Below are 55,487 nucleotides of genomic sequence, written 5' to 3'. Positions count from 1 at the left end.
CGCGACGACGTCGATGAACAGGTCGGGGTCCTTGGCGTCGACCTCGATGTCGAAGACGTCGATGCCGGCGAACTTCTTGAAGAGGACCGCCTTGCCCTCCATCACCGGCTTGGAGGCCAGGGGGCCGATGTCGCCGAGGCCCAGGACGGCGGTGCCGTTCGAGATCACGGCCACCAGGTTGCCGCGCGCGGTGTAGTCGCGGGCCAGGTCGGGGTTCTCGGCGATGGCCAGGCAGGGCGCGGCGACGCCGGGCGAATAGGCGAGGGCCAGGTCGCGCTGGGTGGCCATCCGCTTGGTGGCCTCGATCGCCAGTTTCCCGGGCCGCGGAAGACGGTGATAGTCCAGGGCGGCTTTGCGGAAATCCTCGTCCATCGATCGTTCCTCTAGGCGGCCTGCGCGGCGCGGGTCAGCACTTCGTCTTCGCTGCGAAGTATCAGGCCTTGCTAGCGGGGTTGGCGCGGCAATTCCAACCCTTCGCCTCGGAATATGTGATTTTTCTTGGTACCGGTACCAATGAGGCGTGGCGCAAAGGATCAATTCCAGCTCTCACAAGTAATAAATCTATTATATAATGCCTTCGCTTCGGGCGCCCTTCGCCGCCTTACCCGGCGCTTCTCCTTCCCGCGCGACCTTACGGGGCAAGGTGCTGGACAGGGCGCCCGGAGCACCTGAGCATCGGCTCGACACGACGATCAGAGGGCGGAGCATGAGCGGACTGACGACACACATCCTCGACCAGGCGGCCGGAAAGCCGGCGGCGGACGTCGCGGTGCGCGTGTCGCGGCGCGAGGGGGCGGAGCTCTCGCTGGTGGCGGAATTCCGCACGGACGCTGACGGTCGTGCGCGGCTTGTCGCCGGCGAGGACCTGAAGGTCGGCGGCTACCGCCTGGAATTCGCGATCGGCGAGCACTTCAAGGCGTCCGGACTGCCGGTGACCGACCCGCCCTTCCTGGACGTGGTGGTCATCGACTTCGCCGTCTCGAACCTCGAACAGCACTGGCATGTGCCGCTGCTGGTCTCGCCGTACGGCTATTCGACGTATCGAGGCAGCTGATGGGCGAGACGATCAGGTTCCTGCTGGACGGCGAGGTCCATGAGGTTCGCGGGGCCAACCCGACGACGACCCTGCTGGAGCACCTGCGCGGTCCGATGCGCCGCCCCGGGACCAAGGAAGGCTGCGCCGAGGGCGACTGCGGCTCGTGCACCGTATTGGTCGGCGAGGCGGATGGCGCCAATGGGCAGGGGGCAATCGCCTGGCGGGCAGTGAACAGCTGCATCCAGTTCCTGCCCATGCTGCATGGCAAGGCGCTGATGACGGTGGAGAGCCTGGCTAAAGGCGGTGCGCTCCACCCTGTGCAGCAGGCGATGGTCGACAAGCATGGCTCGCAATGCGGCTTCTGCACGCCCGGCATCGTCATGTCGTTGTACGGCCGCGCGATCGCGGCCAAGGGCGCGGACGCGCCGGTCGCAGAGGTCCTGGCTGGCAACCTGTGTCGCTGCACCGGCTATGGCCCGATCATCGAGGTCGCCAAGGGCGTAAGCGCCGAGGCCGCACCGGCCGTCGACCTGTCCGCCGTCCGCGACGAGTCCATGCTGGAGCTCAGCTTCGAGGACGAGGTTCACGGCGTCACGCGCAAGTGGCTCTCGCCACGCACGGTGACCGAATTGGCCGAGGCCTATCTCGCGCACCCCGAAGCGACGATCGTGGCCGGGGCCACCGATGTCGGTCTGTGGGTGACCAAGCAGCGCCGGCCGTTGCCGGTCCTGATCAGCGTGTCCGAGGTCGCCGAGCTGAAGGCGCTGGACGAGACCGACGACGGTCTGCGGATCGGCGCCGGGGTGCGTTATGTTGACGCCGTCGCGGCGATTTCGAAGCTCTATCCCGACCTTGGCCTGATGATGCGACGCCTGGGTTCCACCCAGGTGCGCAACAGCGGCACGATCGGCGGCAATATCGCCAACGGCTCGCCGATCGGCGACATGCCGCCGGCCTTGATCGCGGCGGGGGCCACCCTGGTCCTGTGCCGCGGCGCGGAGCGTCGCGAAATGCCGCTGGAGGACTTCTTCCTCGACTACGGCAAGCAGGACCGCCGGCCGGGTGAGTTCGTCGAGGCGGTGATCGCGCCGAAGCCGCCGGCCGACCGGATCTTCAAGGTCTTCAAGCTGTCCAAGCGCTTCGACCAGGACATTTCAGCCGTCTGCGGGGCGTTCTCGCTGGCGGTGGAGGACGGCGTTGTCACCGACGCGCGCGTCGCCTTTGGCGGCATGGCGGGCACTCCCAAGCGGGCCAGGGCCTGCGAGGCGGCCCTGATCGGCCAGGCTTGGACCGAGGCGACGGTCGAGGCCGCGATGGCGGCGCTCGACACCGACTATGCCCCGATGAGCGACATGCGCGCCTCGGCGGCCTACCGGTCTCTGACCGCGAGGAATATGCTGCGCAAGGTATTCCTGGAGAGCCAGGATCCCTGCGTGGAGACGCGCGTGGTCCCGGAGAGCGCTCATGGCTGACTCCGCCGCAACAACCCCCGTCCAGGGCGCATCCTTCCAGGGCGTGGCCGCGCCCCTGCCGCATGACAGCGCCGCCCGACACGTGTCGGGCTCGGCCGTCTATATCGACGATCTGCCCGAGCCGGCCGGCCTGCTGCACGTGCATCTGGGCATGAGCACGAAGGCGCACGCCAGGATCACCAAGCTGGACCTCTCGGCTGTTCGCGCCGCGCCTGGCGTGGTGCTGGTGCTGACCGCCCAGGACATTCCCGGCGAGAACGACGTCAGCCCGGTGATCCACGACGACAAGCTGTTTGCTGCCAGCGAGACTTCTGGGGGCGAGGTCTATTGCGTCGGCCAGAGCCTGTTCGCGATCGCCGCCACCTCGATCGCCGCGGCCCGCGCCGCCGCGACCCTGGCCGTCGTCGAGTATGAAGACTTGCCCGCCGCCATCGACATCGCCGCCGCGCGCGCGATGGACCTGAAGATCGAAGCCTCCCAGCGCATGGCGCGCGGTGACGCCCAAGCCGCCTTGGCCGCTTCGCCGCGTCGCGCCCAGGGCCGTTTCGCGATCGGCGGCCAGGACCACTTCTACCTCGAAGGTCAGGTCGCCCTGGCCACGCCGGGTGAGGACGGCGACGTCCACATCTGGTCATCGACCCAGCATCCCAGCGAGGTCCAGCACCTGGTCGCGCGTGTACTGGATCGTCCGCACACGTCCGTCACCGTCGAGATCCGCCGCATGGGCGGGGGCTTTGGCGGCAAGGAGACGCAAGCCTCGCTGTTCGCCGCCGCGGCCGCCCTGGTGGCCGTGAAGACCGGCCGCGCCGCCAAGTGCCGCCCGGATCGCGACGAGGACATGGTCATGACCGGCAAGCGGCACGACTTCGAGGCCGCCTACGACGTCGGCTTCGACGACACCGGCAGGCTGACCGGCCTGTCGCTGGAGCTGGCCTCGCGCTGCGGGGCGACGACCGACCTGTCGATGGCGATCAACGACCGGGCGATGTTCCACGCCGACAACGCCTACTTCCTGCCGACGGTCGAGATCCTGTCGCACCGCTTCAAGACGCATACGGTTTCCAACACCGCTTTCCGGGGCTTCGGCGGACCGCAGGGCATGCTAGCCATCGAGCGGGTCATGGATGCGGTCGCCGCCGCCACCGGCCTCGATCCGCTGGAAGTGCGCCGCCGCAATCTCTACGGCGGCGAGGGCCGAAACCTCACGCCCTACCATCAAACGGTGGAAGACAATGTCGCGCCGCAGCTGATCGACGAGCTGGCCGCCTCGTGCCGCTACGAGACGCGCCGCCGCGAGATCGAGGCGTTCAATCGCGCGAGCCCGGTGCTGAAAAAGGGCATTGCCCTGACGCCGGTGAAGTTCGGCATCTCGTTCACAACCACCCACCTGAACCAGGCCGGGGCGCTGATCCACCTCTATGCCGACGGCTCGATCATGCTGAACCACGGCGGGACCGAGATGGGGCAGGGGCTGCACGTCAAGGTCGCCCAGATCGTGGCCCAGGCCTTCCAGGTCGACATGGCGCGGATCAAGGTCACCTCGACCGTCACCGACAAGGTGCCCAACACCTCGGCCACGGCCGCCTCGTCAGGCGCGGACCTGAACGGCATGGCGGCGCTGAACGCGGCCGAGACGATCAAGGCGCGGCTTGTGGAGTTCGCCGCCAGGAAGTGGGGCGTGGAGCCTCACGACGTCGCGTTCACGCCGGACGGGGTGCGCGTCGGCGGCGAGACCTTCGAGTTCGGCTGGTTCGCCCGCCAGGCCTATCTGGCGCGGATCTCGCTGTCGGCGACCGGCTTCTACGCCACGCCCAAGATCCACTACGACCGCGCCACCCATACCGGCCGACCGTTCTTCTACTTCGCCTATGGCGCGGCGTGCAGCGAGGTGCTGATCGACACCCTGACCGGCGAGATGAAGGTCACCCGCGCCGACATCCTGCACGACGTCGGCAAGTCCCTGAACCCGGCCATCGACCTGGGCCAGATCGAAGGCGGCTTTATCCAAGGCATGGGCTGGCTGACGACCGAGGAACTGGTCTACGACGCCCAAGGCCGCCTGCGGACCCACGCGCCCTCGACCTACAAGATCCCGACCTGTGGCGACCGCCCGGCGCATCTGGACGTGCGTCTCTGGAAGGCCGGTCGCAACGCCGAGGCGACGGTGCACCGCTCCAAGGCCGTGGGTGAGCCGCCGCTAATGCTGGCGATCTCGGTCTATTCGGCGATCAATCACGCGGTGGCGAGTGTGGGGGACTACAAGGTCCTGCCGCAGCTGGACGCGCCGGCCACACCCGAGGCGATCCTGATGGCGTGCGAGGATGTCCGGAGCCGGTCCCGTGCGTAACTGGGCCCGCGCCGCGCTCGCGCGCCTCGACGCGCACGACGAGGCCGCCCTGGTCACCGTCCTGGCCACCGAGGGCTCGGCCCCACGCGAGGCCGGGACCAAGATGGTGGTCTGGCGCGGCGGCCAGTCCGGCACCATCGGCGGCGGCAATCTGGAATATCGCGTCGCCGACCAGGCGCGGCGGATGCTGGACGGCGGCCAGGCCCATTTCGCGATCCAGGACTATCCGCTGGGCCCGCTGCTGGCCCAGTGCTGCGGCGGTCGTGTCCGCCTGTTCCTGGAGCGCCTGAACGACAACAGCCGCGACTGGCTGACCGAAGCCGCCAAGCGCATGGATGCGGCCCAGCCGTTCGAGGTTCGCACGCGCTTCGACCCCGGTCTGCTGACCAAGGTGGTCGCGCCGATCATGGCCACCGACCCCGAAGGCCCCGCCGTCTCGTTCGGCGATAGTCCCGCCACCGCGCGCGGGGCGCGACCCGAGCAGGGCGACGTCATGGTCGAACGCGCCGACGCCCCGCGTCCGCCGCTGCTGCTGTTCGGCGCCGGCCATGTGGGGCAAGCGATCGCCAAGGCCTTCGAGCCGCTGCCGTTCCGTCTATCCTGGTACGACAGCCGGCCCGAGACCGCCGAGATTCCGGGTGTCACGGTGCTGGAACCCGCCGAGATGGCCGCCAAGGCGATGGAGGCAAGCCCTGACGCCTACGGTCTGGTGCTGACTCACGACCACGCCCTGGACTACGCCCTGGTTTCGGCCGGCCTGGCCGGCGGCGGTTTCGGCTATTTCGGGGTCATCGGCTCGAAGACAAAACGCGCCCGCTTCATGAGCCGGTTGCGCGACGATGGCTTCTCGGAAGCCGTGCTGACCCGCCTGACCTGTCCCATCGGCCTGCCGCATCTGAAGAGCAAGGCGCCGGAGGTGATCGCGGTCTCGGTGGCGGCCGACCTCCTGATGCGCCAGGAAGCGGCGCGAGCCCGTAATGACGAAGGCCTGGCCAGTGCAAGCTTATAGGGCGTCGATCCTCCACCTGCTGGACGATCCGACGAGGAACGCGGAGGCCGTGGCCTTCCATGACGACGGCCTGTTGCTGGTCGAGGATGGCCGCGTGGTCGCCTGCGGGCGCTATGCGGAGCTCTCGTCCCGTCTCGGCGACACGCCCGTCGAGGACCTGACCGGCCACCTGATCACCCCGGGCTTCGTGGATACGCACATCCACTTCCCGCAGGTCGACATCATCGCCGCCCACGGCAAGCAACTGCTGGACTGGCTGGAGCAGCACACCTTCCCGGCCGAGGCCGCCTTCGCCGATCCCAAGCACGCGGCCGAGACGGCGGCGTTCTTCGTCGACGAGCTGCTGCGCAACGGCACGACCACGGCCCTGGTGTTCGGCTCGGTGCACAAGGTCTCGGTCGACGCCCTGTTCGCCGAGGCCTTCGCGCGCGACATGCGGCTGATCGCCGGCAAGTCGCTGATGGACCGCAATGCGCCGGAAGGGCTGACCGACACGGTCGAGAGCAGCCGCGCCGACATGGAGGCCCTGATCGCCGACTGGCACGGCAAGGGGCGGTTGGGCTACGCCGTCACCCCTCGGTTCGCGATCAGCTGCAGCGACGAACAGCTGGCCATGGCCGGCGAGGTGCTGGCGGCGCATCCCGACGTCTGGATGCAGACCCATCTCTCGGAGAACCTGCACGAGATCAAGGAAACGGCGCGGCTGTTCCCCGAGGCCAAGGATTATCTCGACGTCTATGACCGCTTCGGCCTGCTGCGCCAGCGCTCGGTCTTCGCCCATTGCGTCCACCTGAAGGGTGAGGCCTTCCAGCGGATGGCGGCCAAGGGCGGGGCGGTGGCGTTCTGTCCGACCTCGAACCTGTTCCTGGGCTCGGGCCTGTTCCCGCTGGAGGAGGCCTGCACGCTCGGCGTGAAGGTCGGCATGGGCACGGATGTCGGCGCGGGCACGACCTTCTCGATCCTCCACACCCTGGGCGAGGCCTACAAGGTCGGCCAGCTGCGCGGCGATGCGCTGGACCCGTTCCACGCGCTGTACCTGGCGACCCTGGGCGGTGCGCGGGCGCTTGATCTGGACGACAAGATCGGCAACCTGGCGCCCGACAAGGAGGCCGACTTCGTGGTGCTGGACCTGGCCGCGACGCCGCTGATGGCGCGCCGGCTGGCGGGAGCCAAGAGCCTGGAGGACCGGCTGTTCGCGCTGACGGTGCTGGGCGATGACCGGGTGGTTGCCCGGACGTACCTGGCGGGCGTGGAGCGCTGGCGCAAAGATGCTCCCCCGTTGGGGGAGCTGTCGCGGAGCGACTGAGGGGGCCATCTCGGCATAGGCCGCGCTGCCCCCTCCGGCCCTTCGGGCCACCTCCCCCAGAGGGGGAGGATCTTGCTGGCGCTACGTCTTCATCGTGTCGGCGTAGAGCTTCAGCAGGCGATCACCATCGACCCCCACGGTCGCCGCCTGGATCGGCTGGTCGTCCCAGGCCGAGGGGCCGAACAGCTCGCCCTCGACCTTCTGGCAGCTCTGACCCAGGGCGACGCCCTCGGTGACCACGCGGACCGAACCGCGACGCACTTCGAACAGGGTCGGATCGATCACGAAGGCCACCGCCGCGGCGTCGTGGACGCAGCAGCCGACGATGCCGTCGCGGCCGCCGTAGAAGGCGGCGTAGGGCTTGGAGATCTCGTTCAGGAACACGCCGGCGTCGCCGCCTGAGGCCGCCAGGGCTTCCATATAGGCCGGCGACATCACCACCTGGGTCGTGACGTCCAGGCTGACGGCGGTCAGGTTCCAGGGCGCGGTGAAGACCTGGTCGGCGGCCTCCGGATCGTTCCAGATATTGGCCTCGGCCACCGGCGTGACGTTGCCCGGCTTGCCGGCCACGCCGAACGCGCCGCCCATGATCACCACGGACTTCAGCAAGGAGGCGACCTCGGGATCGGCCTTCAGCGCCAGGGCCAGGTTGGTCAGCGGACCGACGGCGCACAGCACGACCTCGCCCGGATACTGGCGGGCCAGGTCGATGATCGCCTGGTGGGCCGGCTTGGTTTCGGGCTGGGCCGGGACCAGGCCGGCCAGCTCGACATCGCCCAGGCCGTTCTCGCCGTGCACGAAGGTCGGCGACGGATTGCGCGGCCGGGTCAGCGGCTTGTCCGTGCCCTTGAACACCGGCGCCTTCAGCCCGAAGCGCTGCTTCAGATAGAGGGCGTTGCGGGTCGTGGTCTCGATGTCGGAATTGCCGAAGATGGTCGTCACCGCGATCAGCTCGAGGGCGGGGCTCGCCTCGATGAACAGCAGCGCCATGGCGTCGTCGATGCCGGGGTCGGTGTCGAAGATGATCTTGGTCGTCATGAGCGGGCTCTAGCGCTTTTCTTGTTCTGGGGCGAGGCGCTGGTCGGCCCCGCCTTGCATGATGGAGACATGGGCAGAGGCGACTTTCCAGCCATCGCCGGTGCGGATCCAGGTCTGGCTCTGGCGCCCGATCTTGCCGGTGTCGTCGCGGCGGAATTCGATATTGGCCACGGCGAAGTCGGACCCGAAGGTGGTGATCTCGGTACGCAGTCGCGTGCGAGGCGGGGAGCCGCCGGTCCGGCCCAGGCGGAAGGCGGCGATCTCCTCGAAGCTCCAGAGGTTCTCGGCCACGCCCAGGCGCACGGTGTGGGGCGAGTTCCAGAACGCGCCGTCCAGGGCCTCGACGTCGTTGCTCATCAGCGCCGCCTCGTAGGCGTCGACCCGGGCGGTGACCTCGGCCAGCACGATGGGATCATTGACGTTCATAGGGCGCCTTTCGGGGCGTGGGCGGCCACGACGCCGGCGCGCTGCAGGCGCAGGGCGGCGGCGAAGGCCTGGTCCTCGCGCCAGGCCGGGGCGATGATCTGGACGCCGATCGGCAACTGGCCGGGACGGTTCACCGGCGCGGCCAGCACCGGCAGGCCGATATAGCTGATCGGCTGGGTGAAGGCGCCCAGGTTCTTGCGCACCGAGACCGGGACCCCGTCCATCTCCATCGTCGCCTGGCCGATCGGCGGCGCGGGGCAGACCGACGACGGGGCCAGCAGGATGTCGTAGCGCTGGAAGGCCTCGCGGACCTCGTCGCGGAAGACGGTGCGATAGCGCTGGGCGGCCCGATGCACGCCCTCGGGCAACAGCGCGCCGGCCAGTAGGCGGTCGCGGACGGCCGGGTCGTAATCCATGGCGCGCTGGGCCAGGCCGGCGTGATGCAGCTCGCCGCCCTCGAAGGCGGTCAGGCAGAAGGCGGCGGCGCGGGCGGCCTGGGCGCCGGGCAGGTCGACGAGATCGCTGGCCGACAGCGCGCCGGCGACGCGGCTTAGAGCGTCCAGCACCTCCGGAAACGCGCCCTGCTGGAACCAGCCGCGCAGTATGCCGACGCGGAGGGGGCGCTCGGCCAGTTCGTCTAGGCGCGCCGACAACGGCTCGGCCTCGCGTACGCAGAGGGCGTCGCCTTCGGGATCGGCGCCCTGCAGGACGTCATAGGCCAGGGCCAGGTCCTCGACCGACCGGGTGAACGGGCCGACATGGTCCAGGCTCTCGACGAACGGGAAGACGCCCTGGCGTGACAGGCGGCCATAGGTGGGTTTCAGGCCAAAGACCCCGCACAGGCTGGCGGGGATTCGGATCGAGCCGTTGGTGTCCGAGCCCAGGGTCAGCGGAACCAGGCCCGCCGCCACCGCCGCCGCCGAACCGCCCGACGAACCACCGGCGATGCGCGTGAGATCGTGCGGGTTGTGGACGGGTCCGTCGTGGGCGTTCTCGGTGACGAAGCCGTAGGCGAACTCATCCATGTTCAGCGCGCCGACCAGGATGGCGCCGGCGGCGGTCAGGCGCTTCACCAGCGTGGCGTCATGAGTGGGCGGAGCGGCGTCGCGGCGGATCTTCGAGCCGGCGAGGGTCGGCAGCCCCTCGATATCGAACAGGTTCTTGACCGCCACCGGCACGCCGGCCAGCGGACCGACCGAGCGGCCGGCGGCTAGGTCGGCGTCGACCGTGTCCGCCGCCGCCAGGGCGCGCTCGGCGGTCACGGCGGTGAAGGCGTTGATCCCGCCATCCAGGCGTTCGATGCGCGAGAGGGTGGCCTCGGTCACGGCGCGTGCGGTGACGCGGCCGGCGCGGACCTCGCCGGCGATCTCGACGACGCTGCAGAAACTCACGGCTGGAACGTCTCCGGGGGCTCTCCGGCGGCTTCACCGAGCACGGCGACGAACAGGGCCGTCTGGCTCTTCAGCAAGCCGAGGTTCTCGATCACGCCGGGCAGGGCGGCGGGCGGCAGGTCGAGGCCGCGTTCGGCGGCGCGCGTCGGCGTCCAGGCCGCCAGCTCGAAATCGTCGAGCGCCAGGAAGGCCGTCGTCTCCGCGTCCATCATTCCCACATCGGGCATTCCCGCTTCGGGCGCCATGGCGACTGACTCCATAAGTAAGAAAAAACTTCATACACCCGGGTTCGCCGACCGCGCCAGTCCCGCGTGTTTCGGAACCGTGATCCGCCCAAGCCCGCGCCATTCCGCGCCGCGATCGCTCGCTGGAAGAGCAGGGCGCGGCGATCAAGCCCTTCGGCGCGTCTCTCGCCTTGGGTTCGCGTCAAGGTCGGCGCGTGATGCGCTTGTAATAGAGAGCTTACTTGATGGCGCATCACAGACTGGCCTCGGCCCCCGACACCGTTCGCTTCGGCATGTTCGACGCGGCGTTCGATCCCGTGCTGACGGTGAACTCGGGCGACAGCGTCACCTTCGAATGCGTCTCCGGCGGCGTCGAGGTGATGCCGCCGCCCGGTTCGCCCTACGCCATCCCGGCGGCGCTGCGGGCGATCCACGACAGCAATCCCGCCCGCATCGGCCCGCACATCCTGACCGGCCCGGTGGCTGTCGCCGGCGCGGAACCGGGCGACATCCTGGAAGTCCGGATCGAGGCGGTCGCGCCCAACAACGACTGGGGCTACTGCGCCGTGCGCCCCCTGGCCGGTACGCTGCCGGAGGACTTCCCCGACCGCTATGTCAGCCACATCGCCGTCGACGCCACGCGCGGAACCTGCAAGCCGGATTGGGGCCCGGAACTGCCGCTGGCGCCGTTCTTCGGCACGATGGGCGTGGCGCCGCCGGCCCAGTATGGCCGCCTCTCCAGCCGCGAGCCGCGCGAGCACGGCGGCAATATGGACAACAAGGAGCTGGTCGCCGGCTCGACCCTCTACCTGCCGGTCTGGGTTCCCGGCGCGAACTTCTCGGTCGGCGATGGCCACGGCCGGCAGGGCGACGGCGAGGTCTGCGTCAACGCGCTGGAGATGGGCCTGACCGGGACCTTCACCTTCGTGTTGCACAAGACCGGCGAGACAGCCTTCACCTGGCCCCGAGCCGAGACGCCGACCCATTACATCCTGATGGGCTTCAACGAGGACCTCGACGTCGCGATGAAGCAGGCGCTGCGCCGGACCATCGACTTCATCACCGATCGCTCCACCTTGACGCGCGTTCAGGCCTACCAGTTCTGCTCGCTGGCGGTGGACTTCCGGGTCACCCAGACGGTCAACGGCGAGAAGGGCGTTCACGCCATGCTGCGCAAGGGTTTGCTGTTCTGAGGTGAGGCTGTCTTCCGGCCGTCAGCGGGCCCTTATCCTTAATTTTCCCTCAACGGAAGAAAGTCGTACTGAGCGAGCGCCACAACCTTTAGGCATCCCTGCGGTTGCAGCTTGGCTGTGGGGGAGTTTCGACGATGGATCTCATGGGTACGAAGGGCGCTGACGCTCTGACGGGCGGCGCGAGCGACGACCTCCTCTATGGTTTCGACGGCAACGACACCCTGAAAGGCAACGCCGGCGACGATGTCCTGGCGGGGCACGCGGGCAACGACTCCCTGAGCGGCGGCGATGGCGAGGACTATCTGCTGGGCGGCGCGGGCAACGACACGCTGGACGGCGGGGCGGGCGGCGACTGGGCGGCCTATGAGGACGCCACGGCGGCCGTGAAGGTCGACCTCAACATCACCACCGCCCAGAACACCGGCGGCGGCGGCACGGACAAGCTGACCGGCATCGAACACGTCTACGGCTCGGCCTACAACGACGTGCTGACCGGCAACACCGGTAACAATATGATGGTCGGCGACGGGGGCAATGACTCGCTCAGCGGCGGCAAGGGCGACGACACCCTGTGGGGCGACGCCGGGACCGACACGATCGATGGCGGCGACGGCGACGACTACCTGGTCGGCGGCGCGGGCGACGACATCGTCAAGGGCGGCGCGGGCGTGGACTGGTCGTCCTACGAAAACGCCACGGCCGGCGTCACGGTCGACCTGACCAAGACCGGCGCCCAGGACACCGGCGGCGCGGGCAAGGACACCCTGAGCGGCATCGAGCTCCTCTACGGTTCGAAGTTCAACGACACCCTGACCGGCGACGCCAAGGACAACTACCTCTGGGGCGAGGCGGGCGACGACAAGCTCTACGGCGGCGCGGGTGACGACCATCTGTCGGGCGGCGGCGGCAACAACATTATCAGCGGCGGCGACGGCTGGGACACGGTCGACTACGCGTTCAGCGACAAGGGCGTGCGGATCGACCTGTACGACACGGTTCCGCCGCCGAGCGGCAGCCTGCAGGTCGGCGATATCCTATCGTCGATCGAGGGGGCCATGGGCTCCGGTTACGACGACGAGATCAATGGGAACGCGGCCGAGAACTACCTGTTCGGCGACGCCGGCAACGACACCCTTTGGGCGGCGGGCGGCCATGATGTGCTCGACGGCGGCGACGGCGACGACAAGCTGGTCAGCAGCGCCAGCGGCTCGGGCGACCTGCTGCTGGGCGGCGCGGGCGCTGACCACCTGTGGATCGGCGCGGGCGCGGGCTCGACGACGATCGAGGGCGGCGATGGCGTCGACACGGTGCATCTGCCGCCAGGCTCGCGCGACGCCGTGTTCGATCTGCGGATCACGGGCGCCCAAACGGTGGGGCAGGGCCTGACCATCTCAGCGACCGGCGTCGAGAACGTCTTCGGCGCGGGCGGCAATGACAAGCTGACCGGCGACGCAAAGGACAACGTCCTGCAAGGCGGCGCGGGCAACGACACCTTGGACGGCGGCGCGGGGGCCGACACGGTCAGCTATGACGATGGTCTTTCGGGCGGCGTGTGGGTCGACTTGGCCAACAGTCGCCATGACCTTGGCGGCCAACGCGGGTTCGACACCCTGATCTCGATCGAGAACGTCGTTGGGACCTCGGATGTGGACCATCTGGTCGGCAACACGGCCGTGAACCACCTGTATGGTGGCGCTGGCAATGACAGCATCGACCTCGTGGGCGGCGGAGACTTTGCTTACGGCGGCGACGGCGTCGATGTCCTCAAGGCCAGCAAGGAAGCCGGCGGCGATTACATGTCTGGTGGAGCAGGCGACGACATTTTCCTTACGCAAAAGTTCGGCGTCACCATGGATGGCGGCGCCGGAAACGATCTCTTCTTCGTTCTAAGCGCGACCGACGCAACCGGGGTCTTCAAGATCAACGGAGGCGAAGGCGTCGACACCTTGGACCTGCGCAACACCGACCTGCCGGCCACGAATGTGAAGGTCGACCTGACGATCGTTGGCGCGCAGAACATCGGTCAGGGCCAGGTGCTCGACATCACGGGCATCGAGAACCTCGTCGGCGGGCTAGGCAACGACACGCTGATCGGCGACGCCACGGACAACGTCCTCACCGGTGGCGCGGGCGACGATGTCCTGAACGGCGGCGCTGGGGTCGACATCGCCAGCTACAACGATGGGGTTTCCAACGCCGCGGTGAAAATCGACTTGCGGAATGCGCTGCAGACGGATCTAGGCGGGCGCGGAACCGACACCTTAGTGTCGATCGAAGGTGTGCGCGGCACGGTCTCCAGCGACACGCTGATCGGTGACGCCAAGGGCAATATCTTCATTGGTGGCCTGGGCGATGACGTCATTGACGGCGGCGCCGGGACGGACACCGTCAGCTACTTGAACGACGGCGCGTACGATGGCGTCCGGATCCTTCTGAGCGAGGCGCTTCAGAGTTGGTTGCCGACCGGGCACGGCCAGGACACGCTGATCTCGATCGAGAACGTCCAAGGTTCGAACTTCAATGACATCATCTACGGGACGAATGGCGCGAATGTTCTGCGCGGCGAAGGCGGCGACGATGCGCTGATGGGCGTCGGCGGCGCCGACACGATCTATGGGGGCGACGGTGATGACGTTCTCAGTAGCGTTGAACTCCACGGCGTGAGCTCGGACGGCGCGATGCTCTACGGCGGTGACGGACGTGACGCCTTCGAAGCGGGCATCGGCGACGTGGTGATGCACGGTGATGCAGGCAATGACGAGTTCCGCCTGTTCGACGTGACCGGCGTGAAGACGATCCACGGGGGCGAGGGCGTGGATGGGATCGCTTTCGAATTCTATATCGACAATCGTACGATCGACGGTGTCACCCTGGACCTGAGCCTGACTACCAAGCAGGAGATCAATCCGGGTATCTTCCTGATCGTCGACGGCATCGAATGGGTCACCGGCACGCACTACGTCGATCATCTCGTCGGTCACAATGGCGGCGTCCGTTTCGACGGCCGTGCGGGTGACGACTACCTCGCCGGCGGTAGCGGCAACGACACCTTGTTCGGCGGCGAAGGCGAAGACACCATCGTCGGCGGCAAAGGCAAGGACCAGTTGCGCGGTGACGCAGGCACGGACACTTTCGTGTTCGCGGTCGGTGACTCGGCGCCAACTAACGGGTTCGGCGACGGCGTGGACACCATCGTCTATTTCGAGGCCAACGACTGGCTCCACTTCGATATCCGTCCGCTGCCGGCGGGTACGCTCTCACCGGTCTATTACGAGTTTACCGCGGCCAGCTTTGCTGACGCCCTCGCCCAAGCCACCCAGAACCTCACCCAGATGCCTCGCCACCATTACCAGGCGGTGCAGGTGGGAGAGGACGTCTACGTGTTCTCGGGCGCTGGCGTCGGTCCCGCGGACCAGCGGATGGAGAACGTCGTGAAGCTGGCGGGCGTGTCGCTGGACATGATCGACGTCTCCAACTTCCACTAGGAACCGCTCCACTCCGGCAACCTCCCCCCTCGCCCCTACGTTGACGTCATGTCGGCGTAGGGGTTTGCCGCCCTCCGCCAGGCGCCCGCAGCCCGTCCAACGCAGGATGGACCGGGACCACTGGAGGGAAGCGTATGAGATCCTTGCTGCCCGTCGTCGCCCTGCTGGCCCTGGCCGCCTGTTCGCCCCAGCCCGCCGAGAAGAAGGCGGAGACTTCAACCGCCGCCCCGACCGCGACCACGCCCAAGCCCCCCAAGGCCGACATCCCGGCCGGCGACTACACCCTGGACAAGCATCACGCGACCCTGGTGTTCCGGGTGAGTCACCTGGGTTTCTCGAACTACACGGCCGCCTTCGCCGACTTCGACGCCAAGCTGCATTTCGACCAGAACAACGCCGCCGCCAGCACACTGGAGGCGACGATCGATCCGAAGTCGCTGACCGTGCCGGCCCCGCCGGAGGGCTTCCTGACCGAACTGACGGGGTCGCAGTGGTTCAACGTGGCGACCTATCCCTCGATCACCTTCAAGTCGACCAAGGTCGAGACGACCGGTCCCGACACCGGCAAGGTCACGGGCGATTTGACCCTGCACGGCGTGACCAAGCCGGTGACCCTGGATGTCGTCTATAACGGCGGCTATCCCGGCCATCCGTTGGATCCCAACGCCCGCATCGGCTTCTCGGCCAACGGGACGTTCAAGCGCTCGGACTTCGGCATCGCCTACGGCGTCCCGGCCCCGGGCACGACCATGGGCGTCAGCGACGAGGTCCAGATCCTGATCGAGGCCGAATTCAGCGGTCCGCCACTGGCGACGGCTCCGGCGGCCGCGCCGCCTGTTCAGCCTTAAGGCCTACCGCGCGCCGCGCGTCAGATAGCCTTCGAGCAGGGCCAGGGCGTGGTCCAGCCGCGCCCTGCGCCAGTCGGGCGCGCTCATGTCGGTGTCCAGCGTCGCCGACAGCGAATAGCCGTTGGCCAGGTGGAAGCGGCTCATGGCCGCGATGGTCACGTAGATCTGCACCGGATCGAGGTTCGACCCGAAGATCTTCTGGCGCTGGCCGCTCTCGATCAGCTTCTCGATCGTGCGGCGCAGGGGGAAGGCCGTCTCGGTGACCACGCGCGACTGCGAGGCGAACTTGCCGTGCTGCAGGTTCTCGTTGCGCAACAAGCCTTCGAAGCGCGGGTTCTTCTCGAAGTAGTCGAAGGTGAAGCGCTGCAGCTCGAGGAAGCCTTCGAGCGGCTTGTCGAAGTCGATCTTCAGCTCGGCCTCGCGAGCCCGCAGGTCCATGTAGGCGCTTTCGAGGACGGCCATGTACAGGCCCTTCTTGTCCCCGAAGTAGTGGTACAGCATCCGGATGTTGCACTTGGCGGCCTTGACGATCTTCTCGATCCGGGCCCCCGCGAAGCCCGCCTGGGCGAACTCCTTCAGCGCCGCGGCGAGGATCGCCTTGCGGGTGCGTTCAGCATTGCGCTTGCGCGGTTCGGCCTCGGCCTTGGTCGCGTCCAGGACGGCGTCGGTCACGGGATTTTGGCTCCCTGCTTGATCCAGGCGCCCAGCTGGGCGCGCTCCTCTTCGGTCATGGCGGTCTCGTTGCCAAGGGGCATGCTGGTCGAACCCACCGCCCGCTCGTGGATTTTCGGCGCATAGGTGCGGATATGTTCCGGCGTGTCGAACACCGCGCCCAAGGGCGGCGCCGAGAAGCCGGGATGGGTCGGCGTGGCGCTGTGGCACGCGACGCAGTGCTTCTCGACGATCGCCTGGGCGGTCGCGAACGTGACCTGGCCGGAAATTTCGACCGCGTCCTTGGGCTTCATCGAGGCGATGGCCGTGGCCCCGAAGATCAGCATCGCGCCGTAGAATAGGAACTCGTGCCGGATCCTGCCGAAGTGGCGCTGGATGAAGAAGTAGCGGATCGCGATGGCGCCGGCGCTGAGCATGGCCAGCAGCATCCAGGCCTTCGGATGCCCCGAGACGGCCGGATAGTGGTTGCTGATCATGATGAAGATGACCGGCAGGGTCATGTGGGTGTTGTGGACCGAGCGCTGCTTGCCCATGGCGCCCAGGCGCGGGTCGACGGGCCGGCCGGCCAGCATGTCGGCGACGATCTTGCGCTGATTGGGAATGATGACGAGGAAGACGTTGCCGACCATGCAGGTGCCGATGATCGCGCCCACGTGGATGAAGGCGCCGCGGTCGGTGAAGAGCTGGGTCAGGGCCCAGGTCGCCGCCGTCAGGACCGAGAACCAGATCACCCCGAAAAGCTTGCCGTTCTTGCCCAGCGGCGAGCGGCACAGGGCCTCGTAGACCAGCAGGCCGCCGAAGATGAAGGCCAGGCCCACGCCGATGGCCTGGGCTTGGGTGAAGGCGTGCTTAGCGGCATCGATCAGATAGACCGGCGCGCCGACATAGTAGAGCACGACCAGCAGGGCGAAGCCCGACAGCCAGGTCGTGTAGGCCTCCCATTTGAACCAGTGCAGGTGGTCGGGCATGTGGGCCGGGGCGTTCAGGTACTTCTGCGAGTGGTAGAAGCCACCGCCGTGCACGGCCCACAGTTCACCCTTCACGCCCTCCTTGGGCGGATCGGGGTCGCGCAGATTGTTGTCCAGCCAGACGAAGTAGAACGATGCGCCGATCCAGGCCACGCCCGCGATCACGTGCAGCCAGCGAAGGGCCATGCCGGTCCAGGCGGCGAAATCGTAGTCCATCAAGCGGTCACCGCGTCGAGCAGTCGAAGCTTGGAGATCAGGCCGATCTGGGTGATCGCCTCGGCGATCTCGGCCGCCTCGTCGTTGGCCGCGCGCGCCTGCATGGCCCGGAGGATCGAGGCCTTGTCGTTCAGGCGCACGCAGATGATGAAGGGAAAGCCGAAGCGCGCGTTGTAGGCGGCGTTCAGCTGGTGGAAGCGGGCGAATTCGTCGGGCGTCAGGCGGTCGAGGCCGGCGCTGGCCTGTTCGGCGTTGCTCTCGGCGGTCAGCTGCTTGGCGATCGCGGCCTTACCGGCCAGCTCCGGGTGAGCGCGGATCAGGGCCAGCTTGTCTTCGGTCGAGGAGGCTTCGAGCGCAGTCATCATGGCCGCGTGCATCGCCTCGACGCTGGCGAACGGCCGCTCGTCCCAGGCGCGCTCGACCACCCAGGGCGACAGCTCGAAGGCGAACCCCAGGGCGGTGGTGAAGCCCGTCCGGTTCATGCTGTTCAGCCGAGCCAGGGTCAGGGGAGGGGCGCCGCTCATGCCTTGCCTCCATAGGGCTGGGTCGTGATCCAATGCCGCGCGATGTCGATCCGCTTGGCCACCCAGACCCGGTCGTGCCGGGTGATGTGCTCGAGGAACCGCCGCAGCGCGCCGATCCGTCCCGGCTTGCCGACCACGCGGCAGTGCAGGCCGATGCTCATCATTTTCGGCGCGGTCTCGCCCTCCAGATAGAGGGTGTCGAAGGCGTCGCGCAGATAGGTGAAGAACTGCTCGCCGGTGTTGAAGCCCTGGGCCGCCGTGAAGCGCATGTCGTTGGCTTCCAGGGTGTAGGGCACGATCAGCTGGGCGCGGCCGTGCTGGTCGTCCCAGTAGGGCAGGTCGTCGGCATAGCTGTCGGCGTCATAGACGAACCCGCCTTCCTGGGCGACCAGCCGCGCGGTGTTGGGGCTGGTGCGGCCTTGGTACCAGCCCAGGGGGCGCTCCCCGGTCAGTCGGGTCTGGATCTCGATGGCCTTCTGGATGTGCTCCAGTTCCTGGTCCGGCGTGAAGTGCTGGTAGTCGATCCAGCGATAGCCGTGGCTGGCGATCTCCCACCCCGACTTCATCATCGCCTCGACGGCGTCCGGATGGCGCTCCATGGCCTGGGCGACGCCGAACACGGTCAGCGGCAGGCCGAACTCTTCGAACAGCCGCCGGATGCGCCAGAAGCCTGCGCGCGAGCCGTATTCGTAGAGGCTCTCCATCGACATGTTGCGCATGCCCTGGATGGGCTGGGCGCCGACCATCTCCGACAGGAAGAACTCGCTGACCGGATCGCCATGCAGGACCGAGCGCTCGGCGCCTTCCTCGTAGTTGAGGACGAACTGGACGGCGACGCGGGCGCTATTGGGCCACTGGGCGTGCGGTGGGTGTTCGCCGTAGCCGATCAGGTCACGGGGGTAGGTCACCGTAAAATCCTCCCCCTAGCGGGGGAGGTGGCCGCGCAGCGGCCGGAGGGGGAAGTAATCCCCGACCTTGCGACTTCCCCCTCCGTCGCCTTCGGCGACACCTCCTCCGCTCGGGGGAGGATCTGGATCCACCCGCTCATCCAAACACCTTCGCCGCCGCGTCGACACCCGCGCCGGCCGGGGCCTTGAAGGCCTCCCAGCGCAGCACCGCCTCCAGCGCCGCCAGCGTCTGAAGCACCGCGTGCTTGCGGGCGTTCACGCCCATGGTCCCGATGCGCCAGATCTTGCCGGCCAGGGGCCCGAAGGCCGCGCCGATCTCGATCTCGAACTCGGTGCGCATGCGGGCTTTGACCCGGTCATAGTCGACGCCGCTGGGGGCGATCACGCCGGTGACGTTGGTCATCTTGTGAGCCTGGTCGCCATAGACTTGGAGACCCAGCGCCTCGATCCCGGCGACCATGGCCGCGCCGGCCTGGGCGTGGCGGGCGAAGCGGGTGTCGAGACCTTCCTCCAGCACGATCCGCGCGCATTCGCGGGCGGCGAACAGCATGCTGGCCGCCTCGGTGTGGTGGTTCAGGCGCTTGTCGGACCAGTAGTCCATGATCATCGCCAGATCGAAATAGTTGGAGGCGATGCGGCGACCGTTCCCGGTGCTGCCCGGCCCCGCCAAGCCCTTCTCGACATGGCGGCGGCCGAAGATGTGGTGGGCGGCGCGGTCGCTGATGGTGATCGGGGCCGAGCCGGAAGGGCCGCCCATGCACTTCTGCAAACCCGCGGTGACGATATCGGCCTGCCAGTTATCCACAGGCGCGCTCATGCCGCCCAGGGTGGCGGTCGCGTCGACATAGAGCAGGGCGTCGTGACGGCGGCAGATCTCGCCGATGGCCTCGATCGGCTGGGCGATGGTGGTCGAGGTGTCGCCGTGCACACAGGCGACCAGGCGTGGCTTCACGCGGGCGACGGCGTCCTCGACGGCTTGCGGATCGACGACCTGACCCCACTCGCCCTCGACGAAGGTGACCTTGGCGTCGCAGCGCTCGGCGATCTCGGCCAGCAGCAGGCCGAAGCGCCCGGCATTGACCACCACCACGTCGTCGCCGGGCGAGAGCGTCGAGACCATCGCCGCCTCGATGCCGGCGCGCGAGGTGCCGTCGATCAGGAAGGTCTGCTGGTTCTTCGTCTCGAACACGCCGCGATACAGCGCCATGACCTCGTTCATGTAGCCGGTGAACTCGGGATCAAATTGACCAAGAAGTTGCACCGACATGGCCCGCAGCACGCGCGGGTGCACATTGATCGGGCCGGGCCCCATCAGCAGGCGGGCGGGGTGGTCGAGTTCTTTGAAGATTTCGGTCATGTCGTGGTCTTGAATCCGGAAAGCGCCTTGCGTCCTTCGAGGCTCACCTTTGGCTCGCACCTCAGGATGAGGAAAGTTATGGGCACTGATGAATTCCTCATCCTGAGGCGCCGCGAAGCGGCCTCGAAGGACGCAGGGGATCAGTCGCCAGCTTCTCCACGAACCCGAGCATGGCCTGGGCCGCCAGGGCGCAGTCGGCCTCGGTGACGGACTCGGCCGGATTGTGGCTGATCCCACCCTCGCAGCGGATGAACAGCATGGCGACGGGGCAGAGGTCCGCCATCACCATGGCGTCGTGGCCCGCGCCCGAGGGCAGGCGGCGGGCGGGTAGGGAGAGGTCGGCCAGGGCCTCGTCCAGCAGGCCCATCAGCGAGGGGTCGCAAGGGCTTTCGGCCAAGGCCTGGGTCAGGTGGATCTCGGCGGTCAGGCCGCGCGCGCCGACGATCGCGTGGATCTCGGCGCAGACCGTGTCGACGGCCGCGTCGCGGGTCGCCGAGGTTTCGGCGCGGATATCCATCGAGAACTCGACCGCGCCGGGGATGACATTGAAAGCGCCGGGCAGGGCGGTCATGCGCCCGACCGTGCCCACCAGGCCGTCGGTCCCGGCGCGGCAGACGCGCTCCAGAGCCAGCATGCACTCGGCGGCGGCGGGGCCGGGGTCCTTGCGCAGGTTCATCGGCGTTGTGCCGGCGTGGCCCGCGGTTCCGATGATCTTGACCATCACCCGCTTCTGCGCGGCGATGGCGGTGACGACGCCCAGCGGCAGGCCTTCGGCCTCCAGCACCGGACCCTGCTCGATGTGGGCTTCGAGGAAGGCCAAAACCTCTTCCGGCTGGCGCGCGGCGCTAGCGAGGTTCGTGGGATCGCCGCCGAACGCGGCCAGCGCTTCGGCGACGGAAACGCCATCCGCGTCGCGCATCTGCAGCGCGCTCGCGTCCAGCGTCCCGGCGATGGCGCGGCTGCAGCTCATCGAGGCCGGGAAGCGCGAGCCTTCCTCGTCGCCGAACGCCGCCACCTCGATCGCGAAGGGCAGGCGATGGCCAGCGGCGTGCAATGCCTCGACGACGTCGATCCCCAGCATGATCCCTAGAGGTCCGTCATAGCGCCCCCCGTTGCGGACGCTGTCGATGTGCGAGCCGATGATCAGCGCCTTGGCGCCCGGGGTCTCGCCCTCGTAGCGGCCGATCAGGTTGGCGGCGGCGTCGCGGCGGACGCTCATGCCGGCCTCGGTCATCCATGTGGCGAGCTTGGACAGCGCGGCCTCGTGCGCCGGCGTAAGGAACCGCCGCGTCAACTGGCCATCGACCTCGCTGAAGGGCGCGACGCCCAGCAGGTCGCAGCGCGCCTTGGCCCGAACGCCGAGCTTCAGGTCTCCGATGTCCAACCCGTCCGCCACGGCGATTCGGCTCCGCTCCCGTTCTTGACCATCGAGGTCTCGTGGATAGCAGCCGACGCGCGAAAACCGCTTCGGTCAACCGTCCCCCGCCCGCCAGAACCGCGCGCGGCGCCTCGACAAGCGCCATCCGCACGCGGCGGCGCCCATGGTTAAGTCATAAACTACTTACTTATGAAGGGCGAGGGGTGGCTTGTCAGCGGCAGGCAAGGCGCTCTACCGTCGGTCGAGCGAGGACCCATGAACCAGACGATCCCCGCCCGGATCCTCAGAGTGAACCACGGCGGCGAGCACGGCGCCATTCGCATCTACAGCGCCCAGATCGCGTTGGCTCGGGTGCGCGCGCCAGACCTGCTGCCGTTCCTACGCCACACGCTGGAGCACGAGCGCGAGCATCTCGCGCGATTTCGGGCGCTGATGCCGACGCGCGCCGCCAAGCCTTGCCGTCTGATGTGGATATGGGCGATCGGCGGCGGCCTGCTGGGCGGCGTCACGGGCCTGTTCGGACGTAAGGCCATTCTCGTCTGCACCGAGGCTGTGGAGCGGACGGTCCATCGGCATCTTGACGATCAACTGGCCTTTCTCGGCGCAAGCGACCCGGAAATGTCGGCGGTCATCCGTGAGATCCAGGCCCAGGAGCTGGCGCACCTGCGTTACGCCCAAACCTCGCGTGGCGGGGCCGGCCTTCTGACGCGGCTGCTGGACGGCGTGATCGTCGCGCTGACGGAAGCGCTGATCTGGATGTCGACGCGCGGGGATTCCGTCCGACTGTCGCGCGATCTGCGGGCGGCGGCGTGAGGCAAAAAGAAGGGCCGCGTCGAGGATATCGACGCGGCCCAGGTCAAAGCGTTGGGAGGAAATAACGCTTGGATCGAAAGCTAGTAGACGAACCGGAAGCCGACGAAGAACTGGCGGCCCGGCGAGGCGTACTGCGTGACGACGGGGTCGTCGGCATAGCCGAAGCGGTTGCTGGTTTCCTTGGTCAGGTTCAGGGCCTCGACGCTCAGCGACATTTGCTTGTTGAACTTGTAGCTGAACGAGGCGTCGACATTGGTCGTGGCCTTGCTGCCCAGGAAGTCATTGACCAGCGGGGAGTCGCAGAAGCCCGGGTTACAGGTGCCCGAGGCGATCGGGTATTGGGTGTAGTACTTGGCGCGATAAGCCGTCGACACGCGGGCCGACCACTTCTCGGCGTCGTAATAGACCGTGAAGTTGAACGAGTCCGGCGAGGCGCCGGTGAACGGGCCGGGCGCGATGACCTGGGCGCGGCCCGGGGTGGTGACGACGCCCGAGGCGTTCTTCACTTCCAGGGCGCCGGGGTCGATGATGTAGCTCAGCTCGGAATCCAGGTGGGTGTAGTTGGCCTGGACGCCCAGCTTGTCGAGGAACCACGGCAGGAAGGTCAGGTTCTGCTGGTAGCCGATCTCGAAGCCGCGGATGTAGCCGCCCGGCGCGGTGCGGAACTGGCGGATGTCGAACGACTGGCCATTGATATAGGCCGCGACGGCCGCCTTCTGGGCGTCGGTGCCCGTGGCCGTCGCGCCCGTGATCAGGTCGGCGATGGCTTCCGGCGCCAGGATGCTGGACAGAGTCCCCGACGACACGACCGTCTGCGGGAAGCTGTGCACTTCCTTGTCGAAGACGGCGATCGAGACCAGCGAACCCTGGGCGAAGTACCATTCCAGCGACAGGTCGTAGTTGGTGGCGCGGAACGGATCCAGCTTCGGGTTGCCGACCGTGATCGAGCCGCCCGTGGTGGCGCCGGCCGCGTTCGGGGCGCTGAACGAGGTGATCGACGGCGCCAGGTTGCCCAGCAGCGGACGCGCCATGACCTTGGCCGCGCCGAAGCGCAGCAGCATGTTGTCGGCCACCTCGTACGAGGCGTTCATCGACGGCAGCAGGTCATGGTACTTGTTCTCGCCGTAGATCGGACGCGAGGTGTTGGTCAGGCCGTCGGAGGCCACCTCGGTCAGGGCGTAGCGCGTGCCGATATTGCCGCGCAGCTGACGGTCGAACAACATGGTGCTGTAGTCGAACTGGACGTAGGCGCTGGTGTCGGTTTCATCGACGCCATAGGTGTTGGCCGGATTCGACAGCGACGAGGTCCGCCAGTCGCCCCACTTGTTCACGCACTCGCAGTTGAAGTCGAACAGGGACTGGAACTTCTGCAGGTCGGGGGCCAGGAAGGCGGTGGTCGTGCCGGTCGGTACGTCCAGGCCCTTGCCCCAGTTGATCAGGCGGCTGGTGGCGGCGACCGAGCTGCCGGCTTCCTTGAACGACGGGTTCAGGGTCTCGCCCGCCGAACCGCCGGCGCGGCCGGTGCGGGTGGTGTAGAACGAATACTTCCGACGTGAGACGCCCCACTTCACGACCGTGTCGTCGTCGAGGTCGTAGGTGAAGTCCAGGCGACCGCCTTCGTAGCGGTTGTCGGCGACCGTGCGGTAGATGCGCAGCGACGAGTAGCCCTTCACGAAGTCCCAGTTGGCGGGGTTGGTGGCGTCGAAGCCGAAGTCGACCTTCGGCATCGGATTGTCGCCGCGTTCGTCGTACGTGAAGTAGCCGTTGCCGGCCGTGCCGTTGCCGCTGTCCAGCTTCAGGTAGTCGGCCAGCAGGCCGGTGCCCTTGTTGTACGAGCGCGACTTGCCCCACAGCGCCGTCATCTTGAGGCGATCGCTGAACTCATGCTCGAGGTTGACCGAGCCCTGCGAGAAGAAGGTCGTGTAGTACTGCTGGTCGGCGGCCGAGCGCATGTCGACATTGCCCAGCACCAGGTAGTCGGCATTGGCGCCCGACGGGCTGAGCGCGGCGTCGATCAGGCGGACCGAGGGGCGGCCGATGAACTTGTCGCGCATGGCGATGCCGTCGGCGCTGGCCACGTAACCCACCGACAACGGGTTGTTGTAGTACTCGTACGGATCGAGGTTGTTGGGGTTGTTGCTGAACTGGTAGCCCGCGACCGGGGCCGAGCCGTACAGCTGCTGACCGCAGTCCAGCGGTTGGACGATGGCGCTGCCGGCGGCGTAGTTGCAACCGTTGTAGAGGGCGCGCTTGGTCGCCGCGGCCGTGCTGGCGTTGGCGGTGTTGTAGTTGGCCGTGGTGTTGTTGCGGTTCAGGCCGACGGCGCTGATCTGGTAGTTGATCGAGTTGTTGTAGAAGCGCGAATAGACGCCATCGACGCTGATCTTGGTGCGATCGGTCGGCTTCCACTGCAGCGACATCGTCATGCCCAGGCGCTCTTGCTCAAGCTCCTGCTGGTTGACGGTCGGCAGGGCCGGGATGCGGACCAGCGAGCCCGGTGCGGTCGTCGTGGTGACTCCGTTCGTACGGGTCAGGGTCGAGCCGATCGGGTTGTTGACCAGGGCGTAGGCCGTCGGGTTCGAGCCGACGAGGGCGCTGCACAGCGCGGCGTTGGTGATGTTGACGCCCGGAACCACCGAGCCGTTGCACGACGTGCCGGTCGGGGCGGCGAAGCCCTGGCGCTGGACGATCGACGTGCCGTTGGTCGCCAGGGCCGTGCCGGCGAAGGTCGCGCCGCGATAGGCGTAGTCCGACTGGCCGGCCGCGCGAGCATAGCTGTCGATCGTGGTGTTGCGCTCGTTATAGGCCAGCGAGACCAGGGCGCCGAACTGGCCCCACTTGGTGTCCCAGCGATCCGAGACCAGGCCCGCGACGCGCGGGTTATGGTGCTTGCCGGCTTCGTAGTAGGCGTCCTGCACCGACAGGGCCAGGCGGCGGCCCTTGAAGTCCAGCGGGCGGCCGGTGATCAGGTCGACGGTGGCGCCCAGCGAGCCTTCGTCGGTCTCGGCCGAGGCGGTCTTCTGGACGCGCAGCGAGTTGAACAGTTCCGAGGCGAAGACGCTGAAGTCGAAGCCGCGCGAGCGGTTGCCGCTGGTGCCGCTGTCGTTGGCGCCGGCGGTCGACAGGGCTTCCAGGCCGTTCAGGCGCACGCGGGTGAAATCGGGGCCCAGGCCGCGCACCGTGATGGTGCGGCCTTCGCCGTTGTCGCGGTCGATCGAGACGCCCGGCAGGCGCTGCAGGGACTCGGCGAGGTTGGCGTCCGGGAAGTCGGCGATGTCCTCGGCGTTGATGGCGTCGACCATCACGTTCGAGGTGCGCTTCAGGCTCAGCGCGCTCTGCAGGGCGGCGCGGTAGCCGGTGACGACGATGGCGTCGACGGCGGCGGGCTCTTCAGCGGGGGCGGCGGCCGGAGCGGCGGCCTGTTCCTGAGCCAGGGCCGAGCCCGCGGTCAGGGTCAGGGCGGCGGCGATGGTCAGGGCGCCCAGCGAGGCTTGGCCCAGAAGCGCGCCGACGCGGATCTGCTTGGAATGAATTTGCACGGTTTCCTCCCGGAAAGTAGCAACAGGCCTGGCTCTTCTTGACGCGCGCCAGGTCCAAAAACGGGTGGGAGCGCTAACGGCCACCGGTGTCATAATCAAGAGAAACCGGTGTCATTTGAAACTTTGTCGCTTTTGTCGAAAAGGCAGCGCCTCGATCTCGTCCCGTTGCGCACGGGAGAAGATGCCACCTATCGTGCGGTTAAGGGGCTGAAAGTTCTAAGGGAAGGAACGGCGACGTTTCCGTACTCGCCGCTCGAAAAGGGGCGCTCCGTGCGAGACGAAGGCGAAGTCAGTGGGGGCTTTTGCATGTCCCCAAGTATCCAAAGACGTGTCATCCCGGCCGCGGCGAAGCGGAGAGCCGGGACCCAGGGGCGACCGCAGTGCGCCGGCCCCTGGGTCCCGGATGCCTCCGCGAGGCTTCCGGGATGACACGTGTTTTAGTGGCTCAGAGGCCCGCCCAGGCGTCCAGATCCTTGAGCGCGCGCAGACTCATCAGGCGCTTCTTGGCGCGACCGCGCTCCTTGAGCGGGATTTTTTTGCCGTCTTCGTCGACCTTCGGGGCCTCGAGCGGCGGCAGCAGGCCGTAATTGATGTTCATCGGCTGGAAACTGCCAGGACCGTTGCCCGCCTCCAGGTGACCGCCGGTGATGTGCTCGACCAGCGCGCCCAGCGCCGTGGTCGGCGGCGGGGCGTCGATCGGCGCGCCCTTGCGGTCGGCGGCGGCGAAGCGGCCGGTCAGCAGGCCCATGGCCGCGCTCTCGACATAGCCTTCCACGCCCGTGACCTGGCCGGCGAAGCGCAGGCGCGGCTGGACCTTCATGCGGAGCGACTTGTCCAGCAGCTTGGGCGAATTGATGAAGGTGTTGCGGTGCAGGCCGCCGAGGCGGGCGAACTGGGCGTTCTCCAGGCCCGGGATCATCCGGAAGGTCTCGGCCTGGACGCCGTGCTTCAGCTTGGTCTGGAAACCGACCATGTTCCACAACGTGGCCAGGGCGTTGTCCTGGCGCAGCTGGACGATGGCGTAGGACTTGACCAGCGGGTCACGCGGATTGGTCAGGCCCACCGGCTTCATCGGCCCGTGGCGCAGGGTCTCGCGGCCGCGCTCGGCCATCACCTCGATCGGCAGGCAGCCGTCGAAATAGGGGACGTTTTCCCACTCCTTGAACTCGGACTTGGGACCGGCCAGCAGGGCGTCGATGAAGGCCTCGTACTGCTCCTTGTTCATGGGCAGGTTGATGTAGGCGGTCGCGTCGCCGCCGGGGCCTTCCTTGTCGTAGCGTGACTGGCGCCAGGCCACGTCCATGTTGATGGACTCAAAGTGGATGATCGGCGCGATGGCGTCGAAGAACGACAGCTGGCCTTCGCCGGTCATGTCCAGGATCGCCTGGGCCAGGGCCGGCGAGGTGAGAGGACCGGTGGCGACGATGACGTTGTCCCACTCTTCGGGCGGCAGGCCGGCGATCTCCTCGCGGACGATGGTGACCAGCGGGTGGGCCTCGAGACGGCGGGTGACCTCGGCCGAGAACCCGTCGCGGTCGACGGCCAGGGCGCCGCCGGCCGGCACCTGATGCTGGTCGGCGCAGGACATGATCAGGCTGTCCAGCTTGCGCATCTCGGCGTGCAGCAGGCCCACGGCGTTGAATTGCCAGTCGTCCGAGCGGAACGAGTTGGAGCAGACCATCTCGGCCAGGCCGTCGGTGTGGTGCGCGTCCGTCGTGACTTTGCCGGTGGCGTCGTCCTTGCGCATCTCGTGCAGGACCACCGGCACGCCGGCCTGGGCGATCTGCCAGGCGGCTTCGGAGCCGGCCAGGCCTCCGCCAATGACGTGGATGGGGGGAAGGGTCGAATTCGTGGTCATAGGGCGCCCTATACCTCCGGCTGTCGCTCGGCGAAACCTCGTGTAGGCTCCGAGTCATGGGCTGGGCCCCGCGCGCCTGGCGAGCCTGGGAGGGCACATGGCGAGGTTTTCCGTGACCGAGGCCGCGACGGCGGGCTTCGGCGTCATTGGCCGCAAGCCGCTGGCGGTGGTCGGCTGGGCGCTGGCCCTGATCGTGGCGGTGCTGATCCCGGCGGTCCTGTGCGTCCTGGTTCTGGGCCCGCAGCTGCAGACAATCATCCAGCTGGCGATCGCCGAACGTGGCAACACCACGCCTAGTCCGGAGGCGTTCCAGCAGATGATGCAAGCCCAGGCCGGCATGACCGGGGTGAACCTGCTGTTCTGGCTGTGGTCCTCGTTCGTGAAGGCGGTGTTCGCCGCCGCGGTGTTCCGCGCCGTGCTGGCGCCCGAACAGTCGGCCTGGGCCTATCTGCGGATCGGCTCGCGCGAGCTGTGGCTGACGCTGCTGCTGCTGGTCGAGTACGTGCTGGCGCTGATCGTGATCTTCGTGGTGGTGCTGCTGGTCGTCGTGCTGACGGCGGTGGTGATGGTCAGCGGCGGCGAGAGCGGTCACGCCGTGGGCGTGGCTACCGGCGTCGCGGCGTCGGCGATCGCCTTTGGCGTGCTGGTCTGGCTGGCCCTGCGCCTGTCGATGGCCGCGCCGATGACCTTCGTCGACAACCAGTTCCGGCTGTTCGAGTCCTGGACCCTGACCCGGGGGCAAGGCTGGCGGCTGCTGGGCATGACCTTGCTGACCATCGTCCTGGTGCTGTGCCTGGAGATCCTGTTCGGCGGTGTGCTGCTGGGCGTCGGCATAGCGGCGGGCGGCTCGTTGGCGGCGCTGCATGGCCCGGGCGGACTGGAAGCGTTCCTGGCCAGGCCGCCGCTGGAGTGGCTGCGCCAGCTGTGGCCCTTCGTGGCCGGTTTCAGCGCCATCCTGGCCCTCTTCAGCGCGGTGGTTCAGACCGTGTTCTACGCCCCGTGGATCGTGGCGCATCGCGCCTTGGTCTCGGAGCCCTGATCGTCGCGTGGCGCCGGCGTTACGGCGCTACGAAATCCGGTGCCCCATTGGGTTTCGCGCGCGCGGCGCCATCGCCAGACGCGCGGCGAGGCCATAGATTGCGCGGGATCGCGGTGACTCGCTTCAGGCAGTCCGACGCGGGCGTCGCGTGAGAGGGCTTGAGCGGATGGCGGATGGATCGGCGAGCGTCGCCAGTGCCTTGCGCGCGGGTGTCTCCGACCTCGGGGCGTCGATCAACGCCTGCTGGGCGGCCCTGCTCGTCGCCATCGTCCTGACCGTGGCCGCCGGCTTCCTGCCGCCAGGCGCGCGCCTTCTGGTCGCCCTGGCCGCCGGTGTCCTGGCCCAGGGCGCGCTGTTCCGCCGAGCCTTCGACCGCGCGCCGGGCATCAAGGGCCTGCGCTGGGGACGCGACGAATGGCGGCTGCTGGGCGCGCACCTGCTGGTGCTGGCGCTGTTCGCGCTAATCGGCTCGATCCTGCTGGTGGCGATCGGGGCGGTGGCCCTTGGCGTCGCGCGCGCCAGCGCCCCGAACCTCGACGTCGCCTCGGCTCAGGCCTGGAAGGCCGCTCTGGCCAATGCTGGTCCCGCCGGCCTTGTCGCCGGCCTCGCGCCGTTGGCGGGTCTGGCCCTGATGATCTGGCTGGGCCTGCGCCTGTCCTTCACCGCCCCGGCCACGATCGAGCAGTCCGGTGTTCGGGTGCTGAGCGCCTTCCCCATGACCAAGGGGCGGGTCGCGACCCTGCTGGCGGTCGGCCTGGCGCTGGCCCTGCCGGTGGTCGTGGCCGCGCCCCTGTTCGGGCTGATCCCCGCGCGAGGGCTGGGACCCACGGCGGCGAGCGCCACGCTCGCCTATCTTCTGCTGGCGCCGGCCTGGGCCGGAGCGCTAGTTCATATCTACCGCCAGAGCGCGGTTTCGCAGGACGCCTAGATGTCTGTTCGCCCCGTCGACGCCGCCCTCGAGGGCCTCAAGATCATGCGGCGCAAGCCCGTGGCCGTCCTGGCCTGGGCGACCTTTTCTCTCGTCATGCTGCCGATCCTGGGCTTGATCGCCAAGATCGTGCTGGGTGAGGAAGGCCGCGCGGCGCTGGCCAACCGGGGCTCGTCCGCTGATCCGCGCGAGATGTTGAACCTCATCACCCATCTGGGCGGCGTGATGGTGCTGCTGATCGCCCTGGCCCTGGTGCTGGGCTCGGTGCTGCAGGCGGCGATCATCCGCTCGGTCATCGAGCCCAAGAACAGCCGCTTCGCCTATCTCCGGCTGGGCAAGGAGGAGATCCAGCTGCTGGTCGTCTCGCTGATCACCTGGGCCGCGGCCCTGGGCGTGACCGTGATCCCGTCCGGCGCGGTGGTGCTGGGGACGTCGCTGCTGTCGGGCGCGGCCGCCGGATGGTTCGGCACCCTGGGCGCCCTGGCCGTGATCGGTCTGTCGCTATGGGTCGCCGTGCGCCTGTCGCTGCTGGGCCCGCACGCCTTCTCGCACCACCACATCGACCTTCGCGCCGCCTGGGTCCAGACCCATGGTCAGTTCTTCCGGCTGCTGGGCATGTTCGTCGTGGCCATCGTGCTGAGCGCCCTGGTCTCGATCGTCGGGGCGACCCTGTCGAGCATCGTCGGCAACCTACTCGGCGGCGGTGTCGAGCCGACGTCCGGCGACGTGGTCGGCGGCCATCCGCGCCTGATCCTGACTCTGCTGGCCAACCTGTTGCTGGCCCCGGTCTTCCTGACCTTGCAGACGGTGATCCTGGTCGCCGCTCCAGCCCGCGCCTTCGCCCACCTGAACCAGGACGAGATCGACGCGGGCCTGCACGCCTAGCAGCCTAGGCCGCCGCGCTGGGGCGCGCCGCCAGCCGTTCGCGCCAGGCCAGGACGTGCTTGGCTTCGGCCGGGGTCTTCAGGCCCGTGAAGTCGGCGAAGTCGAGGGTCGTCTGTCCGGCGATATCGGCGATCGTATAGGTCTCGCCCGTCAGATAGGGCCGGCCGTCGGCCAGTTCGCGATCGAGCCACATCTGGCCTTTCTCGACGACCTCGCGGTTCGACTCCCCGAACTCGACGTTCTGCTTCAGCAGGCGAGCGGTCAGGGGATGGGCGTGACGCCAGAACATCCCGACCGGGACCATCAGGCGAAACTCGACCCGTCGGGTCCACATCTCGACCTGGGCCTGTTCCAGGGCGGTGACCCCGAACAACGGCGGATCGGGGTGCAGCACCTCGAAATAGCGGCAGATGGCGACCGTCTCGCTGATCGTCGTCCCGTCGTCGAGTTCCAGCACCGGCACCTGGCCCAGGCTGTTGCGCGCCAGGTGCTCGGGCGACTTGTGACCACCCTGCATCATGCCGATCCGGATCTCGGGGACCTCCAGGCCCTTTTCGGCAAGGAAGATCCGCACACGGCGCGGATTGGGCGCTGGCATGGATTCGCCATAGAGCTTCATTTTCGACTCCCCATCTCAGCGACACTGGCGGTCGCGTTTCAAACGGATGTTAGAGTCTGTGTGGGCTTTACCGCAAGCCCGAGCGAATAAAGGCGTTCGCGGCCCTGTCGAAGCGCGGCGAACCCGTTTAGCCTTAACGGCCCACGTCATTCACGAGCTCAGCATGTCCAAGATTTCCGCCTCCGACGCGGCCTTTTCCGGTTTCCGCCTGGTGCGTGAGAACCTGAAGTCCGTGGGCGTGTGGATGCTGATCATGACGGTGGCCTCGATCGCCTACAGCGTCGCGATGATCCATTTCTTCGGCAAGGAACTGAACACGTTCTCAGCCTTCATGCAGACCGCGGGGGCGGATCCGGACCAGGAAGAGCTGCGAAACGTCCTGGCGGGCATGACCCCCGCATCGCTGATCTCGATCCCCTACATGCTGCTGGTGAACGGCGTGGTCTTCGCGGGGGTCAACCGTCTGGTCCAGCGCCCCCATGACCAAGGCTTGGCCCATCTGCGCTTCGGCATGGACGAACTGCGCCAGGCCGGCGTCTGGCTGCTGCTCAATCTGGTGCTGTTCGGCGTGTTCCTGGTCGGGCTGGTGCTGATCGAGTTCCTGGGCGCGATGGGTGGCCCGACCGGCGCCATGCTGGCCCTGCTGGTCTTCGTGGGTATGATCGGCGGCGGTGTCTATCTGGCCGTTCGCCTGTCGGTGGCCAGCGCAGCCACCTTCGACAACGGCAAGATCACCCTCTTCAGGTCGATGCCGCTGACCCGGGGTCATTTCTGGCCGATGCTGGGCGCCTATTTCCTGGCTGGCGTGATGTGCGTCATCGTCTTCCTGCTGCTGATGTCCATCGTCACCGGCGTCGCGGCGCTGATCTCGGGCGACATCAACTTCTCCAGCCGGATGATGCGGGCCGACACCAGCTCGCTGGCGGCCTATTTCACGCCGGTGGGCATCGCTCAGGCCCTGCTCTCCGGCGTGATGTCGGTGCTGACGAGCCTGATCATCTTCACCCCCGCGCCGACCATGTACATGGCGCTGAAGGGCGATCCCGCGCCATCCTCCAGCGACGGCGCCTGGTAGATACGAAGACGCCCCGGAGATCGCTCTCCGGGGCGTTTCTCTTTCCGGCTCGGAGAGCCTAAGCCCGCGCCTTCTTCAGCTCGGCGACCCGCGCCTTGCGGCGGTCCTCGTGGCGGGCCAGCAGGTCCTTGAGGTAGCGGCCGGTCCAACTGGCCTCGACCTTGGCCACGTCCTGGGGCGAGCCCACCGCGACGATCTCGCCGCCGCCGTCGCCGCCCTCGGGGCCGAAGTCGATCAGCCAGTCGGCGGTCTTCACCACGTCCAGATTGTGCTCGATGACCACCACGGTGTTGCCCTGGTCGACCAGTTCGTGCAGCACCTCGAGCAGCTTCTTGGTGTCCTCGAAGTGCAGGCCGGTGGTTGGTTCGTCGAGGATGTAGAGCGTGCGGCCGGTGGCCCGCTTGGAAAGCTCCTTGGACAGCTTCACCCGCTGGGCCTCACCGCCCGACAGGGTCGTGGCCTGCTGGCCGACCTTGATGTAGCTGAGGCCGACGCGCTTCAGCGTCTCCATCTTGTCGCGGATCGGCGGCACGGCCTTGAAGAAGTCGGCCGCCTCCTCGACGGTCATGTCGAGGACATCGGCGATCGTCTTGCCCTTGAACAGCACGTCCAGGGTCTCGCGGTTGTAGCGCTTGCCCTTGCAGATATCGCAGGTGACGTAGACGTCCGGCAGGAAGTGCATCTCGATCTTGATGACGCCGTCGCCCTGGCAGGCCTCGCAGCGGCCGCCCTTGACGTTGAACGAGAACCGGCCCGGGCCGTAGCCGCGCGCCTTGCTCTCGGGCAGGCCGGCGAACCAGTCGCGGATCGGGCCGAACGCGCCGGTATAGGTGGCCGGGTTCGAGCGCGGGGTGCGACCGATCGGGCTTTGGTCGATGTCGATGACCTTGTCGAAGTTCTCCAGCCCCTCGATCCGCTCGTGCGGCGCGGGGGCGTCGCTGGCGTTGTTCAGGCGGCGCGCGGCGGCCTTGTAGAGGGTCTCGATCGTGAAGGTCGACTTGCCGCCGCCCGACACGCCGGTGATGCAGGTGAAGGTCGCGACCGGGATCTCGGCGGTGACGCCCTTCAGGTTGTTGCCGGTGGCGCCGATGACCTTCAGCGTCTTCTTGCTGATCGGACGGCGCTGTTCGGGCACCTCGATCTCGCGCACGCCGGTCAGGTACTGGCCGGTGACGCTCCGGGGATTGGCCATGATCTCGGCCGGCTTGCCCTGGGCGACGATCTCGCCGCCGTGCACGCCGGCGGCCGGGCCCATGTCGATCACGAAGTCCGCGGTGAGGATGGCCTCCTCGTCGTGCTCGACGACCAGCACCGAATTGCCCAGGTCCCGCAGGCCCTGCAGCGAGGTCAGCAGGCGGGTGTTGTCGCGCTGGTGCAGGCCGATCGACGGCTCGTCCAGCACGTAGAGCACGCCGGTCAGGCCCGAGCCGATCTGACTGGCCAGGCGGATGCGCTGACTCTCGCCGCCCGACAGGGTGCCAGAGCCGCGTGACAGGTTCAGATAGTCGAGGCCGACGTCGACCAGGAACCGCAGGCGGTCATTGATCTCCTTCAGGATCCGCCGGGCGATCTCCATGTGCTTGTCCGACAGCTGGCCTTCCAGGCTCGCGAACCAGTCGCGGGCCGGGCGGATGGCCAGCATCGACACCTCGGCGATATCCATGGCGGCGATCTTCACGGCCAGGGCCTCGGGCTTCAGGCGCTTGCCGTGGCAGACCTCGCACGGGGTGTCGGACTGGTAGCGGCCCAGTTCCTCGCGGACCCAGCTGCTGTCCGTCTCGCGCCACCGGCGCTCCAGGTTCGGCAGCACGCCCTCGAAGGGCTTCTCGACCTCGTACTTCCGGGCGTTGTCGTCATAGACGAACTTGATCTTCTGGCCACCGGAGCCTTGCAGCACCACGTCGCGGGCCGACTGCGGCAGCTTGTGCCACGGCTCATCCATCGAGAAGCCGTAGTGACGCGCCAGGGCCTGCAGGGTCTGGGTGTAGAGCGGAGAAGGCCCTTTCGCCCAAGGCGCGACGACGCCCTTGTGCAGGCTCTTGTCCTTGTCCGGGATCACCAGATCGGCGTCGAAGGCCAGCTTGGCGCCCAGGCCATCGCAGGCCGGGCAGGCGCCGGCTGGATTGTTGAACGAGAACAGGCGCGGCTCGATCTCGGCGATGGTGAAGCCGCTGACCGGGCAGGCGAAGCGTTCCGAGAACAGGATGCGCCTCGGCTCCTTCTCGCCTTCCTCGATATTGGCGAACTCGGCGACGGCCAGGCCGTCGGCCAGCCGCAGGGCCTGTTCGATGGAGTCAGCCAGGCGCTGCTCCATGTCGGGCTTGGTCACCACGCGGTCCACGACCACGTCGATGTCGTGCTTGAACTTCTTGTCGAGGACCGGGGCGTCCTCGATCGGATAGTATTCGCCGTCGATCTTCAGCCGCTGGAAGCCGGCCTTCTGCCACTCGGCGATCTCCTTCCGGTACTCGCCCTTGCGGTCGCGAACGACGGGAGCGAGCAGGTAGAGACGCGTGCCTTCGGGCAGGGCGGTGATCTTGTCGACCATCTGGCTGATGGTCTGGCTTTCGATCGGCAGGCCGGTGGCGGGCGAGTAGGGGATGCCGACCCGCGCCCACAGCAGGCGCATGTAGTCGTGGATCTCGGTCACCGTGCCGACGGTCGAGCGCGGGTTGCGCGACGTCGTCTTCTGCTCGATCGAGATCGCCGGCGACAGGCCTTCGATCAGGTCGACGTCCGGCTTGCTCATCAGCTCCAGGAACTGGCGGGCATAGGCCGAGAGGCTTTCCACGTAGCGACGCTGGCCCTCGGCATAGATCGTGTCGAAGGCCAGGGACGACTTGCCCGAGCCCGACAGGCCGGTCAGCACGACCAGCTCGCCACGCGGGATGTCGACGCTGACGTCCTTGAGATTGTGCTCACGGGCGCCGCGAACGCGGATGAAGTTCAGTTGCTCAGCCATGTTTTCCGGAACGTAGGACCGCCCGATTGGTGGCGGCGCAGCGGCTATATGTAGGGCTCGATGCGCGGATTAACACAAGAACAAGATGCGAACAAATGTCGCGCGCGCGAGGTGGCCGGACTGCTGACAGCGGATGTCAGCAGGGCGCCGCCGCGCGGACACTGGAAGGCCTCGAAAACGGCGCCATCGAAACGCGTCCTGCTGGCCAAGCTTAACTTGGGGTGGCAAGCGCATGGGGCGGGGCGCGTGGACCAGACGGTGGATCGCCGCCTCGGGCGGCATGCTGATCAATGGCCTGATCCTCGGCGCGCTGGTGCTGATCGAAGAACCGGCGCCGCTGGTCGGCGAGCAGCCCGTGATCGTGCTGGAGCTGGAACGGCCGCAACGGCGGCTCTCGCCGGAGCGCCAAACGAGGGGCGGATCACGATCGGCGAAGCCCCAGGCAGAATCGGCCCAATCCACGGCCGCGCAGGGCGAGGGTCCATCGGCCGTCGCCGCGCCTGAAGGGCCGCCCGCGCCCGCCATCGAGCCGCGATGGACGGTCGACCCCAAGGTCGTCGACCGCTGGCGTTTGCTGGAGGGCAATCCGTCCATGGGCCTCGGCCGCTTGCAGCGCGCATGCCTGGGCCACACCAGCGAGCACATGACGCCGGAGGAGAAGGAGGCCTGCTACAACGCCTGGGGCAAGCGGCCCGACAAGCGCCCGTCGCCCAACTTCATCGGCCCGATCGACGAGCGGAACTGGGAGGAGCACCAGTTCGGACCACGAAAGCCGCCAACCGCCGACGACGACAAGCGGCGGCAGCGCGACCTTTGCCGGGTCGTCGGCCGAATGCGCAAGGCCAATCCCTCGACGGCGCCGCTGGTGCGCCAGGGCGCCTGCCCTTGATCCTGGCCAGCAGGATCACTTTCCGAAGAGGCGCTTGCGAAGACGCGTGGAAGTGGCAAGCTTCGCCCATGACCCGTCCGTATCGCGCCTTCGCCGCCGCGCTCGCGGCTCTCGTTTTCGCCGGAACGGCCCACGCCCAAGCGGCCGCGCCGCAGTCGCTGGCCGCGCTGGACGTCAACAAGGCCCAGAGCTGGGGCGAGGCCCTGGCGGCCTGCGACCTGACCCGGTTTCTGCTGTCGGACCCGGATGTGACGTCCAACACGATCATCGCGCCGGGCGACGGCGCCCTGCGCATTCTCTACCCACCGCTCTACATGCCGCCGAACCTGTTCTACGCGCCCTCGCTGGCCGAGGCGTTCGAGACGCTGCGGGTGCGCGGCGAGGTCGACCGCAAGGCCGTCTCGGACGCCCGCTTCCGGTTCGCCACCGCGATCGTGCCGAAGTTCCGCAAGGGCGACGCGGTCGAAAAGGCCTTCCTCACCGACCAGATGAAGCTCTGCAATGTCCTGACCGACGGCGTGGCCAAGGGCGCGAAGTAGGCGCGCCCGACCTTGACCGTTGAGACTCGCTAAACCCTCTTTGGAAGCGGGTTCTTCAGCCCACGCATGATCTAACCGCCTCGATCGGGCGGGGGCCCGAGCTCAGAAGGATCGAGCCCATGGCCAAGAAGGCCGCCGCCGCAGCCAGCGGGAAGCAGGAAGCCAAGCAGGACGCGTTCGACGCGCTGCGGACGCCCAAGCCGCGCTCGGTGATCATCGACATGATGGTGTTCTGCGGTGGGATCGGTTCGCTGGTCTGGGTCCTGAACACCATCGTCCCGAACTAGGCCCGCAAGCCTAGGCCCTGTCGATCCGCGCCGCGTAGCAACCCCACTTGGCGTAGTGGGCGTGCAGATAGGCGATCTCCCGATCCGCGAACAGTTCAGCGATCAAGGCGTCGGCCCGCGCGCCCTCGACGATGTCGGCGGCGCGCATCATGCCGTCCGCGTCAAAGGCCCGTAGCGCCAGCAGGCGGCGGCGCAGGGCGGGCGGCATCTCGTCCACCGTCGCGACGGGTTCGACGCCCTCGCGCACGAAGATGGCGTGGCTGGCGCGGAACGGAGTCGGCGCGGGCTGATGCTCGTAATTGACCAGGATCAGGGTCTCGCCGGGCTCGGCGTCGTCCAGGCTGACCCGGCAGGGAAAGCCCAGGCGGGCATCGGCGACGACGCGGCGGGCGCCGTGGGCGGCCAGGGCTTCGTCGTCCAGGGCGAACAGGGCGGCGAACGGTTCGGCGGGCAGGCTGGTGACGGCGTAGGCCATGGGAAACTCCTCTGTTGGGAGCGTTCTCGCGCCGGTCGCGGCGCGGCGACACCCGATCCTTGCGGCGTCGACTTGCCTTTGGCTCAGCTTGCCGAACCGCGTTCGCGGGCGTAGAAGCCGCCCCTTCCCATCCAATGGAGGCTCCCATGATCAGCAAGACGGAAGACCGCTTCGTCCTTCCCGTTTCTCTGACCCTGGGTTCGCATGTCCTTCGTCACTCTGGATGCTGTTTCCGCCGCCACGCCTGACGGCCGGCGTCTCTTCGAAAACCTGAACCTCGCCATCGGGGCCGAGCGCATCGGCCTGGTGGGGCGCAACGGCGTGGGCAAGTCGAGCTTGCTGGCGCTGATCGCCGGCGCGCGGCCGCCGCTGGCTGGGACGATCGCCCGCGCCGGAACCGTCGCTGTCCTGGACCAGGCGCCGGATCTCTCCGGCGACGCGCGACTGGTCGACCTGCTGGGCGTCGGATCCGAGTGGGATCGCCTGGCCCGTATCGAGCGCGGGGAGGGCGATGAGGCCGATCTCTCCGAAGCCGACTGGGACCTGCCCGGACGCCTGGACCAGGCCCTGGCCGATGTCGGCCTGGCGGGGCTAGATCCCGAACGACCGGCCACGGCGTTGTCCGGCGGCCAGGCGACCCGGGCGGGTCTGGCGCGGCTGCTGATCGCGCGGCCGGACGTGCTGCTGCTGGACGAGCCGACGAATAATCTCGACGCCGAAGCCAGGGCGATCGTCGCCAGGGTGCTGTCCCGCCGGCGCGGCGGGGCGGTGGTGGTCAGTCATGACCGGAGCCTGTTGCGCGGCATGGACCGGATCGTCGAGCTGTCGTCCTTGGGCGCGCGCTCGTACGGCGGCGGCTGGGATCTCTATGCCGAGCGGAAGGCTCTGGAGGCGGAGGCGGCCCAGCGCGACCTCGACCATGCCGAACGCGAGGTCCGCCGCGTCGCTCGCGAAACCCAGGTCGCCCGCGAGCGTAAGGATCGCCGTGACGCCGCCGGCCAGCGCTTCGCCGACCGGGGCGGGACGCCGAAGATCGTGCTGGGCATGATGGCCGAGCGGGCCGAGAACAGCGGGGCGAAGGAGGGCAAGCTCGCCGAAAGGCTGGCGTCCCAAGCCCAGGAGGCCAAGGCCTCGGCGCAGGCGCGCGTCGAACGCGCCCGGACCCTGGGTTTCGACTTGCCTTCGAGCGGCCTGCCCGACGGGCGGACGGTGCTGGCCTTCGATGATGTCGCCTTCGCCTGGCCGGATAGAAGCAGCGTGATCGACGGCCTGTCGTTCCGGATCGTCGGGCCCGAGCGCGTCGCCGTGTCGGGTCCGAACGGGACGGGCAAGACGACCTTGATCCGTCTGGCGACGGGCGATCTGTCACCGACGGCGGGAGAGGTGAAGCTGTCCGTGCCCGTCGCCGTGTTGGACCAGCGTGCGGCGCTGCTGAGCGACGACGAGACCATCCTTGAGAACTTCCGCCGGCTGAACCCGACGGCCACCGTCAACGACGCCCACGCGGCCCTGGCGCGGTTCCTGTTCCGTAACACCGCCGCCCATCAGGTCGCCGGGACGCTGAGCGGCGGCGAGCGCCTGCGGGCCGCCCTGGCCTGCGTGCTATGCGCCGCCACGCCGCCCCAGCTGCTGATCCTGGACGAGCCGACCAACCATCTGGATCTTGCCTCGATCGAGGCCGTCGAGGCGGCGCTGTCCGGCTATGACGGGGCGCTGTTGGTGGTCAGCCACGACCAGGACTTCCTGGCCGCGATCGGCGTCGAACGGATGATCCAGCTCAAACCGCGTGACGCCGCCCGTGATGTCCGCTAGCGTCATGTGACCGGTAACATTGAGCCTGACTCGATGATCCGGCGTCGCAGGGCGAGGATGAGATGGACGGCGGTCGGGACCACCCGCTTCGGGTGACATTGAGCGAACTTATGCACCTGCGGGCGCTGCCGCTGGACCGGGCGCCGGTCCGCCTGCGCCAGTGGGTGTTCCTGGTCGACGCCGAGGATCGCGCGGCCGAGGCGGCCTTCGTCGGCCTGTTCGCGCCGGGGCAGGAGGCCTCCGCCGGCCGGGTCGTGGTCGCGGACGCCGAGGGCGGCTGGCTGTGGGAGCGGCATCAGGAGTTCTCGACCTGGACTTGGTTCGCCTACGGGCCGCTCGGGGCTGACCTGGGCTTCGAGCCGCGCCCGAACGAGAGCTTCTTCTGGCTGGACGGCGCGCCGGGCCAGGTGTTCCGCGGCGTGGAGATTTCGGTCTCGGCGCCCAGCGCCAAGCCTCCCGCCGCCGCGGCCCTGGGTCGCCATATCGACTTGCACCGCTGCGTCTCGTGCGAGGTGTTCGACGGCGCCGCGCGAATCTGGACCGATTTCCGCCTGCGCGAGGGCGGAACGGGGCGCATCCACGTTCACAACATCGGCCTGGCCAATGACGAGGTCTCGCGCCTGGTCCAGACCCTGCTGGAGATCGGCAACTATCGGAAGCTGGCCCTGATCGGCTTCCCGCCGGCCCGCGAGCTCCTGGCCTGGCTGGATGGGGCCGAGGCGCGGCTGGCCCGGATCACCAGCGGCCTGGCGGCCGGCGAGGACAGCCAAAGCGTTCTCGACCACCTGCTGGTCCTGTCGGCCGAGGTCGAACTGCGGGCGGCCAAGAGCCGGTTCCGGCGCGGGGCGACGGAGTCCTACCACCGCCTGGCCCTCGACCGGCTGGAGGCCCTGCGCGAGCGGCGGGTTCCCGGCCATTCGACCATGAGCGAGTTCATCGCCCGGCGCCTGTTGCCGGCCATGCGCACGCGGGAGGCGGCCGATCGGCGTCTGGACGACCTGTCCCTGCGCATCGCCCGCAGCGGCGACCTGCTGCGCACCAAGCTGGGCCTGGCCCAGGACCGCCAGAACCAGGAAACCCTGCGCGGCATGGACGCCAGCCTGCAGCTGCAGACCAAGCTGCAGGGCTTGGTCGAGGGGCTGTCGATCTTCGCGGTCGGCTACTATGTGCTGGGACTGCTGGGCTACCTGCTGAAGCCCTGGCTGCACGGCTGGCCGGGCGGGGGCGAGCACGTGCTGTCGGCCCTGGTCCCGCTGGTGCTGATCGCCATCGCCGCCAGCCTGCACCGACGCAAGAAGCGGCTGATCGGCGGCGGCCACTAGCGAAGTCGGGAGGGGCGGCCTAAGTCGGCTGGATCGCCGCCAAGGATGCGCTTCCTGGACCTCCCAGCCTTCATCCAAGACCATCTGCCGCTGGAGCCGGTTCCGGGCGTCCCGGAAATCCGCCTGCACCGGGCGGGGCCGCGCAGCGGCCTGATGCGGCTGGCGGAGGCCGATCCGGACTTCGGTTCGCCCTATTGGGCGCGGCCGTGGGGTGGGGGGCTGGCCCTGGCGCGCCACGTGCTGGACCATCCCGAGATCGTCGCCGGCAAGCGGATCCTGGACCTGGGCGCCGGCTCGGGCCTCGTCGCCATCGCCGCGGCCCTGGCCGGGGCGGGCGAGGTGAGGGCGGCCGATGTCGACCCCTATGCGCTGACCGTCACGCGGCTGAACGCCGCCGCCAACGGCGTCACGGTCGAGGCGATCCACGGCGACCTGACGGCGGGCGAGCCGCCGGAGGTCGATCTCATTTTGGTGGGGGATCTCTTCTACGACCCCGACTTGGCGGTGCGGGTCACGGCGTTTCTGGAGCGCTGCGTGGGCGCCGGGATCGCGGTGCTGATCGGCGATCCCTTCCGGGCCTTCCTGCCGACGGACCGACTGCGGGTCGTGGCGGAATATCCGGTCGCCGATTTCGGCGATCCGGACGGCGCGGCGCGGGCCGCGGCCGTCTTCGCCTTCGGCTAGGCCTGCCGGTTCAAGGTGATCGCCGCGCCGTGCTGCGGACGGTCGTTGATCATTGCGCCGGCGCCGTAGGTGGTGGCCGGAGCCGCGCGCTGGCTGGCGATTTCCTGGGCCACGGCGTGAACCAGACCCTCGGTCACCGTCTTGGCGGCGGTCACGGCCCGGGCCTGGCGCGCCAGGACGGAGTCGAAGGCCTCGGTGGCGCGCAGCAGGCGCTGGCGCAGCTCGGGCTTGGCCGCCTCGACGAGGGCGACATTGGCTCGCACCCGCATCGACTCGTAGCGGTAGAGATTGGCCAGCTTGGAGGTTTCTTCGACGTACTGCGCCGCCTCGTGCGGGCGGTGGGTCTCGAAGGCCAGGGCTTCCTTGGCGATCAGGTCGGTCAGGCGCTCGGTCAGCAGGATCAGTTGATGGACGCGATCGTCGGCGTCGATGGCGGCGATGGCCATGGGCTACTCCTTCAGACCTTGCATCTTCAGCATTTCACGCTGGATGGACGAGGCGAGGCCGACGCCGCCGGCCTTGGTGACCTGCTTGGACATGGCGTCGCTCATCAGCGACTTGAACATCGCTTCGCCGTTGCCGCCGCCGAACGGTTCGGAGGTTTTCACGCCCTCGAACATCTGCTGCATCATCACGGACATGAACGAGGCCTCGAAGTTCTTGGCGGTCTCGGCGATCTTGGCGCGCTTGGCCTTTTCCTCGACGGACTGGACGACCGTCTGGGCGGCGGCGGCGACCGTGTCGAGCTTGGCGGCGAAGCCGGCGACGGCGGACAGGGCGCTCATCACATCACCTCGATTTCGGCTTGCAGGGCGCCGGCGGCCTTCACGGCCTGCAGGATCGAGATCATGTCGCGGGGCGTGACGCCCAGGGCGTTGAGGCCGCCGACCAGGCTCTTGAGCGACGGCGCGCCGCCCAGGGTGATCAGTTGCTTGCCCTTTTCCTCGTCGATGCTGACGGTCGATTGCGGGACGACGGCGGTCTGGCCCTGGCTGAACGGAGCCGGCTGGCTGACGGCGGGGTTTTCCTGGACCGTGATGGTCAGGTTGCCCTGAGCGATCGCCACCTGGCTGATGCGGACGTCGTCGCCCATGACGATGACGCCGGCCACTTCGTCGATCACGACCTTGGCGGGGGAGTCGGGCTCGACTTCCAGGTTCTCGACGCTGGTGATGAAGCTGATCATGTCCATGCCGGGCGGAGCACGCACGGCGACGATGGTCGGGTTCTGCGCCTGGGCGCAGTTGGGGAACTTGCCGTTGATGGCGTCGGCGATCCGGCGCGAGGTCGTGAAGTCCGGATTGCGCAGGGTCATACGGAGGATGTCCATATTGACCATCTGGAAGCCGGTGTCCTTTTCGATGATGCCGCCCGCCGCGATGCGGCCGGCCGTCGGCACGCCCTTGGTGACCGAGCTGCCCGACGCGCCGCCGGCCGAGACCGAGCCGGTCTGCACGGTGCCCTGAGCGACCGCGTAGGTCTGGCCGTCCGCGCCTTGCAGGCTGGTGACCAGCAGGGTGCCGCCCAGCAGGCTCTTGGCGTCGCCCATGGTCGAGACGGTGACGTCGACCCGCGCTCCGGGAGCGGCGAACGGCGGCAGGTTGGCCGTGATCATGACGGCGGCCGTGTTCTTGGTGTTCAGGTTGCCGTCGCGCACGTTGACGCCCTGACGCTCCAGCATGGCCTCCAGGCTCTGCTTGGTCATCGGGGCGTTGCGCAGGGAGTCGCCCGAGCCGTTCAAGCCGACGACGATGCCGTAGCCGATCAGCTGGTTGTCCCGGACGCCCTCGAAGGCGACGATGTCCTTGATCCGCGACTTGGCGAACGCCGGCGCCGCCACGAAGGCGGAAGCGGCGGCCAGAGCGGCCAGGGCGGTGCGGAGAACGGTGCGAAAGAATGAACGCGGCATGGTAGTCCCGTGGCGGGGAGATGTCCCCGCGCCGCCCCATGCCAGAAGCGGGCCAGTTTCAAAGCCTTTGTGACTCAAGGGATTCCGCTTTTGGCGGTGGTTCGCCTGGCGCCGAACGGCAGAATCTGCCCGGCATTAACCATACTTCAAGCGCCCGGAGGGATTATGCTCTGGCGGCGAGATCAGTGACTCGTGTACGCAGGCTTTTTGGAGCTGTCCGGATGAAGGTTTCGAGCACGGGGGGCGTAGGGGCTACTGGCGCGTCGCGAGCCAAGCCCGCCGGCGGATCGTCGGGCTTCAGCCTGCCTTCGGTGAACGCCGCCAGCGGCGCCGCCAGCACCGCCTCGGTCGGCGGGCTGTCGGGGGTCGGCTCGGTCGACGCCCTGCTGGCCCTGCAAGAGACCGGCGCCGTCGGTGGTCCCCTGGAGCGCCGCAAGCGCGCGGTGCGCCGCGCCGAACATATTCTCGACCTGCTGGGCGACGTGCGGATCGCGTTGATCGAGGGCGACATCTCGCACAGCACCCTCGACCGCCTGTCACGCGCCATTCGCGAGCAGCGCGAAAACACCGACGATCCCGGCCTCGAAGGGATCCTCAACGAAATCGAGACGCGCGCCGCCGTCGAGCTGGCCAAGCTGGAAAGCCGGGGCCGCTAGCATGGCCGGGGCAGGGATCCGAAACGTTTCTCCCTGCGACGCTTGGCCTTTTGGCGCGTTTTACACCTGTCGTCGCCGCGATCATGGGCCTTTCAGGCGTCCGGAGCGACCTGAACGCGCCGCTAACGCGAGGTTCATTGAACGTGGCTCACCTTTTGGTATAAGCACCCGGCCTTCGAGGGCTGAGTTCATTGGGGCGTGAGGCGTAGATGCAAACGGCCACAGTTCTTGTAGAAAAGTCTGATTATCGTCCTTCCGAGGACGAGCCTTTCATGAATGAGCGGCAGCTTGAGTATTTCAAGAACAAGCTGCTGGCCTGGAAGGAAGAGATCCTCCGCGAATCTCGCGAGACGGTCTCCCATCTCCAGAAAGAAACCGAGAACCACGCCGATCTCGCCGATCGCGCGTCCTCGGAAACTGATCGAGCGCTTGAACTTCGCACGCGTGACCGCCAACGGAAGCTGATTTCCAAGATCGACCAGGCCCTGCGCCGCGTCGAGGATGGCTCCTACGGCTATTGCGAAGAGACGGGCGAGCCGATCGGCCTGGCTCGGTTGGACGCTCGTCCGACCGCGACCATGAGCGTCGAAGCCCAGGAACGCCACGAGCGCCGCGAACGCGTCCACCGCGACGACTAAGCGCCGCATGGCGACTGATGTGTTTTCAAGCGGCCCTGGGGGAAACCTCGGGGCCGCTTTTGTTTTGGGGCGGAGGGGGGCGGCGCACGACCCGGGGCGGAAGTCGAGATGCTCCCCCTCAGGGGGAGCTGTCGCGGAGCCACTGAGGGGGCTAATGCAGCCTATGCCCAGCTTGCCCCCTCCGGCCCTCTGGGCCACCTCCCCCAAAGGGGGAGGATCTTGTGCGGCAGCCTCCCACCACCGACGCATGGCGCGTCTGCTTCGGTCTCACCACAGCGTCTTCGCCGCTCGCCCCGGCCACTCGCGGTCATACGTCTCGCCGCCGACCTCGCCGGCCGTGACGGCCGCCAGCATGGCGCCGGCCGAGGGCAGACTGGCCGGATCTACATGGCTTTCCGCTTTCCAGAGGCCCGAGCGGACGATCGCCCGTGCGCACTGGAAATAGGCCTCCTCGACCGTGACCACGGTCACCGTGCGCGGCGGCTTGCCGTCGACGGCGAAGCTTTCCAGCAGGTCGGGATCAGCGCTCAGCACGGCGCGGCCATTGACGCGGAAGGTGGTCCCCGAGCCGGGGATCAGGAACAGCAGCGCCACGCGCGGGTCGCGGACGATGTTGCGCAGGGAGTCGGTGCGGTTGTTGCCGCGCCGGTCGGGCAGCATCAGCGTCTTGGGATCGGCGATGCGGACGAAGCCGGGCTGATCGCCGCGCGGGCTGCAGTCCAGGCCTTCCGGCCCCACGGTGGCCAGGGCCAGGAACGGCGAGGCCTCGATCAGGGCCGCGTAGTGCGGGGTGATGTGGTCGGCGACCTTGACGGTCGAGGCGGCGACCGGCGCCGGCTGGTACAGCGCTTCCAGCGCCTCGAGGGTGGTGATCTCGTGCATCGCGTCCTCCCGTGGCCGTGCTTGTACGGGCAAGGCCCTGAGCGCGCCAGTCGGAGCGCGCCAGTCCTAGGGAATGGAGGCGCGCGCGCAGGCCTCGGCGAGGATCCGCGCCGAGATCGGCTTGTCGACGACGGGGGTCAAGCGGCCCTTCAGCAGGTCGGCGTTGCCGGTGACATAGACGACAGGAATCCGCCCCAGATGCCGCTGGATGGCCTCGACGGCCTCGACGCCCGTGCCGCCCACGATGCGGTAGTCGGCGGTGATCAAGTCGGGGGGATTGGCCATGGCGAGGGCCAGCGCGTCGCCGGGACTGTCGGCGATATCGAAACTCGTGAAGCCCTGTTCCGTCAGAAGGGCTTCGACCTCGAACGCGACGAGGATCTCATCCTCGATAATCAACACGTGTCGGGCCTTTTCGTGCTCGGTCATCGCCGTAGCCTTCTTTGCCGTCCCTGTCTGACATTTCAATGTCGGGGCGAGCCCATAAGCCAGTCGCGTTTTCGTGATCACAATAATCGCACGGGTTGTATCAGCGGCGCCAGCCCCTGTTTTTGGCCTCCAGTTCGGCCCGCGCGTCCAGCGGCGCGCCCTCGATCAGGGCGTCCACGGCTGACAGCACGGCGGGCGGAGTCTCGGCGCCGGCGGTGCGATAGGCGGTCGAGGTTTCGGCCTCGACGGGGCTCGCGAGGCGCAGGCGCCAGGCGTCGTCCTCGCGACAGGCCAGGCCCGCCAGGCCCTCGCGGCCGTTCGGCTGGAACGTCCGGCAGTAGGTCCCGGCCTTGTCGCGGAAGCTGAGGCCGATCCGGATCGGGCCCGAGGTTTCGGCCGCGGTCTGGGCGTCGAGGGCGCGCGCGAGCGAGCCGGAAGCGACCAGGGTCTGCTCGCCGCCGCCGTTCAGGCCCACCGAAGACGGCATGGCCATCCGCCCGATCGCCAGGCCCACGACCAGGCAGGCGGCCATCCCCGCCCAGGCGGGCAGGCGGGCGGGCAGGCGGACGGGCGGCTTGGTCGAGGGGGCGACCGAAGGCTGGCGGCGCGCGGCGGCAAGATCCAGGACCTCGGCCGAGGCGGGCGCGCCGCGCCGGATCGTCTCCAGCAAGCGGTCGGGCGTGGGCTCGTCGGCGATCGGGCCATAGTGGCCGACCAGCATGGCCTTCAGCTCCGCCTGGGCCTTCAGACGGGCGGCAAGGTCCGGATCACCGCGCGCGGCCGTCTCGACCAGCGAGCGCGTCGCGCCATCGAGTTCGCCGTCCACATAGGCGGCGATGGTTTCGTCGTCGAAGCTCAGCGGGGCGGTCATGGGCGGGCTCCGTGGTCGATCAAGGCGGCCTGCAGGGCCGCGCGGCCGCGCGAGAGGCGGCTGGTCACCGTGCCGACAGGCGTCTCCAGCACGGCGGCGGCCTCGTCGTAGGAGAGGCCCTCGATCAGTACGAGGGCGACGGCGATGCGCTGTTCGTCGGGCAGGGCGGCCATGGCCCGCTCGATGGCCGACAGCCCCAGCCGCGCGTCCAGCGTGGCCGAGGCCGGATCCGCCGCCAGCTCACCCTGCTCGGGCCCGGCCGTGACCTTGTTCCAGCGGCTCCGCCGGCGGGCCTCGTCGATCCAGGCGTTCTTCATGATCCGGAACATCCAGCTGTCGAGCCGTGTGTCGGGCCGCCACTGATCTCGCCGGAGCAGGGCCCGCTCCAGCGTCAATTGCGTGAGGTCGTCGGCGTCGGCCGGGTCGCGAGCCAGGGCGCGCGCCATCCGCCGGAGGCGCGGAGCGTGGGCGACGAGCTCTGACTGGAATGCGTCCAAGATTCCGCCTTCGTGTTCTCATTGGATAGAACGGCCGAGGCCGGACGTTTCATCCAACGAGAGCCAACTATTTCACCGCCGCGCGGCCGAGGCCAAGCTCGACCCGCGCGGCCCACCCAGGAACCCGATGAACCGACGACTGATCTTCGGCCTCATGAGCGCCCTGGTGCTGGGCGCGACGGCGGCGGCGCAGATCCTGCCAGGCCTGCCCGCGACGCCAGGCCTGCCGCGCGATCCGCTGGGCGGCGTCGGCCGCCTGGCGCGTGAACCGCTGGAACAGGTGACGGGCGCCGTGCGCGCGCTGGACGTCGCCGATCTGCGTCTGGATCGCCTGACGGCCCTGGTGCGCGCCAATCCGCGGGTGCTGGATCTCGACGATCGCGGCCAGGCCGTGGTGCGCGGTGAGGTGCTGGCGGTGTCGCCCAGCGACGAGGCCCTGACCCGCCTGCTCGCCGCCGGCTTCTCGCTGGAGCGCGAGGACAGCGCCGACGCCCTGGGCCTGCGGGTCGTCGCGCTGCGCCCGCCCAGCGGTCTCAACGCGCGGGCGGCGATCCGCCGGGCGCGGGAGATCGACCCGGAGGGCGACTACGATTTCAACCATCTCTATGCGGGGGCGGGTGGGGCCGGCGTCAGTGAGCCCGGGACCGTTCCCTCCGCGACGGCGCTGCCGACGGGGCGCGTCGGCCTGCTGGACGGCGGCGTGGATCGCAAGCACCCGGCCTTCAAGGACGTGGAGATCGAACAGCGGAGCTTCGCGCCCGGTGGCGGCGGCTCCAGCCGCCATGGCACCGCCGTGGCCTCCCTGCTGGTGGGGAAGGGCTTTGGCGGGCTGGGAGCGCGGTCTCGCCTCTACGCCGCCGACGTCTACGGAACGGGTCCGACCGGGGGCTCGGCCGGGGCGATTGTCGGGGCCCTGAACTGGATGGCCCAGGCCGGTGCGCCGGTCGTCAATATCAGCCTGGTCGGACCGGACAACGCCACCCTGCGCGCGGCGGTGAAGGCCCTGCAGGCGCGCGGCTGCCTGGTGGTGGCGGCGGTGGGCAATGACGGCCCGGCCGCCCCGCCGCTCTATCCGGCCTCCTATCCCGGCGTGGTCGCCGTCACGGGCGTCGATGCGCGGGGACGACTGCTGCCGGAGGCCGGCAAGGCCGCCCATATCGATTTCGCGGCCCTCGGCGCCGGCGTGAAGGTCGCCGCGCCCGGGGGCGGCGCGACGGGTGTGCGCGGCACGTCCTACGCCGCCCCCGTGGTCGCCGCGCGCCTGGCCGCCCGGCCGGATCTCGCCGCCCTGGTCGCCCAGGCCCGAGATCTTGGCGCGCCAGGACCCGACCCGGTGTTCGGCAAAGGTCTGATCGGCGCGGCCCGCTAAAATATTTTCGCGCGTTCGGGATGAAACACCGGAGACCCGTCGTTGGACGGGGTGGAAGCGCCGACGCGGCGCGGCAAGCCTCGAAGGATACGACGATGTTCAAGCCCACTCTTCTCCTGACCGCCGCGGCCCTGTCCGGCGTCCTGGCGATCGCGCCCGCCCAAGCTCAGCTGCTGGGCGGCGGCCTGACCGGCAATGGCGCGGGCAGTCTGACCGGCGGTCTGGGCGGCCTGAGCGGCTCGGCGGGCGGCATGCTCGGCGGGTCGGGCCAACTCGGCGCCCCCGACCTGGGCGGTCCGCTCTCGCGGGTTCGCGGGGCCGGCGACACCCTGCGCGACCGCGCCACGGGCGCCGGCCGCACCGTGACCGACACGGCGGGCCGGGCCGGCGGCAAGGTCCGCAAGACGGCCGGCTCCGCCAATATGGACGCGACCGGCGCGCTGAGCGGCGCGGGTTCGATCGCCGGCTCTAGCGCCTCGGGGGCGGCGGCGGGTGACGCCTCGACGGGCGGTGGCCTAGCCCTCCCGGACGCCAGCGGCGTGACCTCGGGAGTCTCGAATGTCGCCTCGACCGCGCGTGATCGCGCCGGCCAGGCCGCGAGTCAGGCGAAGGGCGCGGCGACCGGCGCGGCCAATACGGCGCGTTCAGCCAGCCTGGCCGGCTCGGCGAATGGCTCGGCCTCCGCCTCGAAGCAGGGCGCCTCGGCTTCCGGCGGCGGCCTGATGTCGTCCGGCGGCGCCAATGGGGGCGGCGCGCTGGCCCTGTCGGCTGACCGCCAGGGCGCCAACGCCTCGACCTCGGCCAGCGGCGCGGCTTCGCGCGGCAACTAACGCCTTCCGGCGGTGCGCGCCTGCTCCGTGGGAGAGTAGCACGACGCGACCCGGCCGCGCCGCCCTGGCTGGAAGCCTAGGGCGGCGTGTGGCGTTTCGGGCTCTGCGAGGCTGCGCGGGCGGCCGAAGCGCGCTATCGATGGCGCAAAAGCAAGATATGCAGGAGCGCCACTTGTCTCTCATCCTCACCGAGAAGCGCGGCCACGTCGCCATCCTCACCCTCAACCGCCCCGAGGCGATGAACGCCCTGGGCGCGCCGGGAGACGGGGACCAGGTGGCGGCGGCCTGCGAAGCCATCAATGACGACCAGGACATCCGCTGCGTGATCCTGACCGGCGCGGGCAAGGCGTTCTCGGCCGGCGGCGATGTCAAGGCGATGAAGGCCCGCGAGGGCGCGTTCGGCGGCAACGGCGTGGCGGTGCGTGACGGCTACCGCAAGAACATCCACCGCATCGTTCGGGCCATCTACGGCCTGGAGGTCCCGTCGATCGCGGCGGTGAACGGAGCGGCGATCGGCCTGGGCTGCGACGTGGCCTGCATGACCGACATCCGCATCGCCGCCGACACGGCCAAGTTCGGCGTGACCTTCCTGAAGCTGGGCCTGATCCCGGGCGACGGCGGCGCCTGGCTGATGCCGCGCACGATCGGCATGAGCCGGGCGGCTGAGCTGCTCTTCACCGGCGACGTCATCGACGCGGCCAAGGCCGCCGACTGGGGCCTGATCAGCAAGGCCGTGCCGGCCGAGACGCTGATGAACGAGGCCATGGCCCTGGCGACGCGGATCGCCCAGCAGCCGCCGCACGCCCTGCGCATGGGCAAGAGCCTGCTCAAGCATGGCCAGACGGCCAGCTACGACACCTTGATGGAGATGAGCGCCGCCGCCCAGGCCATCGCCCACCACACCGAGGACCACATGGAAGGCGTCGACGCGATCCTCGAAAAGCGTCAGCCGAACTTTAAGGGCGCTTGAGGATGGGCAAGGAAGCGAGCGGCGTCTGGGGCCAGCTGTCCGACGGCGAGAGCGAGGGCAAGCTTCTGTGGGAGCCGCCCAAGCTGATCTTCCGCGGAGCCTATCGCGGCATCTACCAGGGTCACGCCCTGCGCGGGCTCCGGACCGACGGCGATGACCTGCTGCTGAGCGACGGCACGCGCTTCACGCTTGAGCCGGGCCAGGCCGAGAAGTGGCTGCACGCCATCCAGAATCCGCCGACGCGCCTGGACAAGCTGGGCGTGAAGCCGGGCATGACCGTGGTGGTCGACGGCGTCGAGGACGCCGAGTTCCTCGACGAGCTCTCGACCCGCGTCGAGCCGGTCGAGACCGAAGAGGGTGTCGACCTCCTATTCCTGGTCGCCGACGATCTGGCCGATCTCGACCGCATGGAGGACTGGAAGGGCGCCCTGGCCGACAAGGGCGCGATCTGGGTGATCTCCCAGAAGGGCAAGGGCGCGCCGCTGAAGGACACCGACGTCCTGGGCGCGGCCCGGGGCCTAGGGTTCACGGATACGAAGGTGTGCGCGTTCTCGAACACCCACACGGCGCTGCGTTTCGTGGCGCGCAAGACGCCCAAGGCCGCGCCGCCCCCGGCGCCGGTCGTGGATGACGAGGCGTTCGACGAGGAGGACTAGAAACCTCCATCCTCGTCATCCCGGAAGCCTCGCAGAGGCTATCCGGGACCCAGGGGCAAACGCACTGCCCTGGCCCCTGGGTCCCGGCTCTCCGCTTCGCTGCGGCCGGGATGACGAAAAGAATTAGGTGGCGGCTGAAGCAGGCGTTCCAGCTGCCCGCTCTTCCAGCAGCCGCTGCTGCTCGGCCTGGCTTCGGTAGAGGAAGTCGTGCGGCAGTCCCAGTCGCACGCTGGCCTCGCAAGGCGGTGAACCACGCACTGGAATCCGCTCGGCCAGGCGGCCGGCGGCTTTGAGCGCCAAGCGGTCAAAGAGCGTCAGGTCATAGGCGCGGCCCAGCGCCAGCTTTTGCCGCACCGCCGACGGCAGCAGCGACACCGCCGCCCGCGCCAAGGCCTTGTGCAGGAACTTCGGCGCGTTGGGCGCGGCCTGGCCCGACTGGATGATGGCCAGGAACTCCTCGACGATCGGATGCGGCTCGAAGCGGGGGAGGAGCCTTTCCATCATCGCCATGAAGTCGGCCTGCGAGCTCGGCGAATACCGCACGCCATAGAGCCGCGCGATCGGATGGGCCTCGGCGTAGAACCGCGTCTTCTCCGCCTCGCTTAGCGGCGCGACGAAGCGGTCATAGGCGTTGAGGAAGCCATAGCCGGCCGTGGCGCTGACCCAGTCCAGCAGTTCGGGATCCAAGGCCTTGTAGGCCTCGCCGTTCGGCGTCTGGCCCGCCACCCGCGTGTGCATGTTGGTGACGCCCTGGATCACCCGCCGCGCGGCGGCCTGCGGGCCATAGACCCCGACCATGGCGGCGATGCCCGTGCGCTTGGAGCGCCCGATTGGGTCGGCCTTGTAGGTGGAGTGATCCCAGACGCCCGAGCGGATCCGCGCATTGGCGAATTCCAGCAGCACGGCCGCCACGCCGCCCACCGCCAGGGCGATGGGGTTCTTGTAGATCCGCCAGTGCAGCGAGCCTGGATCCAGATAGGCGGCCTCGCCCGGCGGGCTGGCGTAGTCGATCTTCCAGCCCAGATACGAGGACGGTTCGGCCATGCGGGTCTCCTTCACCCTGGAAGGTCGGCGCCACGGCCGCCGGTCGCAACCTATCGAATCCGATAGGGAAACCTGATCAGGCCGCTTCCAACGTCTTCGCCGGCTGGGCCTTCACCCCCGTCTTGCGCCCAAACTGCATCACCCCGTCCTCGACCTTGCCCAGCCGCAGGGCGGCGAGATCCAGCGCGTAGTTCTGGTGCACCTTCCATGGCTTGCGCAGGCCCTGCTTGGGGAACTGGCCGATCGAGCGGGTGACGTAGCCGGACGAAAAGTCGAGCCAGGGCGCGACCTCCATCTCGCCGTCGACACGCGGCACGCAGTAGTCGGTGCGCGTGCGGGTCATGTGGTTCAGCAGGCGGCAGACATATTCGCTGGTCAGGTCCGCCTTCAGGGTCCAGCTGGCGTTGGTGTAGCCGAACGCCGAGGCCAGGTTCGGCACGTCGCTGAACATCATGCCCTTGTAGCTCATCGACTGGGACAGGTCGGCGGCCTTGCCGTCGACCACGACCTCCATGCCGCTCAGGAGCTGCAGCTGCAGGCCGGTGGCGGTGACGATGACGTCGGCGTCCAGGGTCTTGCCCGACTTCAGCTGGATGCCGGTCTCGGTGAAGGTGTCGATGTGGTCGGTGACCACCGAGCTCGTGCCGGCCTTGATCGAGTCGAACAGGTCGGCGTCCGGCACCAGGCACAGGCGCTGATCCCACGGATTATAGCGGGGCGTGAAATGGGTCGCGACGTCGTAGTCGGGACCCAGGTGCTCGCGCACCATGCCCAGCAGCTGTTGCTTGATCTTTTCCGGCTTCTTGCGGGCCAGGTTGAAGAACAGCATCTGCATCAGCACGTTCTTCCAGCGCGTGATGCCATAGGCGGTCATGGCTGGCAGCTTGGCGCGCAGCCAGTTGGCGACGCCGTCCTCGGCCGGGCGCGAAACCACGTAGGTCGGCGAGCGCTGCAGCATGACCACGTGCTCGGCGGTCTTGGCCATTTCCGGCACCAGGGTCACGGCGGTGGCGCCGCTGCCGATCACGACGACCTTCTTGCCGGCGTAGTCGAGGTTTTCCGGCCAGTGTTGCGGGTGGACGACCTGGCCCTTGAAGCGCTCGGTACCCGGGAAGTCGGGCGTGTAGCCGGCCGAGTAGCGGTAGTAGCCCGAGCACATGTAGAGGAAGCCGCAGGTGAACTTGACCACCTGGCCATCGTGCTCGGCCTCGATCGTCCAACTCGCGGTCTCGGTGGACCAGCTGGCGCGCTTGACCATGTGCTTGAAGCGGATGTGGCGATCGACATCGTGCTCGCGGGCGGTCTCGCGCACATAGGACAGGATCGACGGCCCGTCGGCGATGGCCTTGGCCGCGCGCCACGGCTTGAACGAATAGCCCAGGGTGTACATGTCGCTGTCGGAGCGGATGCCCGGATAGCGGAACAGGTCCCAGGTGCCGCCGATCGTCTCGCGTCCTTCGAGGATCGCGTAGGTCTTGCCCGGGCAGTTGCGGCTCAGGTGGTAGGCCGCCCCGATCCCCGACAGGCCCGCGCCCACGATCAGTACGTCGACATGTTCCATGGCCATCCCGTTTCGCCCCTAGTGACTGCCCGTCGGTTGACCCGGCGTGGTGTATGTGAACGTTGTTCATAAACAAACGACCGTTTTGACGGGACGTCAACTGCGGCCTATCGGATCACCTCATGTCCCTTCGCGACTTCGGCGTCCTGATCCTTGTCTGCCTGGTCTGGGCCAGCAGCAACATCATCTCCAAGCTGGTCGTCGCCCATTGGGGCGTGCCGCCGCTCTACTATGCCGCCGTCCGCTTCGCGGTCGTCGCCATCCTGACCCTGCCGTGGCTGCTACCGGCGCCGAAGCCGACTTGGCGGATGGTGCTGGTGGGCCTGCTGATGGGCGGGGGCAACTTCGCCCTGCTCTTCATGGGCTTCAAGACCGCCTCCCCGTCGGCGGCTTCGGTCGTGATTCAGGTCGGCGTGCCGTTCACGACCCTGCTCTCGGTGCTGATCCTGGGTGAGCGGATCGCCTGGCGGCGCGGTCTGGGCATCGCCCTGACCTTGGCGGGCGCGGTGGTCGTCATGTGGAGCCCGCATGGCCTGGAGCTCTCGGCCGGGCTCTGGCTGATCGTCGCGGCGGCGTTCACCGGATCGCTGGGCTCGGTGATGATGAAGCAGATCGAGGGCGTGAAGCCGCTGCAGTTCCAGGCCTGGGTGGGCTTTTCATCCTTCTGGCCGCTGGCGGCGATGAGCGCGGTGATCGAACCCGGACAGGTCGCGGCGGGGTTCGCGGCCGGCTGGCCGTTCGTGGCGGCGGTGCTGTTCTCGGCCCTGGTGGTTTCGATCGTGGCCCATACGGCCTATTACGGGCTGATCCAGCGCTACGAGGCTAATCTGATCGCTCCGCTGACCCTGCTGACGCCGCTGTTCACCATCGGCCTGGGCGTCTTGATCACGCACGATCATTTCGATCTGCGGATGGGGATCGGCGCGGCCCTGGCCCTGCTGGGTGTTCTGATCATCGCGCTTCGGCGGAATCAGGTCATGCCCCTACTGATGTCGATCCGGAACCGCGCCCAATGAGCGTCACCTATATCGAGGCCCCGTCGCCGAATTTCGACGCCCGCAAGGCCGTCCCCGACACCATCGTCCTGCACTATACGGGCATGGAGACCGGCGAAGCGGCGGTCGAGCGCCTGCGCGACCCCGAGGCCAAGGTCTCTGCCCACTACTGCGTGGAAGAGGACGGCCGCATCTTCCGCCTGGTGGCCGAGGAGCGCCGCGCCTGGCACGCGGGCGCCGCCTTCTGGAAGGGCGTCAAGGACATCAACTCGGCCTCGATCGGCATCGAGATCGTCAACCCCGGCCACGAGTTCGGCTATCGCCCTTTCCCGGAGGCCCAGATCGCCTCGGTGATCAACCTGCTGGCCGACGTGCGCTCGCGCTGGATGGTCCCCGACAGCCGGATCCTGGGCCATTCCGACATCGCTCCGGCCCGCAAGATCGATCCGGGCGAGCTCTTCCCGTGGAAGCGCCTGGCCGAGAGCGGCCACGGCCTGTGGATCGAGCCGCCCCCGTCGCCCGGCGCGCCCTTGGGCCAGGGCGAGGAGGGGACCGGCGTCTTCGCATTGCAGGCCGGCCTGACCCGCCTGGGTTTCGACTGCGCCCCGACCGGCAAGTACGACGAATGGACCACCACCGTGGTCAGCGCCTTCCAG

The 55,487-nt window shown here is 68.3% G+C and carries 53 protein-coding genes and 2 pseudogenes (2 of these 55 cut by a window edge); 29 read left to right on the top strand and 26 right to left on the bottom strand.

Annotation, left to right across the window (positions count from 1 at the left end; all coding sequences use genetic code 11):
* On the bottom strand, positions 1–372 hold the 5' portion of the coding sequence (locus AC1RRV_RS15340; RefSeq protein WP_492860509.1) for an NADP-dependent malic enzyme. It extends 1,917 nt beyond the left edge of the window; 372 of the gene's 2,289 nt are visible here — the first part of the coding sequence; it begins with the start codon at positions 370–372; its stop codon lies off the left edge, out of view.
* 334 nt (positions 373–706) lie between these two features.
* Between AC1RRV_RS15340 and uraH the strand changes: the two genes are divergently transcribed.
* Genes uraH through guaD form a run of 5 tightly spaced genes read left to right on the top strand, consistent with a single transcriptional unit; the run spans position 707 to position 7,170 of the window.
* A complete protein-coding gene (gene uraH / locus AC1RRV_RS15335; RefSeq protein WP_492860508.1) occupies positions 707–1,054 on the top strand; it encodes a hydroxyisourate hydrolase in 348 nt (115 codons plus the stop codon).
* Entirely contained in the window at positions 1,054–2,508 is a 1,455-nt protein-coding gene (gene xdhA, locus AC1RRV_RS15330; protein ID WP_492860507.1) for a xanthine dehydrogenase small subunit, read from the top strand. The genes uraH and xdhA overlap by 1 nt, the downstream gene beginning before the upstream one ends.
* Positions 2,501–4,855 carry a xanthine dehydrogenase molybdopterin binding subunit gene (xdhB, locus tag AC1RRV_RS15325; protein WP_492860506.1) on the top strand — a complete coding sequence of 785 codons (2,355 nt, stop codon included), beginning with the start codon at positions 2,501–2,503 and terminating at the stop codon, positions 4,853–4,855. The genes xdhA and xdhB overlap by 8 nt, the downstream gene beginning before the upstream one ends.
* Positions 4,848–5,864, top strand: coding sequence for a xanthine dehydrogenase accessory protein XdhC (gene xdhC, locus AC1RRV_RS15320; RefSeq protein WP_492860505.1), 1,017 nt, complete (start codon positions 4,848–4,850; stop codon positions 5,862–5,864). Before xdhB ends, xdhC begins: the two co-directional genes overlap by 8 nt.
* The gene (guaD, locus tag AC1RRV_RS15315) at positions 5,851–7,170 is read left to right on the top strand and encodes a guanine deaminase (RefSeq protein WP_492860531.1); all 1,320 of its coding nucleotides are present in this window, start codon (positions 5,851–5,853) and stop codon (positions 7,168–7,170) included. The genes xdhC and guaD overlap by 14 nt, the downstream gene beginning before the upstream one ends.
* A gap of 81 nt (positions 7,171–7,251) precedes the next feature.
* Here the strand turns inward: guaD and AC1RRV_RS15310 are convergent, their stop codons facing one another.
* From AC1RRV_RS15310 to AC1RRV_RS15295, 4 genes are read right to left on the bottom strand one after another with little or no spacing between them, the layout of a single operon-like run.
* A complete protein-coding gene (locus AC1RRV_RS15310; RefSeq protein ID WP_492860504.1) occupies positions 7,252–8,208 on the bottom strand; it encodes a nucleoside hydrolase in 957 nt (318 codons plus the stop codon).
* A 9-nt stretch (positions 8,209–8,217) separates the two neighbouring features.
* On the bottom strand, positions 8,218–8,634 hold the full coding sequence (gene hpxZ / locus AC1RRV_RS15305) for an oxalurate catabolism protein HpxZ (RefSeq protein WP_492860503.1): 417 nt from the start codon (positions 8,632–8,634) through the stop codon (positions 8,218–8,220).
* The gene (locus tag AC1RRV_RS15300) at positions 8,631–10,025 is read right to left on the bottom strand and encodes an AtzE family amidohydrolase (RefSeq protein ID WP_492860502.1); all 1,395 of its coding nucleotides are present in this window, start codon (positions 10,023–10,025) and stop codon (positions 8,631–8,633) included. The genes hpxZ and AC1RRV_RS15300 overlap by 4 nt, the downstream gene beginning before the upstream one ends.
* The gene (locus AC1RRV_RS15295; RefSeq protein ID WP_492860530.1) at positions 10,022–10,237 is read right to left on the bottom strand and encodes a hypothetical protein; all 216 of its coding nucleotides are present in this window, start codon (positions 10,235–10,237) and stop codon (positions 10,022–10,024) included. Before AC1RRV_RS15295 ends, AC1RRV_RS15300 begins: the two co-directional genes overlap by 4 nt.
* Positions 10,238–10,491: 254 nt before the next feature.
* Here AC1RRV_RS15295 and AC1RRV_RS15290 point away from each other — a divergent pair, with 254 nt between their 5' ends.
* From AC1RRV_RS15290 to AC1RRV_RS15280, 3 genes are all read left to right on the top strand, one after another.
* On the top strand, positions 10,492–11,442 hold the full coding sequence (locus AC1RRV_RS15290; protein ID WP_492860501.1) for an acetamidase/formamidase family protein: 951 nt from the start codon (positions 10,492–10,494) through the stop codon (positions 11,440–11,442).
* A gap of 143 nt (positions 11,443–11,585) precedes the next feature.
* Entirely contained in the window at positions 11,586–14,927 is a 3,342-nt protein-coding gene (locus AC1RRV_RS15285) for a hypothetical protein (RefSeq protein WP_492860500.1), read from the top strand.
* 134 nt (positions 14,928–15,061) lie between these two features.
* The gene (locus AC1RRV_RS15280) at positions 15,062–15,775 is read left to right on the top strand and encodes a YceI family protein (RefSeq protein WP_492860499.1); all 714 of its coding nucleotides are present in this window, start codon (positions 15,062–15,064) and stop codon (positions 15,773–15,775) included.
* A gap of 3 nt (positions 15,776–15,778) precedes the next feature.
* Here AC1RRV_RS15280 and AC1RRV_RS15275 read toward each other — a convergent pair whose 3' ends face one another.
* From AC1RRV_RS15275 to AC1RRV_RS15250, 6 genes are all read right to left on the bottom strand, one after another.
* Positions 15,779–16,447 (bottom strand): TetR/AcrR family transcriptional regulator, encoded by a 669-nt coding sequence (locus tag AC1RRV_RS15275; RefSeq protein ID WP_492860498.1) that lies wholly within the window; start codon positions 16,445–16,447, stop codon positions 15,779–15,781.
* The gene (locus AC1RRV_RS15270) at positions 16,444–17,631 is read right to left on the bottom strand and encodes a urate hydroxylase PuuD (RefSeq protein WP_492860497.1); all 1,188 of its coding nucleotides are present in this window, start codon (positions 17,629–17,631) and stop codon (positions 16,444–16,446) included. Before AC1RRV_RS15270 ends, AC1RRV_RS15275 begins: the two co-directional genes overlap by 4 nt.
* Positions 17,631–18,155 carry a 2-oxo-4-hydroxy-4-carboxy-5-ureidoimidazoline decarboxylase gene (gene uraD / locus AC1RRV_RS15265; protein WP_492860496.1) on the bottom strand — a complete coding sequence of 175 codons (525 nt, stop codon included), beginning with the start codon at positions 18,153–18,155 and terminating at the stop codon, positions 17,631–17,633. The genes AC1RRV_RS15270 and uraD overlap by 1 nt, the downstream gene beginning before the upstream one ends.
* Positions 18,152–19,063 (bottom strand): allantoinase PuuE, encoded by a 912-nt coding sequence (gene puuE / locus AC1RRV_RS15260; RefSeq protein ID WP_492860495.1) that lies wholly within the window; start codon positions 19,061–19,063, stop codon positions 18,152–18,154. The genes uraD and puuE overlap by 4 nt, the downstream gene beginning before the upstream one ends.
* A gap of 136 nt (positions 19,064–19,199) precedes the next feature.
* On the bottom strand, positions 19,200–20,480 hold the full coding sequence (locus tag AC1RRV_RS15255) for a pyridoxal-phosphate-dependent aminotransferase family protein (RefSeq protein WP_492860494.1): 1,281 nt from the start codon (positions 20,478–20,480) through the stop codon (positions 19,200–19,202).
* 37 nt (positions 20,481–20,517) lie between these two features.
* Complete coding sequence (locus AC1RRV_RS15250; protein WP_492860493.1) at positions 20,518–21,816, bottom strand: allantoate amidohydrolase; 1,299 nt, start codon at positions 21,814–21,816, stop codon at positions 20,518–20,520.
* A gap of 237 nt (positions 21,817–22,053) precedes the next feature.
* Between AC1RRV_RS15250 and AC1RRV_RS15245 the strand changes: the two genes are divergently transcribed.
* A complete protein-coding gene (locus AC1RRV_RS15245) occupies positions 22,054–22,611 on the top strand; it encodes a demethoxyubiquinone hydroxylase family protein (RefSeq protein WP_492860492.1) in 558 nt (185 codons plus the stop codon).
* 80 nt (positions 22,612–22,691) lie between these two features.
* Here the strand turns inward: AC1RRV_RS15245 and AC1RRV_RS15240 are convergent, their stop codons facing one another.
* Complete coding sequence (locus tag AC1RRV_RS15240) at positions 22,692–26,150, bottom strand: TonB-dependent receptor (RefSeq protein ID WP_492860491.1); 3,459 nt, start codon at positions 26,148–26,150, stop codon at positions 22,692–22,694.
* A 329-nt stretch (positions 26,151–26,479) separates the two neighbouring features.
* On the opposite strand from AC1RRV_RS15240, the pseudogene AC1RRV_RS15235 reads away from it, so the two are divergent.
* Positions 26,480–26,589 (top strand): annotated as a pseudogene (locus AC1RRV_RS15235) (hypothetical protein); the annotation flags it as partial.
* A 6-nt stretch (positions 26,590–26,595) separates the two neighbouring features.
* Here the strand turns inward: AC1RRV_RS15235 and trmFO are convergent.
* Positions 26,596–28,008, bottom strand: coding sequence for a methylenetetrahydrofolate--tRNA-(uracil(54)-C(5))-methyltransferase (FADH(2)-oxidizing) TrmFO (trmFO, locus tag AC1RRV_RS15230; RefSeq protein WP_492860490.1), 1,413 nt, complete (start codon positions 28,006–28,008; stop codon positions 26,596–26,598).
* 97 nt (positions 28,009–28,105) lie between these two features.
* Here trmFO and AC1RRV_RS15225 point away from each other — a divergent pair, with 97 nt between their 5' ends.
* From AC1RRV_RS15225 to AC1RRV_RS15215, 3 genes are all read left to right on the top strand, one after another.
* Positions 28,106–29,047 carry a hypothetical protein gene (locus AC1RRV_RS15225; RefSeq protein ID WP_492860489.1) on the top strand — a complete coding sequence of 314 codons (942 nt, stop codon included), beginning with the start codon at positions 28,106–28,108 and terminating at the stop codon, positions 29,045–29,047.
* A 199-nt stretch (positions 29,048–29,246) separates the two neighbouring features.
* Complete coding sequence (locus AC1RRV_RS15220) at positions 29,247–29,975, top strand: hypothetical protein (RefSeq protein WP_492860488.1); 729 nt, start codon at positions 29,247–29,249, stop codon at positions 29,973–29,975.
* Complete coding sequence (locus AC1RRV_RS15215) at positions 29,976–30,860, top strand: hypothetical protein (RefSeq protein ID WP_492860487.1); 885 nt, start codon at positions 29,976–29,978, stop codon at positions 30,858–30,860.
* Positions 30,861–30,864: 4 nt separating this feature from the next.
* Here the strand turns inward: AC1RRV_RS15215 and AC1RRV_RS15210 are convergent, their stop codons facing one another.
* Positions 30,865–31,479: a glutathione S-transferase family protein gene (locus AC1RRV_RS15210; RefSeq protein WP_492860486.1), complete on the bottom strand. Its 615-nt coding sequence runs from the start codon at positions 31,477–31,479 to the stop codon at positions 30,865–30,867.
* 163 nt (positions 31,480–31,642) lie between these two features.
* Here AC1RRV_RS15210 and AC1RRV_RS15205 point away from each other — a divergent pair, with 163 nt between their 5' ends.
* Positions 31,643–32,554, top strand: coding sequence for a hypothetical protein (locus tag AC1RRV_RS15205; RefSeq protein ID WP_492860485.1), 912 nt, complete (start codon positions 31,643–31,645; stop codon positions 32,552–32,554).
* Positions 32,555–32,612: 58 nt separating this feature from the next.
* On the opposite strand, the gene uvrA is transcribed toward AC1RRV_RS15205, so the two are convergent.
* The gene (gene uvrA / locus AC1RRV_RS15200) at positions 32,613–35,516 is read right to left on the bottom strand and encodes an excinuclease ABC subunit UvrA (protein WP_492860484.1); all 2,904 of its coding nucleotides are present in this window, start codon (positions 35,514–35,516) and stop codon (positions 32,613–32,615) included.
* Between the two features lie 232 nt (positions 35,517–35,748).
* On the opposite strand from uvrA, the gene AC1RRV_RS15195 reads away from it, so the two are divergent.
* The 3 genes from AC1RRV_RS15195 (at position 35,749) to AC1RRV_RS15185 (ending at position 37,231) form a co-directional block, all read left to right on the top strand.
* A complete protein-coding gene (locus AC1RRV_RS15195; protein ID WP_492860483.1) occupies positions 35,749–36,405 on the top strand; it encodes a hypothetical protein in 657 nt (218 codons plus the stop codon).
* A gap of 68 nt (positions 36,406–36,473) precedes the next feature.
* A complete protein-coding gene (locus AC1RRV_RS15190) occupies positions 36,474–36,944 on the top strand; it encodes a hypothetical protein (RefSeq protein ID WP_492860482.1) in 471 nt (156 codons plus the stop codon).
* Between the two features lie 119 nt (positions 36,945–37,063).
* On the top strand, positions 37,064–37,231 hold the full coding sequence (locus AC1RRV_RS15185; protein WP_492860481.1) for a hypothetical protein: 168 nt from the start codon (positions 37,064–37,066) through the stop codon (positions 37,229–37,231).
* Positions 37,232–37,241: 10 nt separating this feature from the next.
* Here the strand turns inward: AC1RRV_RS15185 and AC1RRV_RS15180 are convergent, their stop codons facing one another.
* On the bottom strand, positions 37,242–37,706 hold the full coding sequence (locus tag AC1RRV_RS15180) for a DUF1203 domain-containing protein (RefSeq protein ID WP_492860480.1): 465 nt from the start codon (positions 37,704–37,706) through the stop codon (positions 37,242–37,244).
* A 134-nt stretch (positions 37,707–37,840) separates the two neighbouring features.
* On the opposite strand from AC1RRV_RS15180, the gene AC1RRV_RS15175 reads away from it, so the two are divergent.
* The 4 genes from AC1RRV_RS15175 to AC1RRV_RS15160 all read left to right on the top strand — a co-directional run bounded on the left by AC1RRV_RS15175 (position 37,841) and on the right by AC1RRV_RS15160 (position 41,524).
* Entirely contained in the window at positions 37,841–37,954 is a 114-nt protein-coding gene (locus AC1RRV_RS15175) for a hypothetical protein (protein WP_492860529.1), read from the top strand.
* Complete coding sequence (locus AC1RRV_RS15170) at positions 37,911–39,518, top strand: ABC-F family ATP-binding cassette domain-containing protein (protein WP_492860479.1); 1,608 nt, start codon at positions 37,911–37,913, stop codon at positions 39,516–39,518. Before AC1RRV_RS15175 ends, AC1RRV_RS15170 begins: the two co-directional genes overlap by 44 nt.
* 62 nt (positions 39,519–39,580) lie before the next feature.
* Entirely contained in the window at positions 39,581–40,840 is a 1,260-nt protein-coding gene (locus AC1RRV_RS15165) for a DUF3422 domain-containing protein (RefSeq protein WP_492860478.1), read from the top strand.
* Positions 40,841–40,894: 54 nt separating this feature from the next.
* On the top strand, positions 40,895–41,524 hold the full coding sequence (locus AC1RRV_RS15160) for a class I SAM-dependent methyltransferase (protein ID WP_492860528.1): 630 nt from the start codon (positions 40,895–40,897) through the stop codon (positions 41,522–41,524).
* On the opposite strand, the gene AC1RRV_RS15155 is transcribed toward AC1RRV_RS15160, so the two are convergent.
* The 3 genes from AC1RRV_RS15155 to AC1RRV_RS15145 are packed head-to-tail and all read right to left on the bottom strand — an operon-like array spanning position 41,521 to position 43,433.
* A complete protein-coding gene (locus tag AC1RRV_RS15155) occupies positions 41,521–41,970 on the bottom strand; it encodes a flagellar basal body protein (RefSeq protein WP_492860477.1) in 450 nt (149 codons plus the stop codon). The two genes, AC1RRV_RS15160 and AC1RRV_RS15155, sit on opposite strands and share 4 nt — an antisense overlap.
* A gap of 3 nt (positions 41,971–41,973) precedes the next feature.
* Positions 41,974–42,309 (bottom strand): rod-binding protein, encoded by a 336-nt coding sequence (locus tag AC1RRV_RS15150; RefSeq protein WP_492860476.1) that lies wholly within the window; start codon positions 42,307–42,309, stop codon positions 41,974–41,976.
* On the bottom strand, positions 42,309–43,433 hold the full coding sequence (locus tag AC1RRV_RS15145) for a flagellar basal body P-ring protein FlgI (RefSeq protein WP_492860475.1): 1,125 nt from the start codon (positions 43,431–43,433) through the stop codon (positions 42,309–42,311). Before AC1RRV_RS15145 ends, AC1RRV_RS15150 begins: the two co-directional genes overlap by 1 nt.
* 221 nt (positions 43,434–43,654) lie before the next feature.
* Between AC1RRV_RS15145 and fliX the strand changes: the two genes are divergently transcribed.
* Together fliX and dksA are read left to right on the top strand one after the other, a co-directional pair.
* Positions 43,655–44,089, top strand: a complete 435-nt coding sequence (gene fliX, locus AC1RRV_RS15140; RefSeq protein WP_492860474.1) for a flagellar assembly regulator FliX — start codon at positions 43,655–43,657, stop codon at positions 44,087–44,089.
* A 209-nt stretch (positions 44,090–44,298) separates the two neighbouring features.
* A complete protein-coding gene (gene dksA / locus AC1RRV_RS15135; protein WP_492860473.1) occupies positions 44,299–44,727 on the top strand; it encodes an RNA polymerase-binding protein DksA in 429 nt (142 codons plus the stop codon).
* Between the two features lie 267 nt (positions 44,728–44,994).
* Here dksA and AC1RRV_RS15130 read toward each other — a convergent pair whose 3' ends face one another.
* The 4 genes from AC1RRV_RS15130 to AC1RRV_RS15115 all read right to left on the bottom strand — a co-directional run bounded on the left by AC1RRV_RS15130 (position 44,995) and on the right by AC1RRV_RS15115 (position 47,406).
* Complete coding sequence (locus AC1RRV_RS15130; protein WP_492860472.1) at positions 44,995–45,609, bottom strand: pyridoxamine 5'-phosphate oxidase family protein; 615 nt, start codon at positions 45,607–45,609, stop codon at positions 44,995–44,997.
* A gap of 66 nt (positions 45,610–45,675) precedes the next feature.
* Positions 45,676–46,038 (bottom strand): response regulator, encoded by a 363-nt coding sequence (locus AC1RRV_RS15125; protein ID WP_492860471.1) that lies wholly within the window; start codon positions 46,036–46,038, stop codon positions 45,676–45,678.
* A gap of 100 nt (positions 46,039–46,138) precedes the next feature.
* Positions 46,139–46,909, bottom strand: a complete 771-nt coding sequence (locus AC1RRV_RS15120; protein WP_492860470.1) for an anti-sigma factor family protein — start codon at positions 46,907–46,909, stop codon at positions 46,139–46,141.
* On the bottom strand, positions 46,906–47,406 hold the full coding sequence (locus AC1RRV_RS15115; RefSeq protein ID WP_492860469.1) for an RNA polymerase sigma factor: 501 nt from the start codon (positions 47,404–47,406) through the stop codon (positions 46,906–46,908). The genes AC1RRV_RS15120 and AC1RRV_RS15115 overlap by 4 nt, the downstream gene beginning before the upstream one ends.
* Positions 47,407–47,533: 127 nt before the next feature.
* Here AC1RRV_RS15115 and AC1RRV_RS15110 point away from each other — a divergent pair, with 127 nt between their 5' ends.
* The 4 genes from AC1RRV_RS15110 to AC1RRV_RS15095 all read left to right on the top strand — a co-directional run bounded on the left by AC1RRV_RS15110 (position 47,534) and on the right by AC1RRV_RS15095 (position 51,231).
* Positions 47,534–48,775 carry a S8 family serine peptidase gene (locus AC1RRV_RS15110; protein WP_492860468.1) on the top strand — a complete coding sequence of 414 codons (1,242 nt, stop codon included), beginning with the start codon at positions 47,534–47,536 and terminating at the stop codon, positions 48,773–48,775.
* A 95-nt stretch (positions 48,776–48,870) separates the two neighbouring features.
* Entirely contained in the window at positions 48,871–49,605 is a 735-nt protein-coding gene (locus AC1RRV_RS15105; RefSeq protein ID WP_492860467.1) for a hypothetical protein, read from the top strand.
* 172 nt (positions 49,606–49,777) lie between these two features.
* Complete coding sequence (locus AC1RRV_RS15100) at positions 49,778–50,575, top strand: crotonase/enoyl-CoA hydratase family protein (protein ID WP_492860466.1); 798 nt, start codon at positions 49,778–49,780, stop codon at positions 50,573–50,575.
* A gap of 2 nt (positions 50,576–50,577) precedes the next feature.
* Positions 50,578–51,231 carry a DUF3052 domain-containing protein gene (locus tag AC1RRV_RS15095; protein ID WP_492860465.1) on the top strand — a complete coding sequence of 218 codons (654 nt, stop codon included), beginning with the start codon at positions 50,578–50,580 and terminating at the stop codon, positions 51,229–51,231.
* Between the two features lie 41 nt (positions 51,232–51,272).
* On the opposite strand, the pseudogene AC1RRV_RS15090 reads toward AC1RRV_RS15095, so the two are convergent.
* The 3 genes and pseudogenes from AC1RRV_RS15090 to AC1RRV_RS15080 form a co-directional block, all read right to left on the bottom strand.
* Positions 51,273–51,344: pseudogene (locus AC1RRV_RS15090) on the bottom strand (hypothetical protein); the annotation flags it as partial.
* 10 nt (positions 51,345–51,354) lie between these two features.
* The gene (locus AC1RRV_RS15085; RefSeq protein ID WP_492860464.1) at positions 51,355–52,275 is read right to left on the bottom strand and encodes an oxygenase MpaB family protein; all 921 of its coding nucleotides are present in this window, start codon (positions 52,273–52,275) and stop codon (positions 51,355–51,357) included.
* A gap of 76 nt (positions 52,276–52,351) precedes the next feature.
* The gene (locus AC1RRV_RS15080) at positions 52,352–53,842 is read right to left on the bottom strand and encodes a flavin-containing monooxygenase (protein WP_492860463.1); all 1,491 of its coding nucleotides are present in this window, start codon (positions 53,840–53,842) and stop codon (positions 52,352–52,354) included.
* Positions 53,843–53,958: 116 nt separating this feature from the next.
* On the opposite strand from AC1RRV_RS15080, the gene AC1RRV_RS15075 reads away from it, so the two are divergent.
* Both AC1RRV_RS15075 and AC1RRV_RS15070 read left to right on the top strand, forming a co-directional pair.
* Entirely contained in the window at positions 53,959–54,852 is an 894-nt protein-coding gene (locus AC1RRV_RS15075) for a DMT family transporter (protein WP_492860462.1), read from the top strand.
* A protein-coding gene (locus AC1RRV_RS15070; protein WP_492860461.1) for an N-acetylmuramoyl-L-alanine amidase crosses the window boundary here: on the top strand, positions 54,849–55,487 show its 5' portion. It continues 90 nt past the right edge of the window; the window shows 639 of its 729 coding nt (coding positions 1–639); the start codon lies at positions 54,849–54,851; its stop codon lies beyond the right edge, outside the window. The genes AC1RRV_RS15075 and AC1RRV_RS15070 overlap by 4 nt, the downstream gene beginning before the upstream one ends.

It is taken from the genome of Caulobacter sp. GW821-FHT11E10 (assembly GCF_058808375.1).
Note: the sequence above shows the minus strand (reverse complement) of the source record. Positions and strands in the feature narration are given on the sequence as shown.

Bases quoted from the DNA above. Each gene is read 5' to 3' on its own strand.
- uraH (WP_492860508.1), top strand. From the start codon at position 707: ATGAGCGGACTGACGACACACATCCTCGACCAGGCGGCCGGAAAGCCG.
- xdhA (WP_492860507.1), top strand. From the start codon at position 1,054: ATGGGCGAGACGATCAGGTTCCTGCTGGACGGCGAGGTCCATGAGGTT.
- xdhB (WP_492860506.1), top strand. From the start codon at position 2,501: ATGGCTGACTCCGCCGCAACAACCCCCGTCCAGGGCGCATCCTTCCAG.
- AC1RRV_RS15310 (WP_492860504.1), bottom strand. From the start codon at position 8,208: ATGACGACCAAGATCATCTTCGACACCGACCCCGGCATCGACGACGCC.
- hpxZ (WP_492860503.1), bottom strand. From the start codon at position 8,634: ATGAACGTCAATGATCCCATCGTGCTGGCCGAGGTCACCGCCCGGGTC.
- AC1RRV_RS15295 (WP_492860530.1), bottom strand. From the start codon at position 10,237: ATGATGGACGCGGAGACGACGGCCTTCCTGGCGCTCGACGATTTCGAG.
- AC1RRV_RS15285 (WP_492860500.1), top strand. From the start codon at position 11,586: ATGGGTACGAAGGGCGCTGACGCTCTGACGGGCGGCGCGAGCGACGAC.
- AC1RRV_RS15280 (WP_492860499.1), top strand. From the start codon at position 15,062: ATGAGATCCTTGCTGCCCGTCGTCGCCCTGCTGGCCCTGGCCGCCTGT.
- AC1RRV_RS15270 (WP_492860497.1), bottom strand. From the start codon at position 17,631: ATGGACTACGATTTCGCCGCCTGGACCGGCATGGCCCTTCGCTGGCTG.
- uraD (WP_492860496.1), bottom strand. From the start codon at position 18,155: ATGAGCGGCGCCCCTCCCCTGACCCTGGCTCGGCTGAACAGCATGAAC.
- AC1RRV_RS15245 (WP_492860492.1), top strand. From the start codon at position 22,054: ATGAACCAGACGATCCCCGCCCGGATCCTCAGAGTGAACCACGGCGGC.
- trmFO (WP_492860490.1), bottom strand. From the start codon at position 28,008: ATGACCACGAATTCGACCCTTCCCCCCATCCACGTCATTGGCGGAGGC.
- AC1RRV_RS15225 (WP_492860489.1), top strand. From the start codon at position 28,106: ATGGCGAGGTTTTCCGTGACCGAGGCCGCGACGGCGGGCTTCGGCGTC.
- AC1RRV_RS15215 (WP_492860487.1), top strand. From the start codon at position 29,976: ATGTCTGTTCGCCCCGTCGACGCCGCCCTCGAGGGCCTCAAGATCATG.
- AC1RRV_RS15210 (WP_492860486.1), bottom strand. From the start codon at position 31,479: ATGAAGCTCTATGGCGAATCCATGCCAGCGCCCAATCCGCGCCGTGTG.
- AC1RRV_RS15205 (WP_492860485.1), top strand. From the start codon at position 31,643: ATGTCCAAGATTTCCGCCTCCGACGCGGCCTTTTCCGGTTTCCGCCTG.
- uvrA (WP_492860484.1), bottom strand. From the start codon at position 35,516: ATGGCTGAGCAACTGAACTTCATCCGCGTTCGCGGCGCCCGTGAGCAC.
- AC1RRV_RS15195 (WP_492860483.1), top strand. From the start codon at position 35,749: ATGGGGCGGGGCGCGTGGACCAGACGGTGGATCGCCGCCTCGGGCGGC.
- AC1RRV_RS15190 (WP_492860482.1), top strand. From the start codon at position 36,474: ATGACCCGTCCGTATCGCGCCTTCGCCGCCGCGCTCGCGGCTCTCGTT.
- AC1RRV_RS15185 (WP_492860481.1), top strand. From the start codon at position 37,064: ATGGCCAAGAAGGCCGCCGCCGCAGCCAGCGGGAAGCAGGAAGCCAAG.
- AC1RRV_RS15180 (WP_492860480.1), bottom strand. From the start codon at position 37,706: ATGGCCTACGCCGTCACCAGCCTGCCCGCCGAACCGTTCGCCGCCCTG.
- AC1RRV_RS15175 (WP_492860529.1), top strand. From the start codon at position 37,841: ATGGAGGCTCCCATGATCAGCAAGACGGAAGACCGCTTCGTCCTTCCC.
- AC1RRV_RS15170 (WP_492860479.1), top strand. From the start codon at position 37,911: ATGTCCTTCGTCACTCTGGATGCTGTTTCCGCCGCCACGCCTGACGGC.
- AC1RRV_RS15165 (WP_492860478.1), top strand. From the start codon at position 39,581: ATGGACGGCGGTCGGGACCACCCGCTTCGGGTGACATTGAGCGAACTT.
- AC1RRV_RS15155 (WP_492860477.1), bottom strand. From the start codon at position 41,970: ATGGCCATCGCCGCCATCGACGCCGACGATCGCGTCCATCAACTGATC.
- AC1RRV_RS15150 (WP_492860476.1), bottom strand. From the start codon at position 42,309: ATGAGCGCCCTGTCCGCCGTCGCCGGCTTCGCCGCCAAGCTCGACACG.
- AC1RRV_RS15145 (WP_492860475.1), bottom strand. From the start codon at position 43,433: ATGCCGCGTTCATTCTTTCGCACCGTTCTCCGCACCGCCCTGGCCGCT.
- fliX (WP_492860474.1), top strand. From the start codon at position 43,655: ATGAAGGTTTCGAGCACGGGGGGCGTAGGGGCTACTGGCGCGTCGCGA.
- dksA (WP_492860473.1), top strand. From the start codon at position 44,299: ATGCAAACGGCCACAGTTCTTGTAGAAAAGTCTGATTATCGTCCTTCC.
- AC1RRV_RS15130 (WP_492860472.1), bottom strand. From the start codon at position 45,609: ATGCACGAGATCACCACCCTCGAGGCGCTGGAAGCGCTGTACCAGCCG.
- AC1RRV_RS15125 (WP_492860471.1), bottom strand. From the start codon at position 46,038: ATGACCGAGCACGAAAAGGCCCGACACGTGTTGATTATCGAGGATGAG.
- AC1RRV_RS15120 (WP_492860470.1), bottom strand. From the start codon at position 46,909: ATGACCGCCCCGCTGAGCTTCGACGACGAAACCATCGCCGCCTATGTG.
- AC1RRV_RS15110 (WP_492860468.1), top strand. From the start codon at position 47,534: ATGAACCGACGACTGATCTTCGGCCTCATGAGCGCCCTGGTGCTGGGC.
- AC1RRV_RS15105 (WP_492860467.1), top strand. From the start codon at position 48,871: ATGTTCAAGCCCACTCTTCTCCTGACCGCCGCGGCCCTGTCCGGCGTC.
- AC1RRV_RS15095 (WP_492860465.1), top strand. From the start codon at position 50,578: ATGGGCAAGGAAGCGAGCGGCGTCTGGGGCCAGCTGTCCGACGGCGAG.
- AC1RRV_RS15085 (WP_492860464.1), bottom strand. From the start codon at position 52,275: ATGGCCGAACCGTCCTCGTATCTGGGCTGGAAGATCGACTACGCCAGC.
- AC1RRV_RS15080 (WP_492860463.1), bottom strand. From the start codon at position 53,842: ATGGCCATGGAACATGTCGACGTACTGATCGTGGGCGCGGGCCTGTCG.
- AC1RRV_RS15075 (WP_492860462.1), top strand. From the start codon at position 53,959: ATGTCCCTTCGCGACTTCGGCGTCCTGATCCTTGTCTGCCTGGTCTGG.